General features: G+C 67.5%; 58 protein-coding genes and 2 tRNA genes. 32 read left to right on the top strand and 28 right to left on the bottom strand.

Features of this window, described 5'->3' with window-relative positions; translation table 11 throughout:
* Positions 1-28 precede the first annotated feature (28 nt).
* The 4 genes from A4X16_RS10305 to A4X16_RS10290 all read right to left on the bottom strand — a co-directional run bounded on the left by A4X16_RS10305 (position 29) and on the right by A4X16_RS10290 (position 4,466).
* Positions 29-715, bottom strand: coding sequence for a response regulator transcription factor (locus A4X16_RS10305; RefSeq protein ID WP_053097249.1), 687 nt, complete (start codon positions 713-715; stop codon positions 29-31).
* Positions 716-814: 99 nt separating this feature from the next.
* Positions 815-2,455, bottom strand: a complete 1,641-nt coding sequence (locus A4X16_RS10300) for a DNA repair helicase XPB (protein ID WP_067120205.1) — start codon at positions 2,453-2,455, stop codon at positions 815-817.
* 11 nt (positions 2,456-2,466) lie between these two features.
* Positions 2,467-4,179: a helicase-associated domain-containing protein gene (locus A4X16_RS10295; protein ID WP_067120203.1), complete on the bottom strand. Its 1,713-nt coding sequence runs from the start codon at positions 4,177-4,179 to the stop codon at positions 2,467-2,469.
* Between the two features lie 11 nt (positions 4,180-4,190).
* Positions 4,191-4,466, bottom strand: coding sequence for a multidrug ABC transporter ATPase (locus A4X16_RS10290; RefSeq protein ID WP_067120201.1), 276 nt, complete (start codon positions 4,464-4,466; stop codon positions 4,191-4,193).
* A 137-nt stretch (positions 4,467-4,603) separates the two neighbouring features.
* Between A4X16_RS10290 and A4X16_RS10285 the strand changes: the two genes are divergently transcribed.
* Together A4X16_RS10285 and A4X16_RS10280 are read left to right on the top strand one after the other, a co-directional pair.
* Entirely contained in the window at positions 4,604-4,984 is a 381-nt protein-coding gene (locus tag A4X16_RS10285) for a cold-shock protein (protein WP_067120198.1), read from the top strand.
* Positions 4,968-5,717 carry a DUF3027 domain-containing protein gene (locus tag A4X16_RS10280; RefSeq protein WP_067120196.1) on the top strand — a complete coding sequence of 250 codons (750 nt, stop codon included), beginning with the start codon at positions 4,968-4,970 and terminating at the stop codon, positions 5,715-5,717. The genes A4X16_RS10285 and A4X16_RS10280 overlap by 17 nt, the downstream gene beginning before the upstream one ends.
* 97 nt (positions 5,718-5,814) lie before the next feature.
* Here A4X16_RS10280 and serC read toward each other — a convergent pair whose 3' ends face one another.
* Complete coding sequence (gene serC, locus A4X16_RS10275) at positions 5,815-6,927, bottom strand: phosphoserine transaminase (RefSeq protein WP_067120195.1); 1,113 nt, start codon at positions 6,925-6,927, stop codon at positions 5,815-5,817.
* Between the two features lie 98 nt (positions 6,928-7,025).
* Here serC and A4X16_RS10270 point away from each other — a divergent pair, with 98 nt between their 5' ends.
* The 4 genes from A4X16_RS10270 to A4X16_RS10255 all read left to right on the top strand — a co-directional run bounded on the left by A4X16_RS10270 (position 7,026) and on the right by A4X16_RS10255 (position 9,770).
* Positions 7,026-7,727: a metal-dependent transcriptional regulator gene (locus tag A4X16_RS10270; protein ID WP_067120193.1), complete on the top strand. Its 702-nt coding sequence runs from the start codon at positions 7,026-7,028 to the stop codon at positions 7,725-7,727.
* Between the two features lie 268 nt (positions 7,728-7,995).
* Positions 7,996-8,814 carry a M23 family metallopeptidase gene (locus tag A4X16_RS10265; protein ID WP_231880330.1) on the top strand — a complete coding sequence of 273 codons (819 nt, stop codon included), beginning with the start codon at positions 7,996-7,998 and terminating at the stop codon, positions 8,812-8,814.
* A 347-nt stretch (positions 8,815-9,161) separates the two neighbouring features.
* Positions 9,162-9,659 (top strand): HNH endonuclease, encoded by a 498-nt coding sequence (locus A4X16_RS10260; protein ID WP_067120217.1) that lies wholly within the window; start codon positions 9,162-9,164, stop codon positions 9,657-9,659.
* 34 nt (positions 9,660-9,693) lie between these two features.
* Positions 9,694-9,770, top strand: a tRNA-Arg gene (locus A4X16_RS10255).
* A gap of 14 nt (positions 9,771-9,784) precedes the next feature.
* On the opposite strand, the gene A4X16_RS10250 is transcribed toward A4X16_RS10255, so the two are convergent.
* The 8 genes from A4X16_RS10250 to idi are packed head-to-tail and all read right to left on the bottom strand — an operon-like array spanning position 9,785 to position 17,673.
* Positions 9,785-11,971, bottom strand: a complete 2,187-nt coding sequence (locus A4X16_RS10250) for an MMPL family transporter (protein ID WP_067120191.1) — start codon at positions 11,969-11,971, stop codon at positions 9,785-9,787.
* 38 nt (positions 11,972-12,009) lie between these two features.
* The gene (locus tag A4X16_RS10245) at positions 12,010-12,894 is read right to left on the bottom strand and encodes a prenyltransferase (protein ID WP_067120189.1); all 885 of its coding nucleotides are present in this window, start codon (positions 12,892-12,894) and stop codon (positions 12,010-12,012) included.
* Positions 12,891-13,232: a lycopene cyclase domain-containing protein gene (locus tag A4X16_RS10240; RefSeq protein ID WP_067120187.1), complete on the bottom strand. Its 342-nt coding sequence runs from the start codon at positions 13,230-13,232 to the stop codon at positions 12,891-12,893. Before A4X16_RS10240 ends, A4X16_RS10245 begins: the two co-directional genes overlap by 4 nt.
* Positions 13,229-13,573, bottom strand: coding sequence for a lycopene cyclase domain-containing protein (locus A4X16_RS10235; protein WP_067120185.1), 345 nt, complete (start codon positions 13,571-13,573; stop codon positions 13,229-13,231). The genes A4X16_RS10240 and A4X16_RS10235 overlap by 4 nt, the downstream gene beginning before the upstream one ends.
* A complete protein-coding gene (gene crtI, locus A4X16_RS10230; RefSeq protein ID WP_067120183.1) occupies positions 13,573-15,174 on the bottom strand; it encodes a phytoene desaturase family protein in 1,602 nt (533 codons plus the stop codon). The genes A4X16_RS10235 and crtI overlap by 1 nt, the downstream gene beginning before the upstream one ends.
* Positions 15,171-16,073 carry a phytoene/squalene synthase family protein gene (locus A4X16_RS10225; RefSeq protein WP_067120181.1) on the bottom strand — a complete coding sequence of 301 codons (903 nt, stop codon included), beginning with the start codon at positions 16,071-16,073 and terminating at the stop codon, positions 15,171-15,173. The genes crtI and A4X16_RS10225 overlap by 4 nt, the downstream gene beginning before the upstream one ends.
* Complete coding sequence (locus tag A4X16_RS10220; RefSeq protein ID WP_157560119.1) at positions 16,070-17,149, bottom strand: polyprenyl synthetase family protein; 1,080 nt, start codon at positions 17,147-17,149, stop codon at positions 16,070-16,072. The genes A4X16_RS10225 and A4X16_RS10220 overlap by 4 nt, the downstream gene beginning before the upstream one ends.
* 2 nt (positions 17,150-17,151) lie before the next feature.
* Entirely contained in the window at positions 17,152-17,673 is a 522-nt protein-coding gene (gene idi, locus A4X16_RS10215) for an isopentenyl-diphosphate Delta-isomerase (protein WP_082914411.1), read from the bottom strand.
* A gap of 76 nt (positions 17,674-17,749) precedes the next feature.
* Here idi and A4X16_RS10210 point away from each other — a divergent pair, with 76 nt between their 5' ends.
* Entirely contained in the window at positions 17,750-18,394 is a 645-nt protein-coding gene (locus A4X16_RS10210) for a MarR family winged helix-turn-helix transcriptional regulator (RefSeq protein ID WP_082914410.1), read from the top strand.
* Between the two features lies 1 nt (position 18,395).
* On the opposite strand, the gene A4X16_RS10205 is transcribed toward A4X16_RS10210, so the two are convergent.
* Together A4X16_RS10205 and A4X16_RS10200 are read right to left on the bottom strand one after the other, a co-directional pair.
* Entirely contained in the window at positions 18,396-18,743 is a 348-nt protein-coding gene (locus A4X16_RS10205; protein WP_067120177.1) for a histone-like nucleoid-structuring protein Lsr2, read from the bottom strand.
* A gap of 64 nt (positions 18,744-18,807) precedes the next feature.
* Positions 18,808-19,665: a LuxR C-terminal-related transcriptional regulator gene (locus tag A4X16_RS10200; RefSeq protein WP_067120175.1), complete on the bottom strand. Its 858-nt coding sequence runs from the start codon at positions 19,663-19,665 to the stop codon at positions 18,808-18,810.
* 108 nt (positions 19,666-19,773) lie between these two features.
* On the opposite strand from A4X16_RS10200, the gene A4X16_RS10195 reads away from it, so the two are divergent.
* Together A4X16_RS10195 and A4X16_RS10190 are read left to right on the top strand one after the other, a co-directional pair.
* A complete protein-coding gene (locus A4X16_RS10195) occupies positions 19,774-20,121 on the top strand; it encodes a DUF485 domain-containing protein (protein WP_067120173.1) in 348 nt (115 codons plus the stop codon).
* A complete protein-coding gene (locus A4X16_RS10190; RefSeq protein WP_067120171.1) occupies positions 20,118-21,755 on the top strand; it encodes a solute symporter family protein in 1,638 nt (545 codons plus the stop codon). The genes A4X16_RS10195 and A4X16_RS10190 overlap by 4 nt, the downstream gene beginning before the upstream one ends.
* 107 nt (positions 21,756-21,862) lie before the next feature.
* Here the strand turns inward: A4X16_RS10190 and A4X16_RS10185 are convergent, their stop codons facing one another.
* The gene (locus A4X16_RS10185; protein ID WP_067120169.1) at positions 21,863-22,378 is read right to left on the bottom strand and encodes a methylated-DNA--[protein]-cysteine S-methyltransferase; all 516 of its coding nucleotides are present in this window, start codon (positions 22,376-22,378) and stop codon (positions 21,863-21,865) included.
* Between the two features lie 221 nt (positions 22,379-22,599).
* Between A4X16_RS10185 and A4X16_RS10180 the strand changes: the two genes are divergently transcribed.
* Positions 22,600-26,283 (top strand): ATP-binding protein, encoded by a 3,684-nt coding sequence (locus tag A4X16_RS10180; protein ID WP_067120168.1) that lies wholly within the window; start codon positions 22,600-22,602, stop codon positions 26,281-26,283.
* Positions 26,276-26,476 (top strand): hypothetical protein, encoded by a 201-nt coding sequence (locus A4X16_RS10175; protein WP_067120166.1) that lies wholly within the window; start codon positions 26,276-26,278, stop codon positions 26,474-26,476. Before A4X16_RS10180 ends, A4X16_RS10175 begins: the two co-directional genes overlap by 8 nt.
* 76 nt (positions 26,477-26,552) lie before the next feature.
* Here A4X16_RS10175 and mscL read toward each other — a convergent pair whose 3' ends face one another.
* From mscL to A4X16_RS10160, 3 genes are all read right to left on the bottom strand, one after another.
* A complete protein-coding gene (gene mscL, locus A4X16_RS10170) occupies positions 26,553-26,975 on the bottom strand; it encodes a large conductance mechanosensitive channel protein MscL (protein WP_067120164.1) in 423 nt (140 codons plus the stop codon).
* 61 nt (positions 26,976-27,036) lie between these two features.
* The gene (locus A4X16_RS10165) at positions 27,037-27,315 is read right to left on the bottom strand and encodes an FmdB family zinc ribbon protein (protein WP_067120162.1); all 279 of its coding nucleotides are present in this window, start codon (positions 27,313-27,315) and stop codon (positions 27,037-27,039) included.
* A 17-nt stretch (positions 27,316-27,332) separates the two neighbouring features.
* A complete protein-coding gene (locus A4X16_RS10160; protein WP_067120160.1) occupies positions 27,333-27,929 on the bottom strand; it encodes a 5-formyltetrahydrofolate cyclo-ligase in 597 nt (198 codons plus the stop codon).
* 40 nt (positions 27,930-27,969) lie between these two features.
* On the opposite strand from A4X16_RS10160, the gene galU reads away from it, so the two are divergent.
* From galU to A4X16_RS10140, 4 genes are all read left to right on the top strand, one after another.
* Positions 27,970-28,857, top strand: a complete 888-nt coding sequence (gene galU, locus A4X16_RS10155; RefSeq protein ID WP_067120158.1) for a UTP--glucose-1-phosphate uridylyltransferase GalU — start codon at positions 27,970-27,972, stop codon at positions 28,855-28,857.
* A gap of 44 nt (positions 28,858-28,901) precedes the next feature.
* Positions 28,902-29,513 (top strand): GNAT family N-acetyltransferase, encoded by a 612-nt coding sequence (locus A4X16_RS10150; protein WP_067120211.1) that lies wholly within the window; start codon positions 28,902-28,904, stop codon positions 29,511-29,513.
* Between the two features lie 81 nt (positions 29,514-29,594).
* A complete protein-coding gene (locus A4X16_RS10145) occupies positions 29,595-30,446 on the top strand; it encodes a hypothetical protein (protein ID WP_067120156.1) in 852 nt (283 codons plus the stop codon).
* 51 nt (positions 30,447-30,497) lie between these two features.
* Positions 30,498-30,570 (top strand) — tRNA-Ala (locus A4X16_RS10140).
* Between the two features lie 125 nt (positions 30,571-30,695).
* On the opposite strand, the gene A4X16_RS10135 is transcribed toward A4X16_RS10140, so the two are convergent.
* Complete coding sequence (locus A4X16_RS10135) at positions 30,696-31,034, bottom strand: hypothetical protein (RefSeq protein WP_067120154.1); 339 nt, start codon at positions 31,032-31,034, stop codon at positions 30,696-30,698.
* A 236-nt stretch (positions 31,035-31,270) separates the two neighbouring features.
* Here A4X16_RS10135 and A4X16_RS10130 point away from each other — a divergent pair, with 236 nt between their 5' ends.
* The gene (locus A4X16_RS10130) at positions 31,271-31,492 is read left to right on the top strand and encodes a hypothetical protein (RefSeq protein WP_231880329.1); all 222 of its coding nucleotides are present in this window, start codon (positions 31,271-31,273) and stop codon (positions 31,490-31,492) included.
* Positions 31,493-31,499: 7 nt separating this feature from the next.
* Here the strand turns inward: A4X16_RS10130 and A4X16_RS17835 are convergent, their stop codons facing one another.
* On the bottom strand, positions 31,500-31,724 hold the full coding sequence (locus tag A4X16_RS17835; protein WP_157560117.1) for a hypothetical protein: 225 nt from the start codon (positions 31,722-31,724) through the stop codon (positions 31,500-31,502).
* Positions 31,725-31,876: 152 nt separating this feature from the next.
* Positions 31,877-32,845 (bottom strand): hypothetical protein, encoded by a 969-nt coding sequence (locus A4X16_RS10125; RefSeq protein WP_067120152.1) that lies wholly within the window; start codon positions 32,843-32,845, stop codon positions 31,877-31,879.
* A gap of 165 nt (positions 32,846-33,010) precedes the next feature.
* On the opposite strand from A4X16_RS10125, the gene A4X16_RS10120 reads away from it, so the two are divergent.
* Positions 33,011-33,796, top strand: a complete 786-nt coding sequence (locus A4X16_RS10120) for a hypothetical protein (RefSeq protein ID WP_067120150.1) — start codon at positions 33,011-33,013, stop codon at positions 33,794-33,796.
* 491 nt (positions 33,797-34,287) lie between these two features.
* Here A4X16_RS10120 and A4X16_RS18410 read toward each other — a convergent pair whose 3' ends face one another.
* Complete coding sequence (locus A4X16_RS18410; protein WP_269454904.1) at positions 34,288-34,539, bottom strand: helix-turn-helix domain-containing protein; 252 nt, start codon at positions 34,537-34,539, stop codon at positions 34,288-34,290.
* Between the two features lie 109 nt (positions 34,540-34,648).
* On the opposite strand from A4X16_RS18410, the gene A4X16_RS10110 reads away from it, so the two are divergent.
* Entirely contained in the window at positions 34,649-35,614 is a 966-nt protein-coding gene (locus A4X16_RS10110) for an AAA family ATPase (RefSeq protein ID WP_067120146.1), read from the top strand.
* A gap of 2 nt (positions 35,615-35,616) precedes the next feature.
* Here the strand turns inward: A4X16_RS10110 and A4X16_RS10105 are convergent, their stop codons facing one another.
* Both A4X16_RS10105 and A4X16_RS10095 read right to left on the bottom strand, forming a co-directional pair.
* A complete protein-coding gene (locus A4X16_RS10105) occupies positions 35,617-35,997 on the bottom strand; it encodes a hypothetical protein (RefSeq protein ID WP_067120144.1) in 381 nt (126 codons plus the stop codon).
* 430 nt (positions 35,998-36,427) lie between these two features.
* The gene (locus A4X16_RS10095) at positions 36,428-38,818 is read right to left on the bottom strand and encodes a S8 family serine peptidase (protein ID WP_082914408.1); all 2,391 of its coding nucleotides are present in this window, start codon (positions 38,816-38,818) and stop codon (positions 36,428-36,430) included.
* Positions 38,819-39,056: 238 nt separating this feature from the next.
* On the opposite strand from A4X16_RS10095, the gene A4X16_RS10090 reads away from it, so the two are divergent.
* From A4X16_RS10090 to A4X16_RS10070, 5 genes are read left to right on the top strand one after another with little or no spacing between them, the layout of a single operon-like run.
* The gene (locus A4X16_RS10090) at positions 39,057-40,364 is read left to right on the top strand and encodes a thymidylate synthase (protein WP_157560111.1); all 1,308 of its coding nucleotides are present in this window, start codon (positions 39,057-39,059) and stop codon (positions 40,362-40,364) included.
* Positions 40,361-41,236, top strand: a complete 876-nt coding sequence (locus A4X16_RS10085; protein WP_067120136.1) for an ImmA/IrrE family metallo-endopeptidase — start codon at positions 40,361-40,363, stop codon at positions 41,234-41,236. Before A4X16_RS10090 ends, A4X16_RS10085 begins: the two co-directional genes overlap by 4 nt.
* A 16-nt stretch (positions 41,237-41,252) precedes the next feature.
* The gene (locus A4X16_RS10080) at positions 41,253-41,729 is read left to right on the top strand and encodes a nucleoside 2-deoxyribosyltransferase (RefSeq protein ID WP_067120134.1); all 477 of its coding nucleotides are present in this window, start codon (positions 41,253-41,255) and stop codon (positions 41,727-41,729) included.
* Positions 41,726-42,364, top strand: a complete 639-nt coding sequence (locus A4X16_RS10075; protein WP_067120132.1) for a deoxynucleoside kinase — start codon at positions 41,726-41,728, stop codon at positions 42,362-42,364. Before A4X16_RS10080 ends, A4X16_RS10075 begins: the two co-directional genes overlap by 4 nt.
* Positions 42,361-42,984, top strand: a complete 624-nt coding sequence (locus A4X16_RS10070; protein ID WP_067120130.1) for a uracil-DNA glycosylase — start codon at positions 42,361-42,363, stop codon at positions 42,982-42,984. The genes A4X16_RS10075 and A4X16_RS10070 overlap by 4 nt, the downstream gene beginning before the upstream one ends.
* Positions 42,985-43,017: 33 nt before the next feature.
* Here A4X16_RS10070 and A4X16_RS10065 read toward each other — a convergent pair whose 3' ends face one another.
* On the bottom strand, positions 43,018-43,842 hold the full coding sequence (locus A4X16_RS10065) for a hypothetical protein (protein ID WP_157560109.1): 825 nt from the start codon (positions 43,840-43,842) through the stop codon (positions 43,018-43,020).
* Positions 43,843-43,964: 122 nt separating this feature from the next.
* Here A4X16_RS10065 and A4X16_RS10060 point away from each other — a divergent pair, with 122 nt between their 5' ends.
* From A4X16_RS10060 to A4X16_RS10050, 3 genes are all read left to right on the top strand, one after another.
* Positions 43,965-44,336 carry a helix-turn-helix domain-containing protein gene (locus A4X16_RS10060; protein ID WP_067120125.1) on the top strand — a complete coding sequence of 124 codons (372 nt, stop codon included), beginning with the start codon at positions 43,965-43,967 and terminating at the stop codon, positions 44,334-44,336.
* 109 nt (positions 44,337-44,445) lie between these two features.
* Complete coding sequence (locus A4X16_RS10055) at positions 44,446-45,042, top strand: RNA polymerase sigma factor (RefSeq protein WP_067120123.1); 597 nt, start codon at positions 44,446-44,448, stop codon at positions 45,040-45,042.
* Positions 45,039-45,533 (top strand): hypothetical protein, encoded by a 495-nt coding sequence (locus tag A4X16_RS10050; protein WP_157560107.1) that lies wholly within the window; start codon positions 45,039-45,041, stop codon positions 45,531-45,533. The genes A4X16_RS10055 and A4X16_RS10050 overlap by 4 nt, the downstream gene beginning before the upstream one ends.
* A gap of 5 nt (positions 45,534-45,538) precedes the next feature.
* Here the strand turns inward: A4X16_RS10050 and A4X16_RS10045 are convergent, their stop codons facing one another.
* Positions 45,539-46,150: a hypothetical protein gene (locus tag A4X16_RS10045; protein ID WP_157560105.1), complete on the bottom strand. Its 612-nt coding sequence runs from the start codon at positions 46,148-46,150 to the stop codon at positions 45,539-45,541.
* 296 nt (positions 46,151-46,446) lie between these two features.
* On the bottom strand, positions 46,447-46,773 hold the full coding sequence (locus tag A4X16_RS10040; protein ID WP_067120207.1) for a histone-like nucleoid-structuring protein Lsr2: 327 nt from the start codon (positions 46,771-46,773) through the stop codon (positions 46,447-46,449).
* A 410-nt stretch (positions 46,774-47,183) separates the two neighbouring features.
* Here A4X16_RS10040 and A4X16_RS10035 point away from each other — a divergent pair, with 410 nt between their 5' ends.
* The 6 genes from A4X16_RS10035 to A4X16_RS18480 are packed head-to-tail and all read left to right on the top strand — an operon-like array spanning position 47,184 to position 51,765.
* Entirely contained in the window at positions 47,184-47,525 is a 342-nt protein-coding gene (locus A4X16_RS10035) for a hypothetical protein (protein ID WP_067120117.1), read from the top strand.
* 10 nt (positions 47,526-47,535) lie between these two features.
* Positions 47,536-48,453, top strand: coding sequence for a hypothetical protein (locus tag A4X16_RS10030; protein WP_067120115.1), 918 nt, complete (start codon positions 47,536-47,538; stop codon positions 48,451-48,453).
* Positions 48,446-49,579: a hypothetical protein gene (locus tag A4X16_RS10025; protein WP_067120113.1), complete on the top strand. Its 1,134-nt coding sequence runs from the start codon at positions 48,446-48,448 to the stop codon at positions 49,577-49,579. The genes A4X16_RS10030 and A4X16_RS10025 overlap by 8 nt, the downstream gene beginning before the upstream one ends.
* Complete coding sequence (locus A4X16_RS10020) at positions 49,572-50,252, top strand: ABC transporter ATP-binding protein (RefSeq protein ID WP_067120111.1); 681 nt, start codon at positions 49,572-49,574, stop codon at positions 50,250-50,252. The genes A4X16_RS10025 and A4X16_RS10020 overlap by 8 nt, the downstream gene beginning before the upstream one ends.
* Positions 50,249-51,400 (top strand): ABC transporter permease, encoded by a 1,152-nt coding sequence (locus tag A4X16_RS10015; protein ID WP_197491816.1) that lies wholly within the window; start codon positions 50,249-50,251, stop codon positions 51,398-51,400. Before A4X16_RS10020 ends, A4X16_RS10015 begins: the two co-directional genes overlap by 4 nt.
* 29 nt (positions 51,401-51,429) lie before the next feature.
* Positions 51,430-51,765 (top strand): SdpI family protein, encoded by a 336-nt coding sequence (locus A4X16_RS18480; RefSeq protein WP_082914402.1) that lies wholly within the window; start codon positions 51,430-51,432, stop codon positions 51,763-51,765.
* Positions 51,766-53,032 lie beyond the last annotated feature (1,267 nt).

Here is a 53,032-nt window from a genome sequence, read left to right as displayed (position 1 = left end):
GGGCGTCAGCGGGTGAGCGCTGCCGAGGTCACTTGCCGACCTTCAGCATGTAGCCGAAGCCGCGCTTGGTCTGGATGACCGACTCCTCGGTGTGCGGGTCGATCTTGCGCCGGAGGTACGAGATGTAGCTCTCCACGATGCCGGCGTCGCCGTTGAAGTCGTACTCCCACACGTGGTCGAGGATCTGCGCCTTCGACAGCACCCGGTTGGGGTTGAGCATCAGGTACCGCAGCAGCTTGAACTCGGTGGGGGAGAGCTCGATGGACTCCTTGCCGACCTGCACGTCGTGCGTGTCCTGGTCCATCGACAGCTCGCCGGCGCGGATGATCGACTCCTCGTCGGCCTGCATCGTGCGTCGCAGGATGGCCTGCGCGCGGGCGACGATCTCGTCGAGGCTGAACGGCTTCGTGACGTAGTCGTCGCCGCCGGCGTTGAGGCCCTCGATCTTGTCGTCGGTGCCGTCCTTCGCGGTGAGGAAGAGGATCGGGGCGGTGAAGCCGGCTCCGCGCAGGCGCTTGGTCACGCTGAACCCGTTCATGTCGGGCAGCATGACGTCGAGGATGATGAGGTCGGGCTCCTCCTCCAGCACGGCCGAGATGGTGGCGGCGCCGTTGGCGACCGTCTTCACCTGGAACCCGGCGAAGCTCAGACCCGTGGAGAGCAGGTCGCGGATGTTCGGCTCGTCGTCGACGACCAGGATGCGCGCATCAGTCATGACCCCATTATGGTGACTCCGACGATGGGATTGCTGGTGATCCCTCGGAGCGGCGGGTACGACGACGACGACGTGCCGCCGCCTCCGGGCGACGCGGGGTCAGGCAGCGATCGCGTCCGCATCCATGATCGTGTAGCTGTACCCCTGCTCCGCGAGGAACCGCTGGCGGTTCTGGGCGTAGTCCTGATCGATCGTGTCGCGTGCGACGAGCGTGTAGAAGCTGGCGGTGTGCCCGGACTTCTTGGGGCGCAGCAGGCGACCGAGACGCTGGGCCTCCTCCTGTCGCGAGCCGAACGAGCCGGACACCTGGATCGCGACGGACGCCTCGGGCAGGTCGATCGAGAAGTTGGCGACCTTCGAGACCACGAGCACCGGGATCTCGCCGTCGCGGAAAGCCTGGTAGAGCTGCTCGCGTTCGTCGATCGGCGTGGCGCCGGTGATCTGCGGGGCGTTCAGCGACTCCGACAGCGAGTCGAGCTGGTCGAGGTACTGGCCGATCACGAGGATCCGCTCCCCGTCGTGCTTGGCGATGAGCTCGCGCACGGCCTCGATCTTCGCGGGGGCCGAGGCGGCGAGGCGGTAGCGCTCGTCGTCGGTGGCGGCCGCGTACTCGAGCCGATCGCTCGGCGGCAGGTCGACGCGCACCTCGTAGCAGACGGCGGGAGAGATGAAGCCCTGCGCCTCGATCTGCTTCCATGGCGCGTCGAAGCGCTTGGGTCCGATCAGGCTGAACACGTCGCCCTCGCGGCCGTCCTCGCGCACCAGTGTCGCGGTGAGGCCGATGCGTCGCCGCGCCTGCAGGTCGGCGGTCAGCTTGAACACGGGGGCGGGCAGCAGGTGGACCTCGTCGTAGACGATGAGCCCCCAGTCCAGCGCGTCGAGCAGCGCGAGGTGGGCGTATGCGCCCTTCCGCTTCGCGGTGAGGATCTGGTAGGTCGCGATCGTGACCGGCTTGACCTCCTTGGCCTGGCCGGAGTACTCGCCGATCTCCTCGGGAGTGAGGCTCGTGCGCTTGAGCAGCTCGTCGCGCCACTGGCGCGCCGACACCGTGTTGGTGACGAGGATGAGGGTGGTCGTCTTGGTGGCGGCCATCGCGCCCGCGCCCACGATCGTCTTCCCGGCGCCACAGGGGAGCACCACGACGCCCGAGCCGTCCTTCGAGAACGCGTCGACGGCATCCTGCTGGTACGGACGGATCTGCCATCCGTCCTCGGCGAGCTCGATCTCGTGGGGGGTTCCCGGTGTGTAGCCGGCGAGGTCCTCGGCCGGCCAGCCGATCTTCAGCAGCTCCTGCTTGATCTGCCCGCGCGCCCAGGCGTCGACGACGAACGTCTCCGGCGACGGATGCCCGATCAGCAGCGGCTGGATGCGCTTGTTGGCGGCCACCTGCGCCAGCACCGCGGGGTCGCTGGACCGCAGGATCAGCGTGCCCTCGTCGTCGCGCTCGATCACGAGGCGTCCGTAGCGGTTCACCGTCTCGCGCAGATCCACGGCCACCGACGGCGGCACGGGGAACCGCGACCAGCGGTCGAGCGTCTCGAGCATGTCCTCGGCGGTGTGGCCCGCAGCGCGCGCGTTCCACAGCCCGAGGCGGGTGATCCGGTAGGTGTGGATGTGCTCGGGGGCGCGCTCGAGCTCGGCGAAGATGGCGAGCTCGTGGCGGGCGCTCTCGGCATCCGCGTGGGCGACCTCGAGCAGCACGGTGCGGTCGCTCTGGACGATCAGGGGGCCATCAGACATAGCTGTCCAGCTTACTGCGCGATCACGGACGCGGCGCGGATGCTCGACACCGGCAGGGTGCGTTCGACGTCCGCCGTGCGATCGCGTCCGCGGAGCCGCCCACCGCTCAGCCCCGTGGCCTCGAGCACGAGGTCCCTCGTGGATCCGTCCGGCATCCCCACCGTGACCCGCAGCAGTGCTCTCGCCCGCACCGCGGCGTCGAGTTCGCGGTCCAGCCACGCGGCGTCGGCGTCGGGACCCTGGTGGGCGCGGAGGGCCGCGATGAGCGGACCGTGGTCGACGGCCTCGGGCACGCCGGTCTCGGCCACCGGCGTGCGCTCCCCGGTGATCACCGAACCGTCCTCGTCGACGAGTGTCGCCGGGTACCGGGCGTCGGCGAGGGCCCAGTAGACCGTCTCCCTGCCGACGCGCGTCGTGAGGGACGCGACGTGCTTGCTGAGTGCGAGAGGGCGCAGCGTCTGATCGACGGACATCGCGTCGATGAGATGGGGGTCGCTGCTCTCGATGCGCGTGCGACCGGTCTCGGGATCCGTCGACACCTGCACCAGGCCGTGCCGTTGCGCGGTCTGCGCGACGAGGTAGCGCAACGGCTGCGGGATGCCGGTGAGCGACAGCGTCTCGAGGAAGTCGACCATCGACTCCTCGGTCTCGCCCGCGACGAGCGCGCGGGCGACGGACTCGGGGGAGAACCGGTAGGTCGACGCCTGCGCCGCGGACTCGCGAGACGCGATGGTGCGCAGACGCACGTCGAGCGCCGGGGCCAGGGGGCCAGGGGAGATCGCGCTGAGGTCGTTCTGCAGGAAGATGCGGTCGACCTCCGTGGGGAGCAACCGGGTCAGCGGCTCGGGGTCTACGCCCTCGCCGCGGCGGAGCGGTCCGGTCCACGTCGGCTCGGTGCCCTCGTCGGCGAGGAGCCCGAGCAGGCGTGCTCGACGGCGGAGCGCCTCGGCGCGCTCGGCTCCGGCCGGATCCCACGGATGCGCGTGCGCCCAGGCCGACGGAGCGATCCAGCCGCCGTCGCCCTGGCGGATCCCGCGCGGCAGGGACGCACGGAACCCGGTGACCAGTTCCGACCAGCGCGCGGCGACGGACGACCGCAGCCAGTCCTCGGCGCGAGCCGTGATGCGCAGGCGACGCTCGTCCGCGTGCACCAGACCGGCGCTCGCGGCGATCGCGATGAAATCGTCGATGGAGTCCGACGCGACTCCCGCCTCGCCCAGCAGGCGCTTCTCGGACGCGCTGACGCCGCCGCCGGTCAGAAGAGCGAAGGGCTTGTCGCGCGCCAGCAGGAGCAGGTCCGCGAGAGCCGAGACCGTGGTGAACGCGCGCTCGGCGGCATGCGCCTCCTGCGTCTCGGTCGACGCGGTCGGAGAGGTCGCCTCCGCGTGCTCCGGCGGCTCGCGATCCGACACCGCTGTGGCCACCGGCGGGTGCGGGATGCCGTCCGGTCGCAGCAGGGCGATCCTCTCGAGGGCCGTGCGCTCGGGGGATGCGGGCACCGCCGCGTCGGCCTCGACGGCGCGGTGCAGCGCGGTCGCCTCGGCGGACGACAGCGTGGGGAGGATTCGCGCGAGCGAGCCCTGATCGAGCAGTCCCTCCGCCGCGTCGAAGAAGTCCTGCCAGCCGGCGTCGGGCCGCACGCGCCGTGCGGCGAAGAGGTCCGCCAGATCCGCATCGCTCGCCGCGGCCAGCCATTCGGCCAGAGGACGGGCGTGCGTGCTCATGCCGGATGGCCTCAGGAGCGCGACGCCGCGCGACTCTTGCGGATGAAGGTCATCACCAGCAGCACGATGATCATCACGAATGCCACCGGAAGACCCCAGTACGGCACCGCGGCGACCACGGGCCACACCCCGCCGCCGAAGTCCTCCTGCCGCATGCCGACCGCGGTCCCGATGATGATCGCCAGGAAGCAGAGGACGGACGCCGCGGCGATGCCGAGGGCGCCGAACGCCAGGATGCTGTCGACCCGGCGCACGGGGACATCCGGGTCGGGACTCTTCGTGCTCATCCGTCTCAGCCTAGTCGCTGGCGCTGCCCTCGGTTCCGCGGCGCGACCTACGGATTCTCCGCCCCCCGACCGGTAGGCTGGAGGCGGCGGCGAATGCCCGCCGTCCGGCTCCACATCGATTCAGCGAGGTTTCTCCCATGCCCACCGGCAAGGTCAGGTTCTACGACGAAGACAAGGGTTTCGGCTTCATCGCCACCGATGACGGCCAGGACGTCTTCCTGCACGCTTCCGCCATGCCCGCGGGCACGGCTGTGAAGGCGGGTGCGCGCGTGGAGTTCGGCGTCGCCGACGGCAAGCGCGGTCTGCAGGCGCTCTCCGTGCGGGTGCTGGAGGCGCCGCCCAGCCTCGCCAAGGCGAAGCGCAAGCCCGCCGACGACATGGCCGTCATCGTCGAGGATCTCGTCAAGCTCCTCGACGGCATCGGCGGAGATCTCCGTCGCGGCCGCTACCCCGCCTCCGGCCACGGTCGCAAGATCGCCGCCGTCCTCCGCAAGGTCGCCGATGACCTCGAAGCCTGATATCGACCAGCGTCTCGTCGACGCCCACGATCTCGCGCTCGCCGCACTGCGCGAGATCACTCCAGCGAGCACGATCGGTCCCGCCGCGGGCTACCTCCCCGAGGAGGACGGCTCCGTGTCGCTCCGCTTCGAGAACCGCCTGTCGGGCTATCCGGGCTGGTACTGGACGGTCACGGTCGCGCGCGTGGACGACGAGGAACCGACGGTGCTCGAGGTCGAACTGCTTCCCGGCGAGGGCGCTCTGCTGGCCCCCGAGTGGGTGCCGTGGGCGGAGCGTCTGGCGGAGTACAGGGCCCATCAGGCGGAGCTCGCCGAGCAGGCCGCGGTTGCCGCCGACGACGGGGACGCGGACGATGCCGACGAGCTCGACGACGACGAGGACGCCGACGACGACGAGCTCGAGGACGACGAGCTCGACGACGATGACGACGACGACGAGCTCGAGGACGACGAGCTCGACGACGAGGACCTCGACGAGGACGAGCTCGCTGCCGAGCCGCGTGTGCTGCACGCCGGTGATCTGGACGGCGTCGACATCGACGAGCTCGACGACTCGGCGGGTGACGACGACGCGGCGGAGCCCGACGACGACGACTCCGACACCGATGGCGACGAGGACGCCGACTCCGATGACGAGGACGCCGACTCCGATGACGAGGACTCGGACGACGAGGACTCGGATGACGACGAGGACTCGAACGACGACGAGGACTCGGACGACGACGAGGAATGACGCGGACGGGATGCGCCGCATCCTCTCCGCAGGCTGAGACGACGAAGGGGCCGCGTGCGCACGCGGCCCCTTCGTCGTCGGCGGATGCCGGAGCGGGTCAGTCGCCCTGGTGGGCCAGCACGTGGTCGATCGCCCGCGTGAGCTGGCGGACGTCGTCGGGCTCGATGGAGACGAACGTCGCGACGCGCAGCTGGTTGCGACCGAGCTTGCGGTAGGGCTCGGTGTCGACGATGCCGTTCGCGCGAAGGGTCTTGGCCACCGCGGCGGCGTCGACCGTGTCGTCGAAGTCGATCGTGACGACGACCGGCGAACGGTGCGCCTCGTCGGTCACGAAGGGGGTGGCGACGGCGGAGGCCGCGGCCCAGTCGTACAGCACGCCCGAGGACTCGGCGGTGCGGGCACCGGCCCACGCCAGTCCGCCGTTCGTCAGGATCCAGCTCAGCTGACTGTCGAGCAGGTGCAGCGTCGTGAGCGCGGGGGTGTTCAGCGTCTGGTTGAGGCGCGAGTTGTCGACCGCGTTCTTCAGGCTGAGGAACTCGGGGATGTACCGATCCGACGCCGCGATCCTCTCGATGCGGTCGATCGCGGCCGGCGACACCGCGGCGAACCACAGGCCGCCGTCCGAGCCGAGGTTCTTCTGCGGAGCGAAGTAGTAGACGTCCGACTGCGCGATGTCGAGGTCGATGCCGCCGGCGGCGCTGGTCGCGTCGATCACGGTCAGCGCGCCCTCGGCGGCGACCCGCTCGACGGGAGCCGCGACGCCGGTCGAGGTCTCGTTGTGCGGCCATGCGTAGACGTCGACGCCCTCGACGGCCTCCGCCGAGATCCGCGAACCGGGCTCCGCCTTGCGGACGTCGGGGGCCTCGAGCCAGGGAGCGGCCGCCGCGGCGGCGAACTTGCCGCCGAACTCGCCGAACACGAGGTTCTGACTGCGTCGTTCGATCAGGCCGAACGCCGCCGCATCCCAGAACGCCGTGGACCCGCCGTTGCCGACGATGATCTCGTAGCCCTCCGGAAGGCGGAGGAGCGCGGCCAGCTGCTCGCGGACACTGCCGACGAGATTCTTCACCGGGGCCTGGCGGTGCGAGGTGCCGAGCAGGGCGGGGCCCGCGGCGATCAGCGCCTCGAGCTGCGCGGGGCGCACCTTCGAGGGGCCGCATCCGAAGCGGCCGTCAGCGGGCAGGAGGTCTCGGGGAATCTCGATCGCCATGGGTCGATTGTAGGCCGTGCGGATGCCCGCGATTCACCGCGTGACGCCCGATGTCCGCAGGGGAATGTAGGCTTGCCTAACGAGACTCGGAGGGCCCCATGACGGACTTGATCGACACCACGGAGATGTACCTCCGCACCATCCTCGAACTCGAGGAGGAGAACATCGTCCCCCTGCGCGCTCGCATCTCCGAGCGGCTCGGTCACTCCGGTCCGACGGTGTCGCAGACGGTCGGGCGCATGGAGCGCGACGGCCTCGTCGTGGTGTCCGAGACCCGCACGCTGGAGCTCACCGACGCGGGTCGGCGCAAGGCCGTGGACGTGATGCGCAAGCACCGTCTCGCCGAGCGCCTGCTGTCCGATGTCATCGGCCTCGACTGGGCGTTCGTGCACGAAGAGGCCTGCCGCTGGGAGCACGTCATGAGCGAGCAGGTCGAGCGTCGTCTCGTCGAGCTGCTCGGCCACCCGACGGAGTCGCCCTACGGCAACCCGATCCCCGGCCTCGACCAGCTGGGTGACGCGCCGGCCCGCACCTTCGACGAGGGCGTCATCGGACTCGTGCAGAAGCTGAACGCGGCGGGCGCCCCGATCGAGGGCACCGTACGGCGTCTCGCCGAGCCGGCGCAGGTCGACCCCGAACTGCTCGAGCAGCTCCGCGACGCGGGCGTCGTTCCCGGCGCGAAGGGCGACTACCGCTTCAACGAGGGCTACGTCCTGATCCGGATGGAGGGCAAGGACGAAGGTCTCGAGCTCCCCGTCGAGCTGGCGTCGCACATCTTCCTGGTCGGAGAACCGGCCTGATCGCCGGCGGATTCTCCGGCGTCCGCCGTGAGATTCCGCCTCTCCGACGATTGCCAGGTTCGCAGGGTGACACGATCGTTATCTTCCGGTAACCTCGGACAGGTCGCCCGCGAAAGCCCGCAGGCGGTACCCGAGAGGATTCGCCTTCCAGGCTCGTCGTCCTCCCGGTAGGAAACGCACAAAGTACCCGAAGCTACATTCGTGCCACGAGAGCAGAGTGCCGACGAGCCAGCGCTACCCGAGCGTGCAGGCGCAGGAGGATTACGTTTTGGTCACAGACATCGAGTCGCCCGCGAAGACCTCTGACGATCGAGCAGTCGCCCGCACGGCCCGTACCGGGATCGCCGCCCGCAAGGCCGTCAAGCCGCTGCGGTCGGTCGCCATCTTCGGGGCGGTCGGTGCCCTCGTCGCCGCGGTGGCGCTTCCGGCGTACGCGTCGTCGAAGCCGGCGGAGTCCGCGGCGACCGTCCAGCAGATGGCTGCCGTCGATGCGCAGTCTCTCGTCGTCGCCTCCGATGCCACGTCGGCGTCGCTCAGCCGCGGCACCTTCACTGCGACGACCCCCGAAGAGATCGAGAAGAAGAAGGCCGAGGAGGCCGCGGCCGCCAGGGCCGCCGCGAAGGCATCCGCCGCCGCCGCGTCGGCGGGCGGATCGATCGACATCGGCAAGTACGCGCTCGTGTCACCAGGGTCGGGCGAGGTCCGCTATCCGCTCCCGCAGGGGTCGTACACCGTGAGCCGCACCGTCGGCGGCGCTCACCAGGGGGCCGACATGCTGGCCCCGGCGCTCACGCCGATCTACGCCGCCGCTGGGGGCGTTGTCCGCGCATCGGCCGAGAGCATCGGCGGATACGGCGTGGCGGTCATGATCGACAGCGTCGTGGGCGGTCAGCGCGTGCAGACCACCTACGGCCACATGACCTCCGGGACGCGCCAGGTCCAGGCCGGCGAGACCGTTGCCGCAGGACAGCTGATCGGACTCGTCGGCAGCACCGGTCGCTCCACCGCCAACCACCTCCACTTCGAGGTGCGGGTCGGTGGCGGGCTCGTGGAGCCCCTCGCCTGGCTCGCCGCCAACGCCGGCTGACGTCGCTCCGGCCGTCCCCTCGCGCGCGCCGCGAGCCGTACGTCGCGGACACGCCCTCCGGCGTTCACCCCGAGTTTGACCCCCGTGTCTCCCCGATGGGTTAGCCTGAACCCGTTGTCGCACAGGCGGGAGAAGCAGATGGAGCGAATACCGAGCATCCGAACCATGGATGCCCTCGGTCGTCACGTCCTTCTGCATCGGCCGCAGGGACGCCACGGTGCTGCCGTGCGCATGAGGCGCTGTCTGTAGACAGCGCCTTTTTCGTCCCTGCGATCGCTTCCGCCCCGTGCGGCTCCGTGTGAGTCGAGAGTGCCGGGAAGCCGTCCCGGCGGATCGAGAGGATGACGATGCGCACACTGGTACTGAATGCGGGATACGAGCCCTTGGCGATCGTGTCGTTCAAAAGAGCCCTGGTCCTTGTCATGAACGACAAGGCGACCGTGATCGAGCGCGTGGAGGATGATCCCGTCTGGGGGAGTCACGGCGTGTACGACCGGCCCGCGGTCATCATCCTGTCGCGCTACGTGCGCATCCCCGTCAGCAGACGCGTGCCGGTGACGCGACGCGGCGTGCTGCGACGCGACGACCATCGCTGCGGCTACTGCGGCAAGGCCGCCTCGACCATCGACCACGTGCTGCCGCGCTCGCGCGGCGGAGCGGACTCCTGGGAGAACCTGGTGGCGTGCTGCCTGCGGTGCAACAACGTCAAGAGCGACCGCACGCCGCAGGAGATGCGCTGGGAGCTGCGCTTCACCCCGCGCCCGCCGCGCGGATCGTCCTGGACGGTGCGGGGGAGCGAACGCAGCGACCCGCGGTGGGAGCCGTACCTCGCGCTGGCTGCCTGAGCGAGGGGGAGGCGTCCTCTAGACTGGACTCCTCGCCCTCGTAGCTCAGCAGGATAGAGCAGCCCTCTCCTAAAGGGCAGGTCGCTGGTTCGAATCCAGTCGAGGGCACCACTCAGCGGATGCGATCAGTCCCGGCCGCGACGCCACAGCTTCGACGGCCACCAGATGACCTTGCCGAGGTCGTAGGCGAGCGCCGGCACGAGCAGCGACCGCACGACGAACGTGTCCAGCAGCACGCCGAAGGCGACGATGAACGCGAGCTGCACGAGGAACAGGATCGGGATCACCGACAGCGCGGCGAAGGTCGCGGCGAGCACCAGTCCGGCTGAGGTGATCACCCCGCCCGTGATCGAGAGTCCGCGCAGCACGCCCTCGCGGGTTCCGTGCTGCAGCGACTCCTCGCGCACGCGCGTCATCAGGAAGATGTTGTAGTCGATGCCGAGCGCGACGAGGAAGACGAAACCGTAGAGCGGGACGGCCGGATCGGCCCCGGGGAAGTCGAACACGCCATTGAAGACGAGCGCGGAGACGCCCATCGCGGTTCCGAACGACAGCACCGTCGTGAGGATCAGCAGCACCGGGGCGAGGATCGACCGCAGCAGCATCATGAGGATCACCATGATGACGACGAGGACCACCGGGATGATCAGGGTGCGGTCGTGGATGGAGGCGTCGTTCGTGTCGACGGCGGTCGCCGTCACGCCGCCGACGAGGGCGTCCGTCCCCTGCAGTTCGACGCGAAGGTCGCGCACCGTCGCCGCCGCGGCGTCGGAGTCCGCGGCATCCGTCAGCGTGCCCTGCAGCAGGACCTCGCCGTCCACGACCGTCGGCTCGGGGGCGGGCGTCCCGGGAGGGCCCACCGGGGTGATGCCGTCAGCGGTCACGGTTGCCGATCCGCTCGGCGAGTCCGCCGAGGTGACGGTGACGCCGTCGACGCCGTCGTTCGCCAGGAGGACGTCCGCCGCCTCCTGCAGCCTGTCCTCCGCGACGACCACCGACACCGGACTGCCCGAGCCGCCCGGGAAGTGCTCGCCCAACGCCACCTGGCCGTCCCGTGCCTCTGAGGCTCCGAGCACGAGATCGGACTGCGGCACGCCGACGGCGTTGAGCTGCAGCACCCCGGCGGCGCCGGTGAGGAGCACCAGCGTGGTGACGACCCAGATCGCGCGGGGACGCTTCGTGATGAGCCCGGCGAGGCGGGCCCAGAGGCCGGTCGTCCGCATGCCGTGCTCCTCGGCGACGACCTCGGGCTCGAACTTCGGGCGGCGCGGCCAGAACACCGCCCGGCCGAACAGCAGCAGCAGGGCGGGCAGGAGCGTGAGGGCGGCGAGCATCGCGAAGACGATGCCGATCGCGGCGACCGGCCCGAGCGTGCTGTTGGACTTCAGGTCGCTGAGCAGCAGGCACAGCAGGCCCGCGATCACCGTGCCGCCGGACGCGACGATCGGCTCGAACGATCCCTTCCATGCGGCGAGGACCGCAGCGCCCTTGTCCTGCGACACGCGCAGCTCCTCGCGGAAACGGGCCACGAAGAGGAGCGCGTAGTCCGTCGCCGCGCCGATCACGAGGATGAACAGGATCCCCTGCGTCTGCCCGCTGAGGAGCAGCACCTCGAACTTCGCCAGCCACCAGACGACGAGCAGGGCGACGCACAGCGCGAACAGGCTCGTCGACAGCACGACGACCGGGAGCAGGAACGAGCGGTAGACGAGCACGAGGATGACGAGGACCGCCAGCAGCGCGACGCCGAGCAGCAGCCCGTCGATCCCGGCGAAACCGGCGACCAGGTCGGCGCTGAAGCCCGCGGGGCCGGTGATGTACACGGCGACGCCGTCCGGCGCCGCGGAGCGCAGCTCGTCCCCCAGAGCCGCGACGGCATCGGCGAGCTCCGCGTCGCCGTCGATCGGGATGAAGGCCTGGACCGCCCTCCCGTCGTCGGAGGTCAGCGCGGGGGAGACGTCCGCACTCACGCCCTCGATCGACGGCGCGTCGGCGACGGCATCCGCGATGGTCTCCAGCTCCGCATCCGTGAGCTCGCTGTCGCCGACGAAGACGGCGATCGCGGGGATCGCGTCGCTCTCGGTGAACTCGCCGAGGAGCTCCTGCACCTGCGTCGCGTCGGCCGATTCGGGGAGGTAGCTGGTCTGATCGTTCGACGACACCTCGTCGACCTTGCCGAACAGGGGCCCGCCGAGGCCGGCGCCGATCAGCCAGACCAGGATGAGAGCGACCGGGACGAACACGCGCACCCAGGAGTGTCGACGCGTGCGCTCGCGGGTCGACGGGATCGGTGCGTGGTCAGGGCGGGACATCGGATGCCTCTCGGGGAAGGGACGGTGAGGAGGGGGGGTCAGGAGACCCACGCGAGGATGAGGATCATCGTCGCGAGGAACCCGGCGAAGTAATTGAGCGCGATGAAGCGGCGCCAGGCGCGATTGGTCTCGCCGGACGTGGCGTCGGTGACGTTCCACCAGGGCGCGGCGTTGACGATGTACGGCAGAGCGAGTGCGGCGCCCAGGGGAGCGGGCCAGGAGGTGAACAGCATCGCCACCCCCGCCAGGGTCCAGAGGGCGATCGCGAGGCGCACGGTCGCACGCGCCCCGATGACGGTGGCGATCGATCCGATGCCGCCTTCGCGGTCGGGGCCGATGTCCTGCACCGCGCCGAAGGCGTGGGCGGCCATGCCCCACAGGAAGAACGCGACGAGCACGATCACGCCGGTCGCCGTCACGGGCTGGTCCGCGAGAGCGAGGCCGACGATCGCGGGCGTCATGAAGTGCAGGCTCGACGTCGTGGAGTCCAGGAACGGGCGCTCCTTGAAGCGGAGCCGGGGCGCCGAGTACGCGATGACGGCGAACACGCTGACCGCGAGCCAGATCCAGGAGGCCGGGCCGCCGACCGCCACGAGGTACACGAGGAACGGGATGTTCGTGAGGGCCGCGGCCCACAGCGTCGCGCGGTGGATGCGGGGCGGGAGGAGGGCGCCCTCGATGCCGCCCTTGCGCGGGTTCGCGAGATCCGACGCGTAGTCGAACACGTCGTTGATGCCGTACATCGCGAGGTTGTAGGGGACCAGGAAGTACAGCGTCCCCAGCACGAGGGTGAGGTCGACCTCCCGCGTGCTCAGCAGGTAGGCCGCCGCGAACGGGAACGCGGTGTTGATCCAGCTGATCGGTCGCGAGGACAGGACGATCTGCGCCAGATCCCGGCGCAGGCGGGGCCTGGTGGCGCTCATCCCTCGCCCTCCTCGCCGGAGGTGCGGAGTCCGCGTCGGCGCCGACCGTGGACGAACGCCCAGAGGGCGGGCAGCAGCACGGCGCCGGCGAGCGGGTAGGCGAAGTCCTCGAGAGGCGCGAGGCCCACGTGGATGCCGAGGAGATGCCCGGCCGAGTAATGGAAGAGCCCGGTCGCGATCATCACGGTGTCGAAGACCGCGGTGAGGAGGAACAGCACCGCGGCGGTGAGGGCGATCGCTCCGGCGTGCGGGCGGTGACCGCGGGAGAGCAGCGACAGGAGGATCGCGATGACCGCGGCCGCGCCGACGAACCACGCGGCGAGCTCGATGTAGGTCACGACGCCTCCTCGGTCCGGCGCCCGTGGCGCATGCGCGCCAGGATCCGCACGGAACCGGTGTAGACCACCATGGTGCAGACCACGAGGAACAGCAGGAACACCGGCTCCTCGAGGGGCAGCTCGGGAGCGAGCACGATACCGGTCGCGATCGCGGCCTCGCCGCGGAAGAAGATCCCGCCGGCGATGCCCGCGACATCCCACAGCAGGAAGAACGCGAGCCCTGCGGCGGTCACCACGGATGCCGACACGGCGTCGCGCCAGAAGAACAGGCGGAAGCGCCGGTCGAGCAGCAGCATGCAGCCCAGCGTCGCGAGGAGCACGGCGAGGTACAGGAATCCCATCACTGCGCCCTGCTCGGCGACGGAGCGGCGGCGGTCGCGTCGAGCGGACCGCTCGAGTGGTCTCCCCGGATGCGCTTCAGCACGATCTCGGCGCTGATCAGGCACATCGGCACGCCGACGCCCGGCGCCGTCGTGGCCCCGGCGTAGTACAGCCCCGACACGCGCCTCGACTCGTTCTGCGCCCGGAACATCGCGCTCTGCGACAGCGTGTGGGCCGGTCCCAGCATCCCGCCGCGCCACGAGTTGTAGTCGTCGCGGAAGTCGGCCGGTCCGATGGTGTGGCGCACCACGATGCGCTCCCTGAGGTCGTCGATGCCGGCCCAGGCCTCGATCATGTCGATCGCCGCGTCGGCGGTGCGCTCGACCTGCTCCGATCCCGCGCCGTCGGGTCCCCCTGCGCCGATGCCGGTGTCGGCGGGCACCGGGACGAGCACGAAGAGGTTCTCGTGCCCCTCCGGGGCGACGGTCGGATCGGATGCGCTCGGCCGGCACACGTACGTCGAGGCGGGGGACGGGATCGAGGGCCGATCGCCGAAGATGGCGTCGAAGTTCGCGTCCCAGTCCTCTGTGAAGAAGAGCGAGTGATGCGGCAGCTCGGGGAGGGGGCCGCGCACGCCGAGCAGGACGAGCACGGCGCCGGGTCCGCTCGTGCGCCGGCTCCACCATGTCTCGGGGTAGGTGCGCAGCGCGGGAGGCAACAGCGTGGTCTCGGTGTGATGCAGGTCCGCGGCCGAGACGACGATGTCGGCGTCAGCGCGGTGCGGCGCGCCCTCGCCATCGCGCCAGGAGATCCCCGTGGCGCGCGCACGGCTGCCGTCGCTCGCGGTCAGGATGCCGGTGACGTCCGCGTCGGTCACGATCGTCGCCCCCGCGTTCTGCGCGAGCTCGGCGATCCGCTCCACCACACGCCAGAAGCCGCCCTGCGGATAGCTGACGCCCTCGTCGAGGTCGAGCGCGCTCATCAGGTGGTACATCGCGGGAGCGTTGCGCGGATCGGTGCCGAGGAAGACCGCGGGGTACCCCAGGATCTGACGGAGCACCGGGTCGCGGAAGCGCCGCGCGGCGAAGCTCTGCAGGCGGGTGCCGAGCAGCGAGAACAGCCGCGGGAGTGCACGCAGCACCTCGGGGGCGGTGAGTGAGCGGATGCGCGTGAAGGGGTTGTAGAGATAGTACCTCTCGGCCATCGTCCTGGCGTGGTGCGCGGAGTCCAGATAGGCGTCGAGCGCTGTCGACGAACCGGGTTCGCGCTCCTCGAAGAGCCGGGCCACCTCGGTGCGTCCGCTCGGGACCGTGACCGAGGGCGCGGGGCGTCCGTCCGATCCCGGGGCGCGGAAGACCCGATATCCCGGGTCGAGGAGGGTGAGGTCCAGCTGCTCCGCGGTGGAGGTCCCCATCATCTCGAAGAAATGGTCGAACACCTCCGGCATGAGGTACCAGGAGGGGCCGGAGTCGAAGCGGAAGCCGTCGCGCTCGATCGTCCCGGCGCGCCCGCCGACGCGCGTGTTCTTCTCGTACACGGTGACCTCGTGGCCCTCGCGCGCGAGCAGGCCGGCGACGGCGAGGCCCGCCACCCCTGCGCCGATGATCGCGACCCGGCTCATCGGTCGCGCTCCATCGCGGTCACCACGACGGCCCGGGCCGCCAGCAGGGCCTTCACGGGATCGGGGACCCGTACCCGGCGGCGGTACAGCTCGGACGCGGGGGTGCGGGCGACGCGGCGAGTGAGCGCCGCGAAGAGCGCGAGAGCGCTGCGCACGGCCGCCCGCGCATCCTTCGGCAGGAGGGGGATCGACCGGCGCGCGTCGTCCAGCTGAGCCTCGACCGTCCGCACCCACGCGTCGCGATCGGCGTCGGTGAGGCGGCCGGAGTCGCCGAGGTATCCGCGCTGCAGTCGATCGGTGTCGTCGGCGAGGTCGCGCAGGAAGTTGACGTTCTGGAACGCGGCGCCCAGCTGGCGCGCGCCATGGGTGAGCACGGCTGTCTCCTTCTCGGTGCGGACGGCGTCGCGCAGGAACACGCGCAGGCACATGAGGCCGACGACCTCGGCAGAGCCGTACACATACCGCTCGTGGGCGGCCGCGTCGTACACCGCGAAGTCCGCCGGATCCGCGATGTCCGCGCTCATCGAGTCGAAGAACGGCTGCGTGAGGTCCTCGCCGATCCCGCACTCGCGAGCGGTGCGGGCGAAGGCGTGCAGCACCAGATCGGTGCTGTAGCCGGTCCGCATCGAACGGTGCGTCTCGGCGACGTACGACGCGAGCGCCTCCGTCTGCGCGGAGGTGTCGAGCCCGGCCTGGGCGGCGACGCCGTCGACGATCTCGTCCGCGATGCGGACCATGGCGTAGATGTTGCGGACGTGCTGGCGGTGTCGGGGCCCGAGGAGCCTGGTGGCCAGACCGAAGGACGTCGAGTAGGTGCGGATGACGTCGGTGGACGCCGTGTCCGCGGCCCGACTGAAGCGGCCCAGGCTGTCGTCGGCGGCCTCGTTCGTCGGGCTCATGCCTGTCGTCCCTCGAGGCGCGCGGCCGCGGCCAGGATCGAACGGGCGGCGTCCGGAGTGATGTCGCCGCTGCGCTCGGCGTCGCCGAGCAGCGCGTGCATCGCCTGGATCTGGTCGTCGATGAGGCCGGCGACGAAGCGCTCGGCACCGCAGTCGCGGAGGCGGTCGCGGATCTCGGTCGCGGCCTGCAGGGTCAGGTCCGCCGATCCGAACGCCGGCTCGATGTCCGTCCAGGCGCTCGTGGAGCGCGCGAAGGCGATGATCGCGGTCTCCTTGCCCTCGCGGAGGTCGGAGTACGCGTCTTTGCCGTGGGTCCGGTGATCGCCGAAGACGCACAGCAGGTCGTCCTGCAGCTGATAGGCGAGCCCGAGGTGCCGCCCCACCGTGTGCAGCGCCGCCTGCGCGGTCGCGGGCGCGCCGGCGAGCAGCGCCGCCGCCCGCAGGGGGAGCGAGAACGAGTAGGTCGCGGTCTTGTAGACGCTCATGTCGAGCACGGTGGGCAGGTCGGGCGCGACGATGCCGTGGCTGAGCGCGACGTCGGTGTGCTCGCCCGCCACGGTCTCGACGATCGCCTGCTCGATGAGGTCGAGGAGGCCCACCCTGGCCTCGTGCGGGATGTCGGCGCGAGCGAACCCCAGGACGGCGGCCGAGAGGAGGAGGTCGCCCATGAGGATCGCGCTCGATCGCGCCCAGTGGAGGGAGGCCTCTTCGGTGGTGCCGAGGCTCGCGGCCGCGAGAGCGCCGATGAGGTTGGGTCGCCGGCGCCGGGTGAGGTCGCCGTCGATCACGTCGTCATGGAGCAGGAACGCGTAGTGCAGCAGCTCGATGTGGGTCGCCACGTCGACGGCCGCGGCGGTGGTCCCGCTCGCGGCGTGCGGCGCGAGCGCCTGATGGATGTCGAGGAGCAGACGGGGGCGCACGAGCTTGCCGCCCAGCGCGTGCTCCGCAGCGGCGCGCCAGAGGGATGCGAACTCCGCCCCGTACATCTCGGCGCTCTCGGTGTGCACCGTGAATCGTCGACGCAGCACCTCCTCGACGCGGGTGCCCATGTCCTCGTGGAGGATCGTCGTCGTCACGGTCAGACCGCCTCGAGTGCGCGCAGCTGCGCGAGCTGTTCGACGAGCCAGGGGCTGTAGGCGAAGGGGGCGGCCGCGACCGCGTCGGCGAAGGCTCGCGGATCGACCCACGCCCACTCCGCGACCTCCTCGGGGGAGGGGGACAGGTCGCCGTCTGCCACCGCGATATGGACGGGGCAGATCTCGTTCTCGACGATGCCGCTCGCGTCGACGGCGCGGTAGCGGTAGTCGGGCAGCACCATCCGGACGTCCCTGAGGGAAAGGCCGAGCTCGTCCTGCGCGCGCCGACGGACGGCATCCGTCATGTCCTCACCGGGGCGCGGATGGCCGCAGAAGCTGTTCGTCCACACGCCCGGCCAGGTGCGCTTGGACAGCGCGCGTCGAGTGACGAGGAGCCGTCCGTGCTCGTCCTGCACGTAGCAGGAGAACGCGAGATGAAGGGCGGTGTCGGTGGTGTGCACCGCATCCTTCGCGGCCACGCCGATCGCGTCTCCGTCTGCCGAAAGGAGGGTGACCTCATCCAACGGGGGAACCTCCTCGATTTCGCTAGCTTAGCTAATAATCAACATAACATGAATCAATCGTGTGTAGCATGATGGCATGGACAACGGATCTGACGCCAGCCCCTGGGGGAGCGGCTCGTCGGATGTGCTCGCGCAGCGCGGCGCGATCTCACCGGATGGGCTGGCCCACGCCGCGATCTACGACGTAGAGGCGAGCGATCCGCGCAGCACGCTGGTCGATCGCACGGGCGTGGAGCCGGAGGATCTGCGGCAGATCGCCGCGCTGATGGGAGCCCTCGGCAGTCTGCGCGACGCCGAGCAGAAGCTCTCGCTCGCATCGCGGCGGTACATGAGGCTCAACGAGACAGACATGCGCGCCCTGCACTATCTGATCGTGTGCGCGAATCGCGGCGCGACGGCGACTCCGGGGGGCATCGCGACCCACCTGGGCATCTCGACCGCGTCCACGACGAAGCTGCTCGACCGCCTGGAGAAGGGCGGGCACATCCGCCGCGCGCCGCACCCGACCGACCGTCGAGCGCTGGCGATCACGATCACTCCGGAGACGCGGCACGCCGCGATGGAGACCGTGGGGAAGCAGCAGGCCAAGCGCTTCTACTCCGCGGCACGCCTGACGCCGGACGAGCGCGAGGTCGTGATCCGCTTCCTCACGGACATGGCAGAGGAGATCGCGCTCCGGGACGAGCCGTGGGCCCAGGCCGGAGTCGCGACCTCCGAGTGAGTCAGTGCGCGGCGTTGTACGCGTCGACCACGGGGGCCGGGATGCGTCCGCGCTCGGACAGCGTGTAGCCGTTGTCGTTCGCCCAGGCCCGGATCGCTGCGACCTCGGGATTGCGCGCGGGGCGCTTGCGCGACGCGGCGGAGCGCGCGGCTCCGCCCGACGATCCGGCCCGGCGTCCGGCCGAGATGTACGGCTCGAGCGCGGCCTTGAGTTCCTCGGCGTGCGCCGAATTCAGGTCGATCTCGTAAGACGTCCCATTGAGCGAGAAATGCACGGTCTCGCCTTCACCGACTTCGAGGACGCTGCCGTCGATGTCATCCACCAGCTGGTGCACAATTCTTCTCGCCATGGTGATGACATTACCGCGTGAATGGTCGGATGGCGACGAGGATCATTTCGCACACGGAAATGCGTCAGGGAAGGAGCCCGGCCCGACGCGCTTTCGTCACGGCCGCATGTCGGGTCGACGCGTCGAGCTTGGACATCGCGGTGCCGAGGTAGGCCTTGACGGTGCCCTCCCGCAGCCCGAGCTGAGCGGCGATCTCGGCGTTGGTGGCTCCGAGGGCCGCGCACGCCAGCACATCCGTCTCCCGGCGGGACAGATGCACCGTGGGCACCGGGCCGGTCGCTGCGCCCACGGCATCTCCTGCGAGCGACACGAGGCGATGCTCCACCTGGGCGATGCGCGCGCGCAGGTCGGCGTCATCGACCTGCGCCGCGATGCTGCGCAGCTCGGCGAAGCTCTCGCGGAGCTCCTCCCGCTGGTGGGGAGCGACCGCGTCGGCCTGCGGCGTCGCGGCCCGGAGCCGGCGCTCCACCTCATCGCGCACCCGCAGCTCGTCGGCGACGGACTGCGCCACCTGCATCGCGGGCGCGGTCGTGATGCCGTCCACCGGCGTGCGGTCCCACGCCCCGGCGTACAGCACGCCCCTGGGGCGGCCGCCCACCACGATCGGCAGTGCGAGCAGCGTGCGGAGCCCCTCGCCCAGCACGAACACGTCGTAGTCGTGGGTGATCTGGCGCGACGAGCCGTAGTCGTTGGTCATCCGCGGGCGCAGCTCCATCATCGCGCGGCCGCCCAGGCCGCGCTCCGGGCGCACACGCAGCCCGTCGAGGCTGCGGGTGCGGTTCCCGACGATGCTCGTCACGCTGACGACGCCCTCGTCGATCAGCCCGCCGAAGGTGACGGGGAAGTGCGTCCGCCTGGCGAGTTCGCGCACCGCCCTGGTGACCAGCTCGCTCTCGGACTCCCACTCGGGGGCTGCGCTCACGACTACCTACTTTCGGGGGTGACGGCACCGTTCCCCGTTTCGTAGCGTCGACCCTACCACTCGCGCGATACGCACGCGCGAGCCGTCAACATGAGGCAAGGAGGCCCCATGACCGACCATTCAACCCCGGATTCCGCCGGTGCGATCGATTACATCGCCGTCGAGGAATCAGAGAGATTCCGCACGCTGAAACGGACGCAGCGTTCGTTCATCTTCCCGCTCGCCGCATTCTTCCTGATCTGGTACTTCGTGTATGTGCTGCTGGCCGCCTTCGCGACCGAATTCATGGCGCAGCGGGTGTGGGGGGATATCACCATCGGCCTGCTGCTCGGGCTCGGACAATTCGTCACGACATTCGCGATCACCATGACCTACGTCTCGTTCGCGAATCGGAAGCTCGACCCGATCGCCACCGAGATCCGTGAAGAGCTCGAGAAGGCGCAGGGCACAGCATGAGCGGCATCCACCTGGCCGTCGAGCCGGTCGCGGTCGAGAGCAATCCGATCCTCAACATCTCGATCTTCGCGGCGTTCGTCGCGGTGACCCTGTTCATCGTGATCCGGGCCAGCCGGAACAACAAGACGGCTGCCGACTACTACGCCGCCGGTCGATCCTTCACGGGGCCGCAGAACGGCTTCGCGATCGCCGGCGACTACCTGTCGGCGGCCTCGTTCCTCGGGATCTGCGGTGCGATCGCGATCAACGGCTACGACGGGTTCCTGTACTCGATCGGCTTCCTCGTCGCCTGGCTCGTGGCCCTGCTGCTCGTGGCCGAGCTCATGCGCAACACGGGCAAGTTCACCATGGCCGACGTGCTCTCGTTCCGTCTGAAGCAGCGCCCGGTGCGCATGGCGGCCGCCATCACGACGCTCGCGGTGTGCTTCTTCTACCTGCTCGCGCAGATGGCGGGTGCCGGCGGGCTGGTCTCGCTTCTGCTCGGCATCGACGGTCGCGTCGGCCAGTCGGTCGTCATCGCCGTCGTGGGCGTGCTCATGATCGTCTACGTGCTCATCGGCGGGATGAAGGGCACGACCTGGGTGCAGATCGTGAAGGCCTTCCTCCTCATCGGCGGTGCCATCGCGATGACCGTGTGGGTCCTGGCGATCAACGGGTTCAACCTCAACACGCTGCTCGAGGCGGCGGTGGCGAACTCCGACAAGGGCGACGCGATCCTCGGACCCGGCCTCCAGTACGGCGCGAACCCCTGGGACTTCCTGTCGCTGGGCATGGCGCTGGTCCTCGGCACGGCCGGACTCCCGCACGTCCTGATGCGCTTCTATACGGTGCCGACGGCGAAGGAGGCGCGTCGCTCGGTGGTCTGGGCCATCTGGCTGATCGGCGGCTTCTACCTCCTCACCCTCGTGCTCGGGTACGGAGCGGGGGCGCTCGTGGGCGCCGACGTGATCGCCGCCGCGCCCGGCGGGCCGAACTCGGCCGCGCCGCTGCTGGCGCTGTATCTCGGCGGACCCGTGCTGCTCGGCTTCATCTCGGCCGTCGCGTTCGCCACGATCCTTGCGGTCGTCGCCGGCCTCACGATCACGGCCGCCGCCTCGTTCGCGCACGACATCTACGCGAACGTCATCCAGAAGGGCCGGAAGGACGCGGCGGGGCGGCCCGTGCCGGCCGACCCGAACGGCGAGGTGCGCGTGGCGCGCCGGACGGTCGTGGTCATCGGCATCCTCGCGATCGTCGGAGGCATCGGCGCTCAGGGGCAGAACATCGCCTTCCTCGTCGCCCTCGCCTTCGCCGTCGCGGCGTCGGCGAATCTGCCCACCATCCTGTACTCGCTGTTCTGGCGGCGCTTCAACACCCGCGGGGCCGTCTGGAGCATGTACGGGGGCCTCGCCGCGGCGATCATCCTCATCGTGCTGTCGCCGGTCTTCTCCGGGGCGCCGACGTCGATGATCCCGGGGATCGACATCGTGCTCTGGCCGATGAACAACCCGGGCATCGTGTCGATCCCGCTCGGGTTCCTGCTCGGCTGGCTCGGGACCATCACCAGTCGGCAGAAGGAGTCGCCGCAGCTGGCCGCCGAGATGGAGGTCCGCTCGCTCACCGGATTCGGCGCGGAGAAGGCGGTGGACCACTGACAGCGACAGGGCGCGCTCGCCGTCGACGCGAGTGAACCACGGGGACCCCGGCGGCCTACTCGCCGGGGTCCCCGCGGTCGTCGGGGTCTCGGGCGGGAGCCTCCAGCTCAGGCCTGGGACTCGAGATCGAGCAGGAAGCGCTTGCGCTCGGGATGCGAGCCGTAGTGCCCCGGCGTCCCGTCCGATCGCACGACGCGATGCACCGGGACGATGATCGAGAACGGAGTCAGCCGACAGGCGGTGCCCACGGCGCGAGCGGCGCCCGGATGACCGGCGAGCACGGCCACCTCGCCGTAGCTCAGCGTCTGCCCCCATTCGATCGTGCAGATGGCCGCCAGCGCCGTGCGCGAGAAGCCGGTCGCGAGCCGCCAGTCCAGAGTGAGGCGCTCGTCGAAGCGCACCGGTTCGCCGTCGAAGTAGTCCTCGAGCAGAGCGGCGAGGCCGTCGGCCGCCCCGGGGTCGGGCTCGGGGACGGCGTGCAGCTGGCGCGAGACGCTCTCGAGCAGCCAGGGGACCGACGGATCGTCGGATTCGGAGAGATCGAAGCGCACGATGCCCTCATCGGAGAAGACCGCGAGCGCATCCCCGAACGGCGTGGGAGCGAAGTCGTAGCGGAAGGTCATGCGTCCATACTGGACGGCCTCGTGGGCGGCCGAGCGCACGCATCACGCGGTCGGGGGAGAGCCCGGGCGGCTGCGCCCTTCGTGGAGAGAGGGTGACCCGACGCGGCGACGGCTCGCGGACGGCGGAAATCCGGTGAAACCCGCTCGGGATACCGGCCCGACGGCGCCGCGCGCTTAGTGTGTGAGGTGTGTGGCGACGTGATAGCAAGGCTGCGGAGGCGGTGAGCGCTGCCCCGGTGACCCTGAGCGATCTGCGCGTGACCCCCGCGAACGTCGAGGTCGCGCATGCAGCCGAGGCCGAGCGCACGCGCCTGCGGGCCGAGGCGGCCGATCTCGGCGGGCCGTCGCCGCTGGTCACCTTCCGCGACACCCCGGAGTCGGGGATCGACATCTCGAAGGCGCACCCGGGGAGCCTGCCGCAGTTCATCACCGGCAAGTCGACGCTGCTGTCCAACCTGTTCCGCGACGAGGTCGGACTGCGCACGGCGCGACTCGCCGCCGAGCGCATCACGGCGAAGAACACCGAGCTGCGCACGGTGCGAGGCATCGAGGCGGTTCATCTGGCCGTCGGCGTCGCAGGGTGGCGCATCGGAGGCGCGGACTTCGCCGCCCCCGTCCTCCTGCGACCGCTCGCGATCCGGCGCCACCACTCCGACTTCGAGCTCAAGCTGCAGGGCGTGTTCGAGGTGAACCCCGAGCTCGTGCGCATCGCGCGCGAGCACTTCGGCATCACGATCGACGCCACCGCCCTCGCCGCGCTGGCCTACGACGGAGGCATCTTCAAGCCGCAGCCGGTGATCGACAGCCTCCGGGCCACCACCCGCTCGATCGAGACCTTCACCGTGCTGCCCCGCCTCGTCGTGTCGACCTTCGCCGACGTGGGCGGCGCGATGTCGCGCGACGGCGGCAACCTCGATCACCTCGTGCTCAACGCCCTCGCCGGGCACGTCGGCGACCGCGAGCAGGTGTCGGCGCGCAGACCCGCGCCGCACCACACCGGCCCGGACGACCGTGCACCGGCATCCGACAACCTGCTCCTCGATGCGGATGCCGAGCAGGAGGCCGTGCTCGCGCGGATCGCCGCCGGGCACTCGCTCACCGTCGCGACCCTCCCGGGGACGGGCGGGACGCAGACCGTGATCAACGCCCTGGGCGAGCTCGTGCGCGCCGGCAAGCGGGTCCTCGTCGTCTCGGCCCGCAGGTCGACGCTCGACGGCGTCCGCCACCGCCTGGCCGGCATCGGACTCGACAGCCTCGCGGTCTCGAGCCAGAGCGTGCGACGAGACCTCGTGCGGGCCATCGGCCGCAACGAGAAGGCCACGGCGCCCAAGGTGAGCGACGTCGACGACGCCCTGGTCCGACTGCGCACCGTGCTGCGGGACTATCGTCAGGCGCTCACCTCGCCCGTCGCCGGTACGAACGCCTCGGTGCTCGACGCCACGCGCCACCTCACCCGGCTCGCATCGCTGCCCCAGCCGCCGTCCACCACCGCGCGGCTCACCGTCGACACCCTGCGACGACTCGCCGACGACCGCTCCGAGGCGGCGGAGGCGCTGTCCCAGGCCGCTCGACTCGGAGAGTTCCGCTTCGGGCCCGACGACTCGCCCTGGTACGGCGTCACCTTCACGAGCACCGAGGCGGCGCGCTCGGCGCACGACCTCGCGGCGCGGCTGCACGCCGACAGCGTCCCCGCGCTGCTCGAGCGCGGCTACGCCCTGATCGCGCAGACGCATATGCGTCCGTTCGCCACGATCGACGAGCTCGGCGAGTACCTCCGCCTGCTGCAGGGCATCCGCGATTCCCTCGACCGCTTCAGCCCGACCGTGTTCGAGCGACCGCTCGGAGAGCTCATCCAGGCGCACGGCTCCCGCCGCGACGCACCGGCGATGTCGAGCGCGAACCGACGTCGTCTGCGGCGGCTCGCGAAGGAGTACGTCCGTCCCGGCATCCACGTCACCGAGATGCACGAGGCCCTGCTGCGCATCCAGTCGCAGCGGACGCAGTGGCAGCGCTACGTCGAGGCGGGGGCCGCGCCGGAGATCCCGCTCGGGCTCGCCGACGTGCACGCCGCGTGGCAGCGCGTCACGGCCGAGCTCTCCGAGCTCGACGCCGCCCTGGGACGACGCGAGCCCCTGGCCTCCCTCCCCGTGGCCCGACTGGTGCGCATCCTCGCGGGTCTCGCGGCGAAGTCCGACGTCTTCGACAACCTCGTCGAACGCGCCCAGCTGCGTGATCGTCTCGCCCGACTCGGGCTGGAGCCGCTGCTCACCGAGCTGTCGGTCCGCCACGTCTCGGAGGCGCAGGTCGGCGAGGAGCTCGAGTTCGCCTGGTGGCAGTCTCTGCTCGAGCGCGCGCTGCAGGATGACAGGGCCCTGCTCGGCGCGAACACCGCGGTGGTGGACCGGCTCGAGCGCGATTTCCGACTGGTCGACGAGGCGCACGCCGCCATGGCCGGCCCGCTGCTCGCCTGGCAGCTCGCGAACCAGTGGAAGATCGCCATCGTCGACGAGCCGCAGGAGTCGCAGAATCTGCGCAGGGCTCTCACGCGGCCCGGGACCTCGACGGCCGAGATCGTGAGCGCGGCCCCCACGCTGGTCGGCGCGCTGGCCCCGGTGTGGATCTCCTCGCCCTATCTCGTTCCCGAGATCCCCGACGCGGTCGACTTCGACGCCGTCCTCCTCGTCGACGCCGCCGCCATCAACCTCGCGGAGGCCGCTCCGGCCATCCGACGCGCTCGACAGGTGGTCGCGTTCGGCGATCCGGTCACGCAGCGCCCCACGCCCTTCGAGGTCGGCGTCGGATCGCCCTCCTCCTGGGAGGCCGAGGTCCCGTTCGACGAGGTCTCGGTCTTCGAGCGCCTGTCCGAGCTGCTCCCGGTGATGACGCTGACGCGCAGCTACCGCGCGGGCGGCGAGGATCTCGCGGAGCTCATCAACGACGCCTTCTACGGCGGCGAGATCGTCTCGCTGCCGTGGGCCGGCTCCTACCTCGGGCGCGGAAGCCTCACCGTCGACTACGTGGAGGGCGGGACCGGCGCACCGGACCCCGTGTCGGGCGCGGTCGAGAGCCCCGATGCCGAGGTGGCACGGGTCGTCACGCTCGTCGTCGAACACGCCGTGCACCGTCCTGACGAGTCCCTCATGGTCGTCACCGCCAGCCGTCGGCACGCCGAGCGCGTGCGCGCGGCGGTCACCTCGGCGTTCGCCGGGCGCTCCGACGTCGCGGACTTCGTCGGCCGCGACACGGCGGAGCCCTTCGCGGTGCTCACGCTCGAGGAGTCCGTGGCCGAGAGCCGCGACCGCGTCATCTTCTCGCTCGGCTACGGGCTCACGAAGCACGGCCGGGTGCTCAGCGACTTCGGCGACCTGTCGACCTCCGACGGCGAGCGTCTGCTCACGGTCGGGATGACCAGGGCTCGCCGGTCGATGGTGATCGTGTCGTCGATCCGCCCCTCGGCGTTCGACGACGGCCGGCTCGAGTACGGCGCGGCCACCCTCATGTCCATCCTCGGCGGTCTCGCGACGCGGAGTCGGGACGCCCGGCTGGAGGACCTCGCCGATCCGCTGACCCTCGCACTCGCACGGGAGCTGCGTCGGCTCGGTGCCGCGGTCGACGTCGACTACCGGGGGCTGCTGCCCCTCGTCGCCCAGCACGACGGCAAGGCCGTGGTGATCGAGTCCGACCCGGAGTCGCGGGGCGAATCCCTGCGCGAGACGCTGCGGCTGCGTCCGCACGTCCTGCGTCGGCTCGGCTGGCACTACGTGCGCGTGCACGCGTTCGACCTGTACAGCGATCCGGCCACCGCCGCGACGCGGATCGCGGCCGTGCTCGGCATCTCCGCGTCGACGCCGCGTGCGGACAACGACACGCAGCCCATCGACACCGTCGACCCCCGGAATGACTGACGAGCCCCGCGAGGACGCGCCCAGGCAGCGCATCGAGCGGGTGGCCGGTGCGCGTCGAGCCCGGCTGACCCCCGTTCCCGGCACGGACACGGATCCCGACGTCCCCGGCGGGCCGCGCCCCGCGCCCGCGCCCCGCGGGGCGAAGGGGCCGAACGACGACCGCCTGATCCGCGACGTCCCGCCGCACTACTGACGGCAGCCCCCTGCCGACGACGAGAGGCGCACGGCTCCGAGGGAGCCGTGCGCCTCGTCATGAGCGCCGATGGGCGTCAGCTGCGGACGTTCTTCGCCAGCAGGTCGCGGATCTCGACCAGCAGCTCGGCCTCGGTGGCGGCGGCGGGCTCCTCCTCGGGCTGCTCGGCGGCGGTGCCCTTGCGCGCCTCGACGTGCGCCTTGAAGGTGTTCATCGGCAGGACGAAGACGAAGTAGACGACCGCGGCGACCGCGAGGAAGCTGATGATCGCGGAGATGAGGTCGCCGAGCGGGAACGTGACCATGTCGCCGTAGATGCTGCGGATCTGAGGACCGAAGTCGCCCGCGGCGTCGGCCTTGAAGAACAGCGACACCAGCGGGTTGATGACGCTGTTCACGACGGCGGTCACGATGGCCGTGAACGCGGTGCCGATGACGACGGCGACGGCGAGGTCGATGACGTTGCCGCGCAGGAGGAAGTCCTTGAAACCCTTGAACATGCGATTCTCCGATCGGTCGGTGGTGGTGCGATTCGGTGGTGATGCGGACGACGGATGCCCGTCAGGAGGATGCCGAGGCGGCCGCCGGTGCGGGCTTCGCGCTCGACAACGACTCGGACGTCGACGGAGCGGAGGCGGGCGCCGAGGAGCCGGACTTCGCCCCCGAGCGCGAGTCGGTGCGGTAGAAGCCGGAGCCGTTGAAGGTGACGCCGATCGAGCCGTACTGCTTGCGCAGCTCTCCACCGCACTCGGGGCAGACGGTGAGGGCGTCGTCGGAGAAGCTCTGGACGGCGTCGAAGGCGTGACCGCAGGAGCGGCAGGCGTAGGCGTAGGTGGGCATGGCGATCCTCGCGGGGGTCAGCGTCGCGTCGGCGACAGGAGCAGGGTCTGCGTGGGAGTCACGGCGCCGGTCACCGGCTGGTCGTGGACCTCCCTCGGCAGGACGTCGAGTACCTCGGAATCATAGATGACCGCGTAGACGGGAGGGCACTTCTCCATCGATCCGATCGTCTTGTCGAAGTAGCCGCGACCCCAGCCCATGCGCATCCCGCTCCGGTCGACCGCCGCGGCGGGGATGATCATGAGGTCGACGTCGTTCACCGCGATCGGGCCGAGCACCTCGCCGGTCGGCTCCGGCAGGCCGAAGAGCCCCTCGGCGATCTCTCCGTCGTCGGTCGCGACCGCCCAGTCGAGCAGTCCGTCCGCGCGCGTCACCGGCAGCAGGACGCGGATGCCGCGGCGCACGGCCGCGGTCACGAACTCCCGGGTGTCGGGTTCGGTCGAGGTGGAGAGGAAGCAGGAGATCGAGCGCGCGCCGACGGACTCCACGAGGTCGTCGAGACGCTGCGCGATCGCCGCGGAGGCGTCCTCCCGCTGCGATTCGCTCAGGAGCTGCCGCCTCTCGCGGAGCTCGGCGCGCAGCGCGCGCTTCTCGTGCTCGACGTCGTTCGCCATGGCTCCGAGTCTACGGCGGCTCCACCGGTAGGCTGGGACGATGGGCCATCAGAAGATCAAAGCCGTCATTCCCGCCGCAGGACTGGGGACACGATTCCTGCCCGCGACGAAGGCGATGCCGAAGGAGATGCTGCCGGTCGTCGACAAGCCGGCGATCCAGTACGTCGTCGAAGAGGCGGCCAACGCCGGCATCGAGGACATCCTCGTCATCATCGGGCGCAACAAGAACGCGATCTCGAACCACTTCGACTCCGTGCCGGAGCTCGAGGTCAAGCTCACCGAGAAGGGCGACATGAGTCGTCTCGAGCGCGTGATGAAGTCGAGCGACCTCGCCGACATCCACTTCGTGCGCCAGGGTGAGCCCAAGGGCCTCGGCCACGCGGTGCTGCGGGCGCGGACCCACGTCGGCGACAGCTCCTTCGCGGTGCTGCTCGGCGACGACCTCATGGACGAGCGCGATCCGCTGCTCACCGAGATGATCGCCGAGCACGAGCGCACCGGCGCTGCCGTCATCGCCCTGATGGAGGTCGATCCCGCCAGCATCCACATGTACGGCGCCGCCGCCGTCGAGGAGATCGAGGGATCGGATGCCGTGCGCGTGACGGGTCTCGTCGAGAAGCCCGCGCAGGAGGACGCGCCCTCCAACCTCGCCATCATCGGCCGCTACGTGCTGCCCGCGTCGATCTTCGACATCCTCGAGCGCACCGAGCCGGGCAAGGGCGGAGAGATCCAGCTGACGGACGCTCTGCAGGAGCTCGCCGCCGACCCCGACGGCCCCGGCGTCTCGGGCGTCATCTTCCGCGGACGTCGCTACGACACCGGCGACCGCGTCGACTACATCAAGGCCATCGTCCAGCTGGCCTCCGACCGCGAGGACCTCGGTCCCGAGCTGCGGCCGTGGCTGAAGGAGTTCGCGGAGCGCCTCTAGGCGTCATCGCGACGTCGGAGCGCATGATGGATCAGGCGACGGGGATGCGGCACGGCTCCATCGAGCTGCGACTCGTCCGATCGCGCGACGCGCGGGCCCTGCAGCACGAGCTGCTGGCGAACCGCTCGTGGCTGCAGCCGTGGGAGGCCACGGTCCCGTACGGGGCCGTGTCCTTCGACATGCGCCTCAGCATCCGTCGTCTGCTCCAGCAGTACCGCGACGGCGGCGGCTACCCCTTCGTGATGGAGTACGAGGGCGAGGTGGCCGGCCAGCTCAACGTGTGGGGGGTGGCACGAGGGTCGCTGTGCTCCGCGACCATCGGCTACTGGGTGAGCGAGCGCTTCGCAGGCAAGGGCATCACGCCCACGGCGGTGGCCCTCGCGACGGATGCGTGCTTCACCGAGTACGGCCTTCACCGGATGGAGATCTGCATCCGCCCCGAGAACGCGGCCAGCCTGCGCGTCGTGCAGAAGCTGGGGTTCCGCTACGAGGGTCTGCGCCGGCGGTACATCCACATCGACGGCGACTGGCGCGACCACTACGCGTTCGCGCTCACTCGCGAGGACGTGCCGCAGGGCGTTCTCGCACGCTGGCTGAACGGGCAGGTCCCTCCGGATGCGGCGACGGTGCCGCCGTCCGACCGCCTCGCCCTCTGATCCCCGGTGCCGCCGGAACTCGTCGCGACACGCGCCCGCACTGGGCCGCCGAGGACCGTGTGTTCCCGTACCGTTGTCGACATGGACGGGCCGGTGCTGAGCGGGGGAGTGATCGTGCTCGTCGCCGTGCTCCTGTGGATGCTCTATCTGCTGCCCTCCTGGCGCGGACGCTTCCAGTACAACGCCGCCGAACGCAACGCCGTGCGACTCAATCAGGCGCTGCGCGTGCTCGCCGAGACCAGCGAGACGCCGGCGGAGGTGCACCTCGAGCTGAACGCCCGCACCGCCCTCGCCCAGCAGAAGCTCGCCAAGAGGCTGCAGGCGGAGAAGGAGGCGGCCGAGCTCGCCCTGCTGCGCGAGGAGCTCGCCGCCACGCGCGCCGACCCCGCCGTCCGTCAGGCCAGAGCCCGGCGGCGGGTGCGGATGTCCGCGACCGCGGTGCTGCTCGCCGGCGTCGCGCTCGTCGGCGTGGGGGTCTGGCAGCTGATCGCCGTGCAGGCTCAGCTGCTGCTGTGGACGGGAGTCGCGCTCTCGATCGTCGCAGGGGTGATGCTGCAGCGCATGGCGTCCGTGGCGCACCGCGCGGCACGGCGACCCGCGCAGGCGGTCGTCGCCGCCGCCGAGGCTCCGCGCGTCGCCCCCGCCCTGCACGACCAGGGGCGTGCGACCTGGACGCCTCGACCTCTTCCGGAGCCGCTCGTGTCGGTGGCCGGTTCGCGCGCCCAGACCGCACAGGCGGAGATCGACGCTCAGGAGGAGCGTCGCAAGGCGGCGAGGGTCGCGGCACTCCGGGAGCGCGCGGAGCAGATGGCTCCCGCCGCACCGGTGCAGCTGCCGGCGGCGAGCTCCCCTTACGCGCGGATGGGATTCGTCGACGACGCCGAGATCGAGGCGCACGTGCGGGAGCTGCTCGCGAAGCGGGCCGCGGGATGAGCCGTCCGGTTCGAGCGCCGCGTCGAGCGTGATAACGTAGACGAGGTTCACGGGCCTATGGCGCAGTTGGTAGCGCGCCTCGTTCGCATCGAGGAGGTCAGGGGTTCGAATCCCCTTAGGTCCACCGGGGGGTATTCGCGTATCTCGGGATTTTTGTTCCCGTATCTCAGAATGCCAGGTCAAACGAGAAAAGCCACCGGATTCCGGTGGCTTTTCTCGTTCTAGGGGACGAACGGGCGACGTGCCGTTTTAGGCTGCGGTATCAGGCAGCTTTGTCTTGGCTCGCATCCAGTTGGCGATGTGCAGGAGCCCCCATCCGGTGATCGCGAGCTTCATCTGCAGGTCTTCCAGGGACATCTGGAACTGCTCCTCCGATAGTTCCTGTAGCGCCTCGGCCTTCTTCTGGAGCGTCTCGATAGCCTCGTTGCTCTCCTGGTCTGCCTTCGCCACCCTGAAGGCGAAGATGCTGGAGCCGATGATGGTGAGCACCCCCAGCGACCCGAGCACGCTGATGAAGATCTTCATGCCGACCGCCCATCCGAACACGGGGGTCAGGGCGGCAATTTCGCCGAACACGATGGCGCTCATGGAGTAGTTGGCGAAAACGCGAGCTCGCGGTCAGTGAGCGATTGCAATGGCCCCGCGCGAGCGGCACGCAGGATTTCTTCATGCTGGGAACGCATGTCGTAGTACGCCGCCAACCTCTTGCTCGATCCCACGCCGGCATCCTCTCTCCGGCCGTCACTAGGCTAGCAACATTCGAATCTATGTTCTATTCTCGGATCATGAGACCTTCGACTGCTCACCTTCCTGCGACCCTATGGATGGCCGACGACATTCCCGCCAGGATGGTCTTTGCAGGTCGCCGCTGGAAGGTGACGGATACTCCCACTCGCCTTTGTCACTCCATCTGGGTCGCGCCCCGCGAGGGCAATGCCGGGCTCTACGGCTGGCGCTTCCAAGGCACGGACGACGACGGGCTGTCGCTCGTCTTCGACGTGTTCAAGGCAGAGCACGGCTGGCACGTGCACCGCAGCTACGAGTGAGTGTGAGTTAGGCGATGGGCAAGGGGAACGGCCGACCGGTCGAGACCGCTTCCGCGTACGCGCGCAGATCGTCATCGTCGAGGTCCACGAGAGGTCCGCTGATCCCGAACTCGTAGACGATTGCCTCCACAGGTGCGCCGACGCACGAAGCGCGGAACCTCTTGTCTGCGGCTCTGACGTTCCTCGTTGCTTCATCCAGGATGTCGTCCCACTGATCAGGATCGAACGTCATTGGGCGAGCGTATGCAGCGCGGGCGGCGGCCTGCAGGATCTACGATATTGCTGTCCTGGATTCTGTAGTTAGGTCTACTCAATCAACGGGCAGCATTCCCGAGGTCGTGCTCTCGTCCCCAAGGCCTGCGACGGACCGGTGAGCGAGCCGCTTCAACCTGACTCGGCCGCATGCCACCGTTCGAAGACCTCAACCGTGATAGCCGCGAGCTCATCCAAGCGTTCTAGTGGCACGGGGGCTGTCTTTGGGCCTATGGCCCAATCGACGTAGCCTTTGGCGAGGTGGGCGTCCTCTTCGAGGTGCGTTATCGCCAGTGGCTTCTTCCACTGCCCGAGGTCTCGCGAGCTCACTCCTGGTGCGCGCCGGCTGATCAGCAATCGGTCCTCGTGCCCGTCGAGGACTTCCCGCTGAAGTGTCCTGAGGCTCTCGATCCAAGCCGGGACGTCGGGCGACAGCTTCGGGTCGAAGTAGTTCGACTCGTCTTCGACCACCGAGATGCCCATGTGGCTTTCGAGCCGGAGGTCCTCAGCGTGCTTTGGCATGCCTCGTCCGGTGACCTGGATCTGCCCGCGAAGAGTGCGGCCATCCGGCAGCGGCGGCGACCCGAAAACGATTGAAGGATTGCCGCTGCCGTTACGGCGAGGATCGATAGCCCACCCGTCCAGCCGCTGGTCAAGGTGGGGTTTGAGGCGCGTGAAATGCGCTTCGACGGCTGCCTTCGGAGTGCGAATCGAATCCAGGTCGTCCGTTGTGATTCTCGAATCAGGGAAACGCTTCAGCAGGTCGTGCCAACTGATCACGGGCACCGTAGGGAAGTCCTCGGCGAGCCAATGAGGCACGCCGTCGGTGTCGCGGACAACGACGAAGAGCTGCTGGACGGCGTCGGCCTCTTTGCGGATCTGAGCGCGGGTGAGCTCGTGGTCGAACTTCGCTTCAAGTCCGACCGAGAGCGGCGTGCCGTCGGCTTGTTCGAACTCGAGGAGGACGTCGACGCGGGCGGTTGCTTCGCAACGCACTCGCTGCAGAAGCCCGAACGGCCGCTTGTCGCTCAAGCCCTCTAAGAAATCCTGTAATGCGGTCGGGTGATGTCTGATCTCGGCAGCGAGAGCGCGAGTCACCATGGGCTCGCTCGTATAGATCGGGGAGGGGGCCACCCGCCCAGTATGACCGACTCGCTGGCAGGCGAGCCGTCGTTGTTCGCCGCAGAAGTGACAGACCCGCGGGAGAGCGGGGGAATTGAGAGGGGCCAATCGAGTCGTTCTTGCCGGCGCTGCTAGAACGGGTGCATGGCAGAAGATTCTTTCGTCAACCCCGATCTCGAACGATACGGGCAAGAACAGTACGACTCGCTGCGGCCACGCATCCACGAGATGAGGTCTCGAGCGCTGGCTGTGATCGTCACACCCGACGGGATGTTGGCAAGAGAAGACGAACGCACCGATTACAGCCCTATCTCGTACCAGGTGCGATTCCAGCTGCAGCTCGCCGCAGAGCATCTCGTAGCGCTCGATCACCTCGTGGCGGGTCATGGTCTGCCCAACTACGCGGGCTACGTTCTGATTCGCGCGGCACTGGAGACATCTGCGACGGCGTACTGGCTGCTCCAGCCCAACGTCAGCAACCGTCGCGTCTTGCGCGCACTGCGCACCGCATCGTGGGACCAACGCGACAGCGCAGAGTTCGCCTCAGCCGCCGGGCATGCGGCAACAGACTGGGACCTCCAGCGCCACGATCACCTTGACAGCCTGCGACGCAAGGTCAAAGGGCTCCACCAGTCATCGCTCGACGTGCCCCGCCTCAGCCACACGGACATGCTCACCGCCGTGGAGCGAAGCCTGAAGATCTCCCAGCAGCCCTCGACGCTTCTCGCTTGGCGTCTGTGCAGCTCTCTCGCTCACGGGAATTCCGCCGCCGCCGTGATGGCTCTCCAACATCGCCAGATCGGCGGCGGCAACGCCAACATTCATCGCGCCACATCGAGCTGGGCATTGGTGAGTGCGCTGGTTCGCACCGCTCTCGAGACATTCGACGGAGCTCTCGCCCAGTACCAGCAGCGAGCGTCCGCCACCTGACCGTCCATCTGCGGGTCTGGTTGCCGACTGGATCGAACGCCCTGAGCTGATGCAAGAAGTCGCTCACGGAATCTACCGCGGGCGGCCGCTCGCTACGCCCACACTCGTGCGAAGGTGGCTATACGCTCGGCGCAGCCGCTCGGGTGAGCATCCGCAGAAGCAGGTCAGCGAACTGGACGATCTCCGCCGCTTCCGCAGGGTCGTCGAAGTGGACGGTGCGGTGGCTTGCTGGGTTCTTGCCCGACGAGCGCTGCAACGTCGGGTTCCGACGAGAACCTCTGGTCCGTCACCACCATGATGCTGTGAGCATTGACGAATTCCCCTTCGCACCCGAAACTGCGCAGGAGCGCGAGGGCGATATCTTCAGTACTTCCTTGGCACAGCAACTCTGCTTCTAGGGCCACGCGCTTGACCCTAGCGATTCGGTCGCGTGCGCGCCAAGAGCGACCGTCTAGCGAAAGCCGGAGGTCATCGCAGCCGTAGCTAGGCGCTCAGTCGGTGTCGTGGAGCGGCTTGTGACGGATCGGGCCGGTGACGCTGGTCATCATCGGTCCGAGGTCAATCTGAAGCGCCACGGCCAGGGAAATCACGGTGAAGAGCCCAGGGTCGACGGTCCGCCCCTCCTCGATGGCGCGGATCGTGGACACGCTCACGGACGCACGCTCCGACAATTCGGCTCGTGAAAGATGTAGCACTTTTTTACGCTGGTTCAGTAGCACAGTTCGAAGACGGTCACTGCGCATAGAGTAGGCAAATTCTGACTTCGGGCGACGACCGACCATGTGTTCATGGTAGCAAAGAAATAGCACTGAAAATCTAGATGTTCAGGCGACGAGAGGGTAGAGTGTAACCATGGCTGGACGGCACATTCGCGACATGATCTCCGCATACGGGGATCGTGACGATCTCAAGTTCCGCCGGGCAGTGCAGGCCATCATCCAAGAGGAAGAAAGCAAGCGCCATACGGTCCTTGCCCGAGAGCTCCGTACGCTCTTGGCCGCAAACTCTTCCGTCGGCGTGGTCGATGGTCCCGCGATGCCGGAACCTCCCGTCGACCGGGACAGCTCGTTGCCTTTGGCGCGGGTGGAGTACCCGGATCGGTACATCAACGATTTGGTGCTCGCGCCCAATGTGGAAGTTACCTTGAAGCGCCTCGTCAACGAAGTGCACCATTGGCCGGCACTGGACGCGGCAAACCTCCCGAGACGCAATCGTGTGCTCCTGTCGGGCCCTCCCGGGTGCGGGAAGACTTCGGCGGTATCTGCCCTTGCTCATGACCTGGGGCGGCCGCTTGTGACCGCGCGGGTCGAAGGTCTGATGTCCAGCTACCTCGGCGAGACGGCGACGAACCTCAGCAACCTGTTCGCTTTCGCCTCGACGGGCTCATACGTGCTGTTCCTGGACGAGTTCGACTCGCTCGGGAAGATGCGCGGGGACGTCTCGGATCATGGTGAGCTGCGCCGAGTGGTCAATGCCGTACTGCAACAGATTGACGCCTATACGGGACCCTCGCTCATCGTCGCGGCGACCAACCACTCACAGATCCTCGATGCGGCGCTCTGGCGGCGGTTCGATGCTGTCATCGAACTCGGGCTTCCCAGCGCCGACGAGACACGAGAGCTGCTCCGTCGGCTGCTGTCCGCTGACGGGTTCGCGCTCGCGCAACAGTACGTGGACCGCTTCGAAGGCCTGCCGCATGCAGCGGTGGAGTACTTCGCAAACTCTGCCGCTCGTCACTCACTGCTCGAGAAGAACAAGGGCATCCGGCAGGCCGACATCGACTTCGCGCTCCGCGAGACCGTCGAACGCCCCTGGTAGGGCTACGCCCAGTCGCAGAAGTGCCAATAGAACGGCACATTGAATACGAGGACCGCGCTCGCGTGCGCGAAGATGATGAGCGCAAGCGCGCTGAGGACCATCGAAATACGCAGAAGCCAGACAGTCCGATTCGTTTCTTCGGCTTCCCAGTTGGTGAGAGTGTCCTCATCGACGATCTTCAGCCGGAGCGGCCAGCCGAATGACGCGCGCATCGCAAGGATGACGGCGATGACGGTGGCGACCGTTCCGAAGAGCAAGAGATAGGCGCCGTCCACGACGGATGTGCGGCTTGCCTCTTTGAGGACGTCGGGACCTGCGAGGAATGTGATGGCGCCGCCGGCGACTGCGACCAAACCGACGCCGTTGCGCCAGTTCTGCGCCATGGCTCGCACTGCATACAGTTGGCTGCGTTGCATCTGTCGGATGCGCTGCAGCTGTTCGACTCCTGCGGGAGTTGCCCGCCGACCCGAGATGATCTCTAACTCTCGCATCATCGCACCGTCACTTCCCACTCATGTCCGCAGCCACTCATCCCTGCCGGGGTGTCCGGGTGGACGGTGACGCAGGCGCATTGCATCGTCACAGTGAAAGGCTGACCGGCGCTCTGTCCGCGGATGCCTTGGTCGTCGCTCGGGATCACGGTCAACGGAGTCTTCGACACCGTCTGCCCCAGGCAGCACGGGCACGGCCCCTGGTAGGTGATGACCAACTGACCGTGAGCTTTGTCTTCGACGACGTTGCCCTCTTGCAGCGTCTCCTCAAAGAACGGGGGAGGGGGTGTCTGTCGCCACGGGTGGTTATCGTGCACCCGGGTCATGGCGTCTGTCCCTGTGCGCGGCCGCGGGTACGTGCTTGCAGCTGAGCCTCTGCGAGTCCGAACAGGTCGAGCTCCGGGCGGCCGTGGTCGACGAGGCGGACGGCCACAGCGAACCGTTGCTCCTTGTACTCGTCCTTCTGCGCAGGAGTCCAGGGGCTCGGCTCATGGGTGACGACGAGGTGGTAGATCTGGTCGTCCGGGTCCCAGCCGCGGACGGGGTTCGAGTACTCACGACAGATCAGCGTCGAGGACTTGAAGCGCGTCTTCGGCGGGGACATCGGCAAGCCTTTCATCGCCGGAACGAAGGTCAGCGAGGGGTCTGCGGCGAGCTGCTTGGCGGTGGGCTGCTTGGCATAGGCCGCTTGAATTGCAGAGAGCGGCTCGCGGTGGATCAGTTCGAAGGTCATGTTGCCAGCAACGTAATCGCGCCGGCTGCGGCGAGTGGGCGGATCGAACGCGAGCGCGATACGCACCTCACGCTGCGAGAAGCCCGTGGCGAACTGCTCCGGGATCGGCAGTTCGATTGCCAGGTGGGAGTTCGTCGCGATGACGCCTTCATAGACGAAGATGACCGAGTTGCCGACACTCTCCAGTACCCGGTCGGCATCCGGGACTCCGAAGACCCCAGACATCACTTCGTTAGGGTTCTTCACCCCTGTGGGGAGCTGGTCGCCGGACAGCGCGAGGAGTGCGCGAAGGAGATTCGGCCCCGCATCCGGGTACCGCGTCTTGATGCGAGCCAGCTCGTGAGCGACTCGAGGTGCCGCATAGCTGGTTCCGGCTGCGAAGCCGAAGTTTCGGCCGTTGACCGGCGGAATCAGGGTGGGGATTGCAAGTCCGGCGTTGTCACGGATGATCTGGTCGATGGACGAGTCGTAACCCCAGCTGCCGCCGTAACTGGCGAACTCGGGCTTCTGCCGCCCGGCTGCGTTCGTCGCTCGAGATGGTCCTGTCCGGCTGAAAGGCGCAGCCTTGCCTGCGCTAGCGATGGGCTGTCCGTAGGGGCTGGACGAGGTGTCGACGACATCCGCGTGCGCGCGGGAACCGACAGTGACGGCGGTGGCGGCGCTCCCCGGTGCCGCCACCTTGGCGGAGGAGTCGATGAGGTAGCTGGGGTAGTCATTCAGCCAGTGCCCGGCGGCTTCTTTCAGGTTTCCGGCAGCCGTGACGAGGACCATTTCGAGTTCGGTGGATACGCGATCCAGCGTCGAGGACAGGATCTCAGGGATCGCTCCGCCGTCCGGCTCTTCCTTCCCTAGAGCGAACACGACGATGCGGACTCCCTGCTCGTGGAGCCATCGCAAGGCGTCCTCGAGCTGTTTCTCCGCGTTGTCGACGAGTTGGGTTTCCCCGTGGGAGTTCATCTGCGCAACGCGAGCAAGGTACAGCGGGAATGGCTGCCCGTCGTAGTCAGGGTCTGCAAGCAGGGGTGCGATGTCACCCCAGGCGGCGAGGCCGGCGACCTGCGTGCCATGACGGGTAGCCGAGCCGAACACGTAGCCCGCCGGGAAATCTCGTTGAGCGACGACGACGTCACGCAACCAAGGATTGGCATCGACGATGAGGTCGTCGATGATCCCGATGGGAGTCCCCTCCGGCAGCGGCGGCTGGGTAGGGGCTGAGCTCTCGAAGATGTCTTTCTGGGTGACCGCCGCCACTAGTGGACCCTGAATGCGTTCCACGTACGGGTGCTCGGCGATCATGTCGAAAACCTGCGCGCTCACAGTGGCCCGCACCTGCAGAGTGTCGGGGTCCCGGTCGTCGGAGTACACGACCTCCACCCGCCCGTCTGTCGGGTCGGAGGCTTGGATGAACGACCGTATCGCTCGGACTCGCTCTCTCCCGACCTTCTCGGCGCTCTTGTTCATGACAGAGGTGGGCCACAGCACGATGTCGATGGTGGCGACGCTGTCGCCTTCAGGCTGGATCGCACTGGGGCCGACGCGGTCGTCACGACCGTACAGCTCGATGTTCTGCACCTTCTCGAGCATCGTGCGCCACGCCTTCGGGTCCTCCCAGTCCGAAGCATCCGCCGAGTACTTTTCCGCGAGCTGGTGGAAGAGCGCGCGAGACTCCTGGTTGGTGAGCACGAAGAAGTGCTTGTCTTCGTTGCCCGCCAGCGGGCTCATCTTCAACGCGGAGAACTCCGTGGGCGAGAACTGAGCGCTACCCGTGACCTTGAGGACGATCTCTCCGAGATCCTCGGCCGAGGGCTCAGAGGCGAGGTCGTCGAACAGGCCGGGCATCGCATCATCGAGGTCGTTCATGATGCTGAAGACATGCTCGCGGTGCTCATCGGGATCGAACGGAGTCGAGCCCGGGCGCCGGTTCGTCCGTCGCTTCGTTGTCATCGGTGTTACGCCATTGAGGCGCAGGTGATCCGCCATGACCGGATCATATCCAGACGAATGGAACGGCGAAACGGAATGACATCGAACCCGACTGGGGAGCGGCGAATCTGTCTCTAACTCTGTAGTCGCGTGACATGCTCCATGTCCGTCAAGACGCTCCGATACGCAGTGCGCGATATCGCGGCCACTACAGAGTTAGAGACAAGGTGAATGCGCGTGCATTGACCCGTGTTCACGCGCGCTCATAGGATTCGACCGAGCAAAGGGGACAGCTGTGAGCGTTGATGTACCGGAACACGTGGCAGCCGCGCATGTGCAGACGATTCGAGACCTGACCGAGTCAGGGTCTGCGGTTGACGCGGGAGAGAAGACGCGCGGGCGATTCCGCGAGCTGATGGGTTACACCACCGGCATGGCAGATCCGCTCCAGCGCATCATTGGCGGAGAGCATCCGTTCAACACGGTGGCCGGCGTTGCCCGGTTCGTCTGGCTCGTCAGCGGTTCCGACCGCCTCGAAGACATCGCGTACTACGAGGATAAGGTTCGCGACTTCACGGACAACGGCATCAGCGTCCCCGGCTCGTCATACGGGCGCCGGATCTTCAGCGCGTCGCCGGGGCGAAACCAGCTCGAGGGCGTCGTCGCGGAACTGCGTCACGACCCCGCGAGCCGCCGCGCGGCGGCGGTCGTCTGGTTGCCCGACGACGCGATCCGCAAGTCGAAAGACATCCCGTGCACGTTCGGGATCTTCTTCCATGTCCGCGACGGCGGACTCATCATGACAACGGTGATGCGCTCCAACAACGCCTTCACCCTATTGCCGTATAACTTTTTCGAGTTCTCCATGATCGGGGAGATGGTCGCGGCCGAGATCGGTGTCCCGTTCGCCCGGTACGTGCACTGGGCAGCATCCATGCACGTGTTCGAATCGCACGACGCGGGGGTGAAGAAGACTCTCACTGTCACGAGCCCGACTTCTATCCGTATGCCGGAGATGCCGCGCGGAGACGCACTGAAGAAGGCGGAGCTCCTGGCCCAGTACGAGGCCAAGCTCCGGCATTGCAGCACTCTGGAAGAGCTGCAGGCTCTCGCCAGTGAAGCACGCGAAGCTCTGGGAGAGTATTGGGCGGCGCTGTTCAACGTGCTGTACGCGTACGGACTCGGCAAGCGTGAACTGCGGGAAGAAGCACGGGCGGAGTTCGATGCGCTCCCGGACTACTTCCGTGGAGGTGCAGCAAAGTACATCATGCCGTTGCTCGACGTGGCCATGGACGAAGGTGATGACACCGAAGGGACGCTGTTCGATTTCGCCGATATCGAACAGTTCAACCAGGGTGGCGTCGCGTCCCGTGTCGTGGCCGGGGCGAACCAAGCCAACGACTTGGGCTGGCTCGTCGACATGTTCGGTGCCATGGAAGTCGCGCCTCAGAACATCACCCTGGAAGACATGCTGCAGGTGCGCGAGCGACTCAGCCAGGCTGACTTCGTGCTCGCGTCCCGCGGAGAAGACCGGGCCAGCGAGCTCACGGCCGAGGATGTTGCGCAGGCACTGGACGACGTTCGTCGTGAGAGGGGCGAGTGACCGCACGCGCCCTCGAGATGTTCCGCCGCACGTGGGCTGCGGACACTCCAGAACTCGCCATGGAGAAGGCGGCGAAGCACACCACCGCCGACTTCGTCTCCTTCGTGCCCATCGACCCTCGCGCCGTGGCCACGCGGTTCGGGGCCACCGTCAGCTATCAGCCGGCGCAGCGCGGGGCGGACAATGACCTTACCGAGCACGGACAACTCACCGTGGTCGACGGGCGCTGGCACGTCCGGGTTCCGCTGCAGATGTCAGGGGAGCGCCGTCGCTTCTCCGTTGCGCACGAGCTCGGCCATATCCTGCTCTTCACCGCGGTGGCGGATTACCCGGAACTGGTCAAGCAGCTGCGCTCGCAGGAACTTTTCACACGCGTGGAGCGTCTGTGCAATATCGGCGCAGCTCATATCCTCATGCCGACTGCGCCGTTCCGCGCTGCCCTCGACGAACAGGGGTCACCGGACAGGCAGACCGTCGAGACGCTCGCCTCCCACTTTCATGTGTCGTTGGAAACGGCAGCGCGACGCATCACCGAGGTCGCGCCGGAGTGGTCGCTCGTGATCTGGGAGTACTCGACACAACACCGCAAGGGGCCGGCGTGGAGGATCGCGAAACAGCCACAGCGCGCGGGCGCAGTTTTCGTTCCTGATGGGATGTCATCCGGACGACTCGATCCCGACATCGTGACCGCAGCGGCACGCGACGGCGACGCGACGGCGGTCAGCGTATCCGCAGACATTCCTGGTGTTGCGACAATGGCGGACGTGCGAGCATGGCACGTAGTGAGCCTCCGCAAGACGCTCGTCGATGTCGGCGATGAGAGGCCGCAGTATGAACGTGTCTTTGTCTTCTACAAGCAGCCCAACAACTAGACGCATAGAGGGAAGCATGCGCATCTACATTTCTGGTCCACTGCAGGGTTCTTCCGACCTCGGGGTCGCCCGCGACTTCTACGACGAGCTGGCCGAACTGGTCACCTCGATGGGGCATGAAGCCTACGTGCCCCATCACTCCACGGATCCCGTGACCGCGGGTGGCCTTTCCGCTCGCACCGTGTTCGCCACTGACATCTCGGCGCTCAACAGCGCTGACGCCGTGATTGCGCACATCGGTCTGCCCTCGACCGGCGTCGGGGCGGAGATCGCGCTGTCCACAGCTTCCGGACGTCGAGTACTGGGTCTGAAGCGGCAGGGGGAGAAGGGCTCTCGTTTCGCCGAAGGGCTCATCACGGACGCCGGCGGGATGGTCAGCGAGTTCGCGAACACAACGCAGCTGGCTGACGCCATCGCTCACTGGCTCGGCATGCCTCAGACATGGTTCGGACACCCGAGCAACGTCACCCCTCACACGAGGGCTGTCGCATGACCGCCCGCTATATCGTCGCGACCGGCGCGGTCGCCGCGGGCGCAACCACCGTCGCCAACATCGTGATGTCCCGGTGGAACGCAGATGAGCTCCTCGAAGGACAGATCGAGAAGCTCAACCCGTTCTTCATCGACGCGCAGAATGACCCTGCCCGGTGGGGCTTCGCCAGCCAGGCCCACTTCCTTGCGGCATCCGCCGAACGGCACGAGAAGCTGCGAACGCGGCTGCAGGACACGTCCGCGGACATCATCATCGAAGACCGCACACCGTTTGAGCACCACGGCGCATACTCGCGAGCGAACCACGAGCAGAAGACACTGAGCGACCGCGAGTTTGCACTGCTCGCCGCTCTCAACCGTGAGATCGAGAAGCAGTATGAAGTGCCCGCCCTGCTGATCTATCGGGAGATGACCGACGAGCAACTGGTCGAGCGCGTCCTCAGTCGTGCACGCGAGGGCGAGGCGGCGGATGTCGTCCGTCTGCGCGCGTTCCATCAGGCATTCGAGCGGTTCGCCGACGAGTGGGACAAGTCTGCCATCGTTCGTGTTCCCGCGGACTGGGAACTGATGGCCCCCGAAGGGCAAGAGCAGCTCGTCGACCTTTTGACGCCCCACCTCGGAGAGCCCACTCGGTGACCTCCACCCTGCTCAACCTGGTCATGGCGATACCGTCCACCGCCACGGCCACGAACTTCTATCTCGACAGCAGCGACCAGGGCGCCCAGTTTGCGACGTCGGCGGCACAGCGTCGAGATCAGCTCACGGCGCACCTGCGCGACGTGGAGCACGGCGATCTGGTCCTAGTGGGTGAGGCCGCCGGATGGCGAGGTGCCCGCCAGTCGGGCGTCGCCTTCACCTCCCCGACCATGGTCGGGCTGCCGGGCACCCGCGAGGCCTCAGCCACAACGGTTCACCGCGCCCTCGCGGCGCACGGGCTGGATGACCGCGCTCTGCTGTGGAACGCTTTCCCGCTGCACCCGTTCCTCCCGGGACGTCACGACAAGAACCGCAGACCCACGAGCGTGGAGTTCGCAGCAGGTGACGGCGTCCTACGCGCAGCCATCCGTGGACGACGGGTCATTGCCGTTGGCGGTAACGCCGCGGCAAGTGTCGCACGGGTCACCGGGAAGGCGGTGCCTACGGTCCAGTCGATGTCTTCTTCGGACCTCGCGGTCACCGTCCGACACCCCAGTTTCGGGGGAGTGCCGGAGTTCAACGCCGGATTCGACGAAGTCGTCACGCGGTGGCGGCTCTGAGTCGCAGCCGCTAGAAGACGTCGGCGTCGTGTTTCAGGTTGTCGCGATGACGAGCGCCGTCTGCGCCTCGGACACGATGCGCTTCGCCTGGTCGAGCGCGAACCGGTGTGCCGTCTGGTTGCCGAAGAGACCTGCAACGTCGTTCAGCGCTTGGCCGGCCGCTGCGGACGTCATGAACACAAGGTTCACGAGAGTTTCGCGGTCAGAAGCGAGACCCTTCACTTCCTTCTCGGCCACGGAGATGAACGCTCCGACACCGGTCAGTTGAGCATGCGCGACTGATGATAACCCCGAATAGACGTGGGCGCCGCTCGTGCCGGTCGTCGCGATGTTCAGGAGGTTGAGCACCTTCTTGGTCATGCCCGTGGGACGAGCGTCACCAAGCCCAAGCTCCCGCCGTTCCGCCTCTACCTTCGACTGTTCTGCCGCAGCATCGAGGACCTCGCCGTTCAGATTGGTCAGCGTCGCGGCGTGCTGGATGAGGAACCCATATTCCTTGTGCAGCGCCGACAAGTGGCGGTCGGCGAACTCGGCGGCGGACTGTGCGGTCGCCAAGTGCGCGGCCTGCGCGTATGCCTCGACGGCTCCCCGGGCGACGGTCACGCTGGCGGTCGTCGCGACTCGAGCGAGGTGGTTCAGCGACCGGAGGTGGTCGGCGCCGCTGAGTATCGCCGCATTGACGGCAGTGAATGCGCGGATGACCTGCTCGCCAGCAAGCCCGTCATCACTCCACTCCTGGATCAGCGAGTCCTCCGGCGGGGGCGTGGACCGGAGCTCTGCCATGAGGACGTCGCCGAGGTCTGCGAACGTGGTCAGAGCTATTGCTACGTTGTTGCGGTCGTCGCGAGTGAGTGTCACGAACACACACTAGAGCTCTCGGAGCCATCTGCCGGACCGGGGTGATCGAGTTGCCACGAGGCGAGCCGACATCAATCTGACGTATGTGGGAACCGTGGCGGCATACCCGGACATTACGTTCTATGAGGGCCACCAACTTCGACGAACTACGCGAACGTTGTCTTGCGCTTATCGACCTCCACTACCGCGATCACCGCGTCGGTCCCGCCTGGTTGGCCCGTGAGCTGTACGTCTCTCGACGCCAGCTCGACAGGGCATTCGTCGGCTGTCCGAGCGTCGCCGAGATCCTCGCCCGGCGCCGTCTCCGGCAGGTCGTGGCGGTCTCGGCGTTTCGCCCCGACGTTCCCATGTCCGTCGTCGCGCGGCGCTACGGCTACGGAACGTATGAGACGTTCCGCGCCCAGTGCCATCGCTACTTGCAGTGCAGTCCTCGAGACGCACGAGACGCTCACGTCAAGGCGCTCCGCGCCGCGACCCTGACGACGGCTGCATAGCGTCGTCCGTCGCCACCTCTCCGACGCGACCGCGTGCACAGATGAGTCCCTTTAGAATCAGGGAGGGCAGTCGGAGTTTTCCGATGTCGGCGAACTACGAGGTGAGGCAGTGTCGGAGAACGCAGAGGCGACGACGCCCCCTGATGGCGAACTCCTCTTCCGGCTTTCGCGCGGCGATGAACCTGCCTACCGAATGCTGCATAACCGGCATCAGGTTCCGGTGTGGCGAATGTCTCTCGTGCTGATGCGCACCACATGGGATGCTGAAGAGGTTGCGGCAACCGCGTTCTTCGAATTGTGGCGCAAGCGCGACAAGGTCCGGGTCGTCGACGGATCCGTGTTGCCATGGCTCCTGGCGACCACGGCGTTCGCCGCGAAGAATAGCCTTCGCTCCCGCCGCCGATATCAGCGGCTCCTCAACCGTATTCCGCACGACGGAGACGTCCCCGACCATGCCGACGAAGTCGCCCGAGCGATGGACTCCCTGAAGATCTCGAACGACGTGCGTGGGGCTCTGCTCGACCTGAACCAGCGTGACGCGAGCGTTGTCATCCTGTGCATGATTCAAGAGCTGCCTGCATCAGAAGCAGCGGTCGTGCTCGGCATACCCGAGGGGACGGTCAAGTCGCGGCTGTCGCGTGTCAAGAGCCGTCTGCGCGGAACGCTTCATGAGTATGCTCCGACAACAGAGGAGGCGAACGCGTGACTGACCCGTCCGAAGGAATGCCGCACCGCCGCGAGGTGCAGGATCTGCTCATCGAGCAGATGCGCCGAGACCTGTCGCGTCGGCCATGGTGGAAGACCCTGGCCGGCCGGCTGTCTATCGCCGCCAGCGTTCTTGTCGTGGCAGGCGCGGGAGTCGCGGCCGTCATTCTCCTCGAGGAGCGCCCGGTCGACGACACCAGCATCGTTCAATGCCTGGAAGGGCCGTATCGGAACCCGGACGGGACGCTGTCTGGCGCGGCGGTGAGTATCGCCACGCCAGACGGCGTCGTGCCGATTGAAGACGCTGAGGCTGTCTGCATTCAGATGTGGGAGTCCGGCGCGTTCACCGAAACAGACCCTCTGTCAGCGACGCCCGCGCCGGCTGTTGCCCCGTCCGAGTTCACCACCTGTGTCACCGATAACGGCGAAGCTGCGGTGGTTCCCGGGAAGATCGAGTGCTCGACGCTTCGCTTGCACCCGTATCGGAGCTGAGCGGATCAACCGAAGGTTCCGACCGGGCGGTAGACGATGGACGAGGTCTTTGCGGCCAGCGCTCCCAGCGAGGAGCAGTAGGGGGCGCAGGTCAGGACCGCGCCGGTGTAGTTCGTTCCGTCGTATTGCGATGACCAGCAGTTGTTGAACCCTTCTGCGGAGCGCACGTTGTTGGTCCACCCGGATCCGAGGTTCGGGAATCCGAACGTCACGCCGTAACACCCGCTGCCGGAGCCCCAATGGATGAGGACGGAGCCGGAGCGCGAGGTTCCCGTCCAGATCTTTCCGACCGTGACGGTGGCTGCAACGGCCGCGCGAGCATTCTCGACGTCCGGGTGAAGCTGCTGGTAATCGCCCGGTGCGCCATCTTCGATGAACTGCTCCGCGGCTTCGACCGAATCGAAACACGAGATGACGGTGGGGACGTCGTCGGGGACCGGTGCGCCGTCGGGGATCGCTACGCCCCCGACTGTGCAGGCAGCGGGTGGCGTGGATGCGAGTGCCGGTGCAGGCGCGGCGAAAGCGAGGGTTGCGATGAGCGCCGCGGCGGCGGCCAGGAATCGTCGGGACAAAGGAAGCTCCTCCGGTAGGGGTTGGATTCGCTTCGGTATGTCCAACCCCCATTCCGGGGTTCCTGCGTCACTCCGCTCAGCAGGACGATTTCCGCGTAATCACGCCGAATTTGCCCTCGCGGGTTGACTTGATCTCTGTAGTCCGTCGCGTCTTCGACCACGGGCTGGCCGCCGTTCGGGCGCGCCGAATGCCGCCACTCTGCGCGGTGGCGGCGGGTGTGCTCGGCGCCGTGGCGCGCCGAAGGCATCGAGGTGCCCGCCCCCGAGGAAAGGGCTAGACGCGAAGGGTCAGAAGGGGCCCCGTCAGCGGGTGGCTGAGGCGTCTGACTGGGGAGTCGACGTTACGCGGCGCGATACGCCGCGACGATGTCGGCTGCGATGCGACCGCGATCACTCACGCTGTACCCGCTCTGCCGCGCCCACGTGCGAATAGCGTCCCTCTCGTGCGCCGAGGGCGACACGGCGGAGGAGCGGCGGGATGCCGAGGGACGTACGCGCCGTCCGGCCTTGATGAACGGGGCGAGCGCGTCTCGGAGCCTTTGCTGGTTGGCCTCGGTCAAATCGATCTCGTACGCGGCGCCGTTGAGGGTGAACGTGAGCGTGCCGCCTTCGTCGATGGTCGTCTGGTCCAAGTCGTCAATGAGTTCGACGATTCGACGCTGTGCCATGAAGGTCCAATCACGAGGAGCGACGTTCATATACGTCACGGTCCTCTGGAGCCTACAAGGGATGGCTTTCCTCGTTGTCGTGATGGATGCGATGCATACCGCCTCTGCTCAACGCTGCACGTGTCGGAGAGTACAGAAACTGAGACAACATCTGCTGAATGACGCCACCAAAGGTGAACCGTTCCTAAAGGCGCACCGGCCTACGCGCTCGCCAAGAAACGCGCTCTGAGCGGGAAAAATCACGGCTGCACTCGCCTGGAGTTGTAGGAGGAACGGTGCAGCTCGACTGTTAGGTCTTCCCCCGGACATGCCCGTGTCCCCCATGTGGCGGACAGACGCCCACGTCGCGCACAGCTAGAAAGACCCTGAGGCCTCATTCACTCATCGCACCTGATTCAAGGAGAACAACTGTGAAGAAGAAGACCGGCGCCATCACCGCTGCTGCCGCAGCCGCTCTGATGGTCGGCCTCGGAGTCGCCCCCGCCTACGCGGCGACATGCAACACCGGCAACATGTGCTCTTACGACGCCAACAACTACGGCGGAACGACCTGGCAGGGAGGAAACGGCGACTTCGTCGAGGTGCCCGACGACGTCACCAACTCCGCGCAGAACAAGACCAGCAAGAACTACAACGCGAAGAACAACACCGCGTTCGGTCAGGAGGAGACGCTGGCGTACATCCCCGCCGGCGCGAGCGTGAGCAGCTTCAGCGGGAACAACAACAAGATCGACCACTACCGCAAGGCTTGAGCGCACCTTCATGACACGCATCAACTCTCGGGTCCAGGTCCGCAACCTCATCATGGTTGCGGGCCTGGGCTCGGTCCTACTTCTTGCCGGTTGCACCGGAGCGACAGGCTCAGGCGACATTTCCGAGGAAACACTCGATGCCGCATCTACCCTCACGGCGTTCCCGCCGGAGATCAGCATTGCCCAAGCCCTCAGTGTTCAGGAATGCGTGCGCGCAGCCGGACTGAACATGCCGTTCGACTCGGATGCTGCGCAATCCACTCCGCTGTCGTACGGGCTGTCGAACCTGTTCGCGTCCGCAGACGAAGCAAGGCGGACGGGATACGCGACGACAATCAGCGAGGGCACGGATGTTGTCAGCGAATGGGAGAAATCGTTGAGCAGCAGCGACCGTGAGAAGTACTACAGCGCGCTGTTCGGCCCTGACGGTTCGGAGCAGATCGAAGTTAGCCTCGACAACGGCATGAAGCTCTCCACATCCAAAGAAGGCTGCATTGCCGAAGCTCAGACAGCGTTGTACGGCTCCGTCGAGGATGCGCTCGCGTTCACCGGTCTCGTGAACGAGTACCTATCAACCGCCGGCGACGCCGGCAACGAACGTGACGCTCAGGTCTCCGCGCTCGCACCCGACTACGAGAAGTGCATGGATGCGCAGGGCTATGACGTCAACGATTTCGACGCCCCCGCTCTCGCGCAGGAACTTTTCGGGACCTACCGCGCGCCCGGGGAAGCCCCCAGTTCCGAAGAGCAGGCGCTGGCGGAAGCTGACTTCGATTGCCAGACGGAGGTGAACCTCCGTGACACTGTCGCTTCCACCTTCGCGAGCCAGTCCGCCGATTGGTTGAAAGCCAACGAGGGTAGGCTCCTGGCAATGCAGGAGGAGCTGAAGCTCGTGAAGGAGCGAGCTGTCGACATCATCAATGGGTGACATGAAGCAGCGAGCACGCGCATCAGTTCTCATCACCGTCACTTCGGTCGTCACGGCGCTGCTCATCGCAGTCGCCTCGGTAGGGGTGCTGGTCTTCATCGGTGTCGGCAACTTCGGAGCCACCCAGGCGACGGACGAAGCACCCGTCGACGTGATCGCGTCCGTCGACACGGGATCGGTGCAGAAGACACTGTCAGTGGAAGTGCGAACGACGCCACTGTCAACGCTGGACATCCCGTCAGCGCAATTCGGCTCCGGGATCGTCACCGGTGTCGCCCCGGCAACGGTTGACGACGGCGGGGTGCTGCTGAGCGTGAGCGAACAACCCGTGATTGTGATGCAAGGGGCGCTTCCCGCGTACCGCAACCTGTCTGAGGGGGCGGAAGGCGGAGATGTCGCCCAGCTGCAGGAATACCTTCGTCGCACCGGCCTGACCATCAACGACAAGGCGGGCTTGTTCGGGCCGTCCACCGCTGGCGCGCTGTTCGAGCATTACAAGAGTCGGAGCTTTGCCGTCGTCACTGCCGACGGTGCACGCGCTGAGAGCTGGCGTGACACGGGCCTTCCACTGTCTCGGTATGTGTTCGTTGCCTCCACGCCCGTCACCGTGGGAACAGGCTGCGGGCGAGTGGGACAAACCGCAGACAGCCTGAAATGCGTCCTGAGCTCCCAAGGCGTGGCCGTTGCCGTGGCCAGCGACGCCGACCAGGATCTCGCCGGCCTTCCCCTGACCCTGTCGACGTCTTCCGGTGCGGAGATTCCCGCGACAATCGGTGATCCCACTACGCCCATCCTGGACGTCTCGGATGAGGACGAGGGAAACGAAACGAGCGATACGCGACGCTGGTACGCACTCAACGGTGTTCCCGCCGAGGCGCAAGGTGACCTCGGGGAGACTGCGGAAGTCGTCGTTGAAAGCTCACCCGAAGACGCGTTGCGGGTCCCCTCGACCGCAATCCGTGAAACTGCCGAAGGAGCGACGTTCATACGGGAGCCCTCATCGGGGTCAGGCAAGGGGGACCCGTACCGTGATCACCCCGTCGAGGTCACACTCTGCGCGGGCGGATACTGTGCGGTCAGCGGCGAGGGGATCGTCGACGGAATGAAGGTCATCCTCCTTGGATGAGCTCACCGCCCTCGTCACCGCGGAGAACGCGCGCCGGGTCTTCGAGCCTGGGGAGCAGGGGGTCAAGTCTGCGACGTTCACCATCGAAGCGAACACGTCCGTCGCCATCGTGGGGCCCAGCGGATCCGGCAAGACAACGCTACTCAGCATGTTGGGAATGTTGGAAACGCCCACCGGCGGCAAGCTCGACATCCTCGGACGTGATGCTCTCTCAGTATCGCCGCGGGCTGTCGCTCACGCGCGCCGGGCAGAGATCTCTTTCATCTTCCAGGCGTTCCACCTCATACCTCACCTGACTGTCGAAGAGAACGTGACGCTAGGACTGCACCGACAGGAGGAGAAGAAGGTGCCCCGCCAGGCGCAGGTCGCTGCGCACCTCGCAGCGCTCGGCCTCACCAATCACAGTGACGCCTACCCGAGGACCCTCTCCGGAGGAGAGCAGCAGCGGGTGGCCATCGCCCGAGCGCTCGTCCGCGAACCGCGCCTTCTGCTCTGCGACGAGCCCACCGGCAACCTGGACAGTGCGAATGGGGCGATAGTGGTCGACGCGTTGCTCTCCTCTGTGTCACCGACCACCGCGGTCGTCATCGTCACCCATGACGAAGAGCTTGCAGCGCGATGCATGCGACGGATACGCGTCAAGGACGGTCTGGCCGAAAGCGTCGTCTCGTGAGCGGCACCGTGCGCCTCGCAGTGAAATCCGTCATCCGACGGTGGAGACGGAACCTCATCTCCCTCGTTGTCGTCGGCGCAGGTGTCGCCGCGGTCGTCATTCCGTCATCGCTAGCTGTCGGCTCCTCCGAGGCAGTCACTGCACGTTTGGAATCGGCCACGAGCTCTCGCGTCACCGTGCTGCTCCCTGCAAATTCCTGGGCGGCCGAGGAGGCAACGCTCCTCGGCGCGCTGGACGCCCAGCCGCAGATCGTTGACGCAGGTACACTCGTGCCGCCGGACCGCACCAATGGTTCCGTCGTCATCACGAACCCAAGGACGGACCGGAGCGTCGAGTCAGCCATCGGCGTGGCTACACCCAGCGGACTGCGAACGGGGGGCGCGACAGTGAAGTCCGGCGGCCTCGGGTCGGACGGAGTCATCTCCGGCGAGGAAAGCGTCGTCTACCTCGGTACTCGAGTTGCACGTGAGCTGGAGTACCCGGACGTGGCAGCTGGCTCCGTGCTCATCGACGGGCGGAAGTTCACGGTCATCGGGATCATCGCCAGCGACGAGGCATGGATGTCGGCAAGCGTTGTGTTCCCGCCTGGCTCCGCGAGAGCCGCCGGGTATCTTCCAGACAGCCGGGTGATCACAGTGTCCACCGAAGGGAACGTCACCAAACGCCTGCAGCAGCGAATCGCACTCGCCGTAGCGCCGGCGGCCCCCGACTCTGTCACCGTGCTCAGCTCACCCAGCGCACAAGAACTACGAACCGAGATTCTGAACAGAGGTAGCAGCCTCACCGGGCTTATCGGAATCATCGCCGGCGCCACCGCATTCCTTACGCTTGCCGCCACGACCTTCGCCTCGCTGACCGAACGTCGTCGGGAGATGGGCTTGTACCTCGCCCTGGGGTACACCCGGTCTTTCGTCTCCGGCCAGATCGTCGTGGAGGGCACCATCGTGGGCGCACTCGGAGGGGTTGTCGGATTCCTTGTCGGCACGCTCGTCGCGGCCGCTGTCAGTGCAGGGGCGTACCCAATGTTCATCCTGCCAACGATCCTGCTCGTTCTGCCTGGGGCCGCGGCGGTGTTGGGATGCGTCAGTGCGCTGGTCCCCGCGTGGGCTGCGACTCGAGTGTCACCGAGCGAACTTCTGCGCGCCTGAGCAGCGTGCAACGCTAGCTACGCCCACGAATGCCGAGGAGGTCGCCGCATGATCTACATCGAGATCGCTGTAGCCGCAATCGCAATTCTGGTGACCGTGCTTCCTGCCGCGGGGAAATTCCGCGCAACCGAATCATGGGGGTAAGGACACGAGCCACACTCGCGAACGACACAGCTTGGCGCGTCGGCCATAGGGCGGCCACTCTCCCAATGGCGTTGACGGGTGGTGCGGCAATTGTCGGTGGCACGGTCTCTGCCGTCCTCGGATACGTAAACGAACCATTCATCGTTGTCATCCTGGCGTTTATCCTGCTCTCGGGAGCAGCTTGGAGTAGCGCGGCCGCGCGACGAGCGACGCAGGGTTAGACATACGACGGCTAGCAACCGCCGAGTGGTGACGGATGATGCGCGTCGGCACGAGGCGTATCGCGTGGCCGCGAGTTCCGTAGTCGCGGTGTGCCTGTCATGCCAGCGGGTAGCGGTACTTCGCAGCCTTCCGGACTGCCCAACGGTGAGTGGAGTGCCCTGGAGCTGTTCTACCGTGGCGAAGGTTTCTTGCTCCCTCGAGCCCTCCTCGTCGAAGCCGCGCACATGATGTGTGGCGCCGCGATCATGGTGGCGACGAGCTGCGAAACGCGACAACCATCTCGGACTCGCGAAGCGCGGTGAGGTGGACGGCCACACGCGACCGTGCACTGCCCGCGGCGTTCGCCCTGGGGCCTGGCGGCGAGCCTGAACCTGGACAGAACGCGACCGTCGCTGAATCCTGACAATGAGCTGCCGCGTTCTCAAGCGAGAGTAGGGAAGTAGCGGGCACGCGTGGGAATAGCGAAAGGATCGCGTGGGAAACGCGTAGGAATAGCGATCTGCGATCCCTGTAGAGAGTAGGGCTTGCGGAGATACGCGAAAACCCCACCGGAACTCAGAAGGCCCCGAGCATCAGCTCGGGGCCTTCTGCCGTATCCACCGCCGGTCGGCGGCGTGGTCCCGTCGTCTTCCGCGGCTTTCCGGGGCGACACGCCCGGCGCGCAGGCCTGATTTGCCGGAACCCGGGGATCCGCGTAACTTATTACTTGTTCGCCCCACAGGGAAGCGGAGAGGCCGAGAGCCTTACCCCCCTCAAGCGGAGAACCACCTCCACTCGATCAGCTCCTCGGAGCAGATCGCAGACACACTTCTGTCTGACCTGGAGCTTCCACCCCGGATCGACTGCCGATTTGACAGCCGCTTCGGAACGGATAAGCTAGTGAAGTTGCTCCGGCGCCTTGAGCGCCGGGTTGCGGATCTGGCTCTGAGCCTCACGGCGTGTCGATTTGACAGCCGAAACGGCGCAGATAAGATAGAGAAGTTGCCCTTCGGGCCTGGTTGTGATGACTGGGTCGGGGGAGCATCCGATCCTTGAGAACTCAACAGCGTGCACTTGTCAAATGCCAAATAACCTCGATTCAGCTTCGGCTGGATGAGATTCCTTTGGATCAAAGACCAGCTCCTCTTTGTGGGGGGTTGGCAACGGATAGTCAGCAATGAATATCTCTTTGGTCAGCATCAAACTCGCTGCGTCATCGTTTTCCCGATGGGGTATGCATTTCTTTTTTACGGAGAGTTTGATCCTGGCTCAGGATGAACGCTGGCG

The organism is Microbacterium sp. H83 (assembly GCF_001650405.1).
GTDB lineage: Bacteria > Actinomycetota > Actinomycetes > Actinomycetales > Microbacteriaceae > Microbacterium.
The sequence above is the reverse complement of the archived record's forward strand: the minus strand, read 5'-3'. Positions and strand labels throughout refer to the sequence as shown.

Coding starts and splice junctions, on each gene's coding strand:
- A4X16_RS10305 (WP_053097249.1), bottom strand. CDS start 715: ATGACTGATGCGCGCATCCTGGTCGTCGACGACGAGCCGAACATCCGC.
- A4X16_RS10300 (WP_067120205.1), bottom strand. CDS start 2,455: ATGTCTGATGGCCCCCTGATCGTCCAGAGCGACCGCACCGTGCTGCTC.
- A4X16_RS10295 (WP_067120203.1), bottom strand. CDS start 4,179: ATGAGCACGCACGCCCGTCCTCTGGCCGAATGGCTGGCCGCGGCGAGC.
- A4X16_RS10290 (WP_067120201.1), bottom strand. CDS start 4,466: ATGAGCACGAAGAGTCCCGACCCGGATGTCCCCGTGCGCCGGGTCGAC.
- A4X16_RS10285 (WP_067120198.1), top strand. CDS start 4,604: ATGCCCACCGGCAAGGTCAGGTTCTACGACGAAGACAAGGGTTTCGGC.
- A4X16_RS10280 (WP_067120196.1), top strand. CDS start 4,968: ATGACCTCGAAGCCTGATATCGACCAGCGTCTCGTCGACGCCCACGAT.
- serC (WP_067120195.1), bottom strand. CDS start 6,927: ATGGCGATCGAGATTCCCCGAGACCTCCTGCCCGCTGACGGCCGCTTC.
- A4X16_RS10270 (WP_067120193.1), top strand. CDS start 7,026: ATGACGGACTTGATCGACACCACGGAGATGTACCTCCGCACCATCCTC.
- A4X16_RS10260 (WP_067120217.1), top strand. CDS start 9,162: ATGCGCACACTGGTACTGAATGCGGGATACGAGCCCTTGGCGATCGTG.
- A4X16_RS10250 (WP_067120191.1), bottom strand. CDS start 11,971: ATGTCCCGCCCTGACCACGCACCGATCCCGTCGACCCGCGAGCGCACG.
- A4X16_RS10245 (WP_067120189.1), bottom strand. CDS start 12,894: ATGAGCGCCACCAGGCCCCGCCTGCGCCGGGATCTGGCGCAGATCGTC.
- A4X16_RS10235 (WP_067120185.1), bottom strand. CDS start 13,573: ATGGGATTCCTGTACCTCGCCGTGCTCCTCGCGACGCTGGGCTGCATG.
- crtI (WP_067120183.1), bottom strand. CDS start 15,174: ATGAGCCGGGTCGCGATCATCGGCGCAGGGGTGGCGGGCCTCGCCGTC.
- A4X16_RS10225 (WP_067120181.1), bottom strand. CDS start 16,073: ATGAGCCCGACGAACGAGGCCGCCGACGACAGCCTGGGCCGCTTCAGT.
- A4X16_RS10210 (WP_082914410.1), top strand. CDS start 17,750: ATGGACAACGGATCTGACGCCAGCCCCTGGGGGAGCGGCTCGTCGGAT.
- A4X16_RS10205 (WP_067120177.1), bottom strand. CDS start 18,743: ATGGCGAGAAGAATTGTGCACCAGCTGGTGGATGACATCGACGGCAGC.
- A4X16_RS10195 (WP_067120173.1), top strand. CDS start 19,774: ATGACCGACCATTCAACCCCGGATTCCGCCGGTGCGATCGATTACATC.
- A4X16_RS10190 (WP_067120171.1), top strand. CDS start 20,118: ATGAGCGGCATCCACCTGGCCGTCGAGCCGGTCGCGGTCGAGAGCAAT.
- A4X16_RS10185 (WP_067120169.1), bottom strand. CDS start 22,378: ATGACCTTCCGCTACGACTTCGCTCCCACGCCGTTCGGGGATGCGCTC.
- A4X16_RS10175 (WP_067120166.1), top strand. CDS start 26,276: ATGACTGACGAGCCCCGCGAGGACGCGCCCAGGCAGCGCATCGAGCGG.
- mscL (WP_067120164.1), bottom strand. CDS start 26,975: ATGTTCAAGGGTTTCAAGGACTTCCTCCTGCGCGGCAACGTCATCGAC.
- A4X16_RS10165 (WP_067120162.1), bottom strand. CDS start 27,315: ATGCCCACCTACGCCTACGCCTGCCGCTCCTGCGGTCACGCCTTCGAC.
- A4X16_RS10160 (WP_067120160.1), bottom strand. CDS start 27,929: ATGGCGAACGACGTCGAGCACGAGAAGCGCGCGCTGCGCGCCGAGCTC.
- galU (WP_067120158.1), top strand. CDS start 27,970: ATGGGCCATCAGAAGATCAAAGCCGTCATTCCCGCCGCAGGACTGGGG.
- A4X16_RS10150 (WP_067120211.1), top strand. CDS start 28,902: ATGCGGCACGGCTCCATCGAGCTGCGACTCGTCCGATCGCGCGACGCG.
- A4X16_RS10145 (WP_067120156.1), top strand. CDS start 29,595: ATGGACGGGCCGGTGCTGAGCGGGGGAGTGATCGTGCTCGTCGCCGTG.
- A4X16_RS10135 (WP_067120154.1), bottom strand. CDS start 31,034: ATGAGCGCCATCGTGTTCGGCGAAATTGCCGCCCTGACCCCCGTGTTC.
- A4X16_RS10130 (WP_231880329.1), top strand. CDS start 31,271: ATGGCCGACGACATTCCCGCCAGGATGGTCTTTGCAGGTCGCCGCTGG.
- A4X16_RS17835 (WP_157560117.1), bottom strand. CDS start 31,724: ATGACGTTCGATCCTGATCAGTGGGACGACATCCTGGATGAAGCAACG.
- A4X16_RS10125 (WP_067120152.1), bottom strand. CDS start 32,845: ATGGTGACTCGCGCTCTCGCTGCCGAGATCAGACATCACCCGACCGCA.
- A4X16_RS10120 (WP_067120150.1), top strand. CDS start 33,011: ATGGCAGAAGATTCTTTCGTCAACCCCGATCTCGAACGATACGGGCAA.
- A4X16_RS18410 (WP_269454904.1), bottom strand. CDS start 34,539: ATGCGCAGTGACCGTCTTCGAACTGTGCTACTGAACCAGCGTAAAAAA.
- A4X16_RS10110 (WP_067120146.1), top strand. CDS start 34,649: ATGGCTGGACGGCACATTCGCGACATGATCTCCGCATACGGGGATCGT.
- A4X16_RS10105 (WP_067120144.1), bottom strand. CDS start 35,997: ATGGCGCAGAACTGGCGCAACGGCGTCGGTTTGGTCGCAGTCGCCGGC.
- A4X16_RS10095 (WP_082914408.1), bottom strand. CDS start 38,818: ATGGCGGATCACCTGCGCCTCAATGGCGTAACACCGATGACAACGAAG.
- A4X16_RS10080 (WP_067120134.1), top strand. CDS start 41,253: ATGCGCATCTACATTTCTGGTCCACTGCAGGGTTCTTCCGACCTCGGG.
- A4X16_RS10075 (WP_067120132.1), top strand. CDS start 41,726: ATGACCGCCCGCTATATCGTCGCGACCGGCGCGGTCGCCGCGGGCGCA.
- A4X16_RS10060 (WP_067120125.1), top strand. CDS start 43,965: ATGAGGGCCACCAACTTCGACGAACTACGCGAACGTTGTCTTGCGCTT.
- A4X16_RS10040 (WP_067120207.1), bottom strand. CDS start 46,773: ATGGCACAGCGTCGAATCGTCGAACTCATTGACGACTTGGACCAGACG.
- A4X16_RS10030 (WP_067120115.1), top strand. CDS start 47,536: ATGACACGCATCAACTCTCGGGTCCAGGTCCGCAACCTCATCATGGTT.
- A4X16_RS10025 (WP_067120113.1), top strand. CDS start 48,446: ATGGGTGACATGAAGCAGCGAGCACGCGCATCAGTTCTCATCACCGTC.
- A4X16_RS18480 (WP_082914402.1), top strand. CDS start 51,430: ATGCCGAGGAGGTCGCCGCATGATCTACATCGAGATCGCTGTAGCCGC.